The organism is Nodosilinea sp. E11, from assembly GCF_032813545.1.
Taxonomy (GTDB): Bacteria; Cyanobacteriota; Cyanobacteriia; order Phormidesmidales; family Phormidesmidaceae; genus Nodosilinea.
The window spans coordinates 871639-929309 of sequence record NZ_CP136520.1 but is presented as its reverse complement, the minus strand read 5'-3'; the positions used below and the strand labels follow the sequence as shown (position 1 = coordinate 929309).

At 51.4% G+C, this 57671-nt stretch carries 52 protein-coding genes and 1 pseudogene (2 of these 53 only partly in view); 20 read left to right on the top strand and 33 right to left on the bottom strand.

All coding sequences use genetic code 11. From position 1 onward, the window contains the following. The 4 genes from surE to RRF56_RS06500 form a co-directional block, all read left to right on the top strand. On the top strand, positions 1-100 hold the 3' end of the coding sequence (gene surE, locus RRF56_RS06515; protein ID WP_410510576.1) for a 5'/3'-nucleotidase SurE. The gene continues 584 nt to the left of window position 1, outside the view; the window shows 100 of its 684 coding nt (coding positions 585-684); its start codon lies beyond the left edge, outside the window; it ends in the stop codon at positions 98-100. Positions 101-160: 60 nt separating this feature from the next. Further along, positions 161-337 carry a hypothetical protein gene (locus RRF56_RS06510; RefSeq protein WP_317036825.1) on the top strand — a complete coding sequence of 59 codons (177 nt, stop codon included), beginning with the start codon at positions 161-163 and terminating at the stop codon, positions 335-337. Further along, on the top strand, positions 315-743 hold the full coding sequence (locus RRF56_RS06505; protein ID WP_317036824.1) for a universal stress protein: 429 nt from the start codon (positions 315-317) through the stop codon (positions 741-743). Before RRF56_RS06510 ends, RRF56_RS06505 begins: the two co-directional genes overlap by 23 nt. 183 nt (positions 744-926) lie before the next feature. Further along, positions 927-1139: a hypothetical protein gene (locus RRF56_RS06500; protein ID WP_317036823.1), complete on the top strand. Its 213-nt coding sequence runs from the start codon at positions 927-929 to the stop codon at positions 1137-1139. Positions 1140-1430: 291 nt separating this feature from the next. Here RRF56_RS06500 and RRF56_RS06495 read toward each other — a convergent pair whose 3' ends face one another. Then, the gene (locus RRF56_RS06495; RefSeq protein ID WP_410510575.1) at positions 1431-2939 is read right to left on the bottom strand and encodes an alanine/glycine:cation symporter family protein; all 1509 of its coding nucleotides are present in this window, start codon (positions 2937-2939) and stop codon (positions 1431-1433) included. Between the two features lie 371 nt (positions 2940-3310). Here RRF56_RS06495 and htpG point away from each other — a divergent pair, with 371 nt between their 5' ends. Next, positions 3311-5290: a molecular chaperone HtpG gene (htpG, locus tag RRF56_RS06490; protein WP_317036821.1), complete on the top strand. Its 1980-nt coding sequence runs from the start codon at positions 3311-3313 to the stop codon at positions 5288-5290. Between the two features lie 193 nt (positions 5291-5483). Here htpG and RRF56_RS06485 read toward each other — a convergent pair whose 3' ends face one another. The 7 genes from RRF56_RS06485 to RRF56_RS06455 all read right to left on the bottom strand — a co-directional run bounded on the left by RRF56_RS06485 (position 5484) and on the right by RRF56_RS06455 (position 9817). Next, complete coding sequence (locus RRF56_RS06485) at positions 5484-5774, bottom strand: hypothetical protein (RefSeq protein ID WP_317036820.1); 291 nt, start codon at positions 5772-5774, stop codon at positions 5484-5486. A gap of 521 nt (positions 5775-6295) precedes the next feature. Beyond that, positions 6296-6619, bottom strand: a complete 324-nt coding sequence (locus RRF56_RS06480; protein WP_317036819.1) for a hypothetical protein — start codon at positions 6617-6619, stop codon at positions 6296-6298. Next, positions 6591-7549 (bottom strand): IS630 family transposase gene (locus tag RRF56_RS06475; RefSeq protein WP_317033418.1). Its coding sequence is split into 2 segments (ribosomal slippage): positions 6591-7198 and positions 7198-7549, totalling 960 coding nucleotides; the frame shifts between segments, so codons are not numbered across the junction. The genes RRF56_RS06480 and RRF56_RS06475 overlap by 29 nt, the downstream gene beginning before the upstream one ends. Before the next feature lie 285 nt (positions 7550-7834). Next, positions 7835-8122 (bottom strand): DUF4236 domain-containing protein, encoded by a 288-nt coding sequence (locus RRF56_RS06470; protein WP_317036818.1) that lies wholly within the window; start codon positions 8120-8122, stop codon positions 7835-7837. 383 nt (positions 8123-8505) lie between these two features. Then, positions 8506-8850: a type II toxin-antitoxin system RelE/ParE family toxin gene (locus tag RRF56_RS06465; protein ID WP_317036817.1), complete on the bottom strand. Its 345-nt coding sequence runs from the start codon at positions 8848-8850 to the stop codon at positions 8506-8508. Continuing rightward, positions 8843-9091, bottom strand: coding sequence for a hypothetical protein (locus RRF56_RS06460; protein ID WP_317036816.1), 249 nt, complete (start codon positions 9089-9091; stop codon positions 8843-8845). The genes RRF56_RS06465 and RRF56_RS06460 overlap by 8 nt, the downstream gene beginning before the upstream one ends. 105 nt (positions 9092-9196) lie before the next feature. Further along, positions 9197-9817: a TraX family protein gene (locus tag RRF56_RS06455; RefSeq protein WP_317038341.1), complete on the bottom strand. Its 621-nt coding sequence runs from the start codon at positions 9815-9817 to the stop codon at positions 9197-9199. A gap of 255 nt (positions 9818-10072) precedes the next feature. On the opposite strand from RRF56_RS06455, the gene RRF56_RS06450 reads away from it, so the two are divergent. Beyond that, on the top strand, positions 10073-10744 hold the full coding sequence (locus RRF56_RS06450) for a MarC family protein (RefSeq protein WP_317036815.1): 672 nt from the start codon (positions 10073-10075) through the stop codon (positions 10742-10744). 96 nt (positions 10745-10840) lie between these two features. Here the strand turns inward: RRF56_RS06450 and RRF56_RS06445 are convergent, their stop codons facing one another. The 4 genes from RRF56_RS06445 to RRF56_RS06430 all read right to left on the bottom strand — a co-directional run bounded on the left by RRF56_RS06445 (position 10841) and on the right by RRF56_RS06430 (position 15601). Further along, positions 10841-11944 carry an S-layer homology domain-containing protein gene (locus RRF56_RS06445; RefSeq protein WP_317036814.1) on the bottom strand — a complete coding sequence of 368 codons (1104 nt, stop codon included), beginning with the start codon at positions 11942-11944 and terminating at the stop codon, positions 10841-10843. Between the two features lie 349 nt (positions 11945-12293). Then, entirely contained in the window at positions 12294-13364 is a 1071-nt protein-coding gene (locus tag RRF56_RS06440) for an anthranilate phosphoribosyltransferase family protein (protein WP_317036813.1), read from the bottom strand. A gap of 45 nt (positions 13365-13409) precedes the next feature. Continuing rightward, entirely contained in the window at positions 13410-14336 is a 927-nt protein-coding gene (locus RRF56_RS06435; RefSeq protein ID WP_317036812.1) for a LysR family transcriptional regulator, read from the bottom strand. A 131-nt stretch (positions 14337-14467) separates the two neighbouring features. Further along, positions 14468-15601, bottom strand: coding sequence for a HEAT repeat domain-containing protein (locus tag RRF56_RS06430; protein ID WP_317036811.1), 1134 nt, complete (start codon positions 15599-15601; stop codon positions 14468-14470). A 304-nt stretch (positions 15602-15905) separates the two neighbouring features. Between RRF56_RS06430 and RRF56_RS06425 the strand changes: the two genes are divergently transcribed. The 5 genes from RRF56_RS06425 (at position 15906) to RRF56_RS06405 (ending at position 26439) form a co-directional block, all read left to right on the top strand. Beyond that, positions 15906-17498 (top strand): ferredoxin--nitrite reductase, encoded by a 1593-nt coding sequence (locus tag RRF56_RS06425; protein ID WP_317036810.1) that lies wholly within the window; start codon positions 15906-15908, stop codon positions 17496-17498. Positions 17499-17883: 385 nt separating this feature from the next. Continuing rightward, the gene (locus RRF56_RS06420) at positions 17884-20121 is read left to right on the top strand and encodes a nitrate reductase (protein WP_317036809.1); all 2238 of its coding nucleotides are present in this window, start codon (positions 17884-17886) and stop codon (positions 20119-20121) included. 13 nt (positions 20122-20134) lie between these two features. Beyond that, on the top strand, positions 20135-20584 hold the full coding sequence (locus tag RRF56_RS06415; RefSeq protein WP_317036808.1) for a phosphate-starvation-inducible PsiE family protein: 450 nt from the start codon (positions 20135-20137) through the stop codon (positions 20582-20584). A 670-nt stretch (positions 20585-21254) separates the two neighbouring features. Next, on the top strand, positions 21255-24425 hold the full coding sequence (locus RRF56_RS06410) for a hypothetical protein (protein ID WP_317036807.1): 3171 nt from the start codon (positions 21255-21257) through the stop codon (positions 24423-24425). 304 nt (positions 24426-24729) lie between these two features. Next, positions 24730-26439: a hypothetical protein gene (locus tag RRF56_RS06405; protein WP_317036806.1), complete on the top strand. Its 1710-nt coding sequence runs from the start codon at positions 24730-24732 to the stop codon at positions 26437-26439. 115 nt (positions 26440-26554) lie between these two features. Here RRF56_RS06405 and RRF56_RS06400 read toward each other — a convergent pair whose 3' ends face one another. The 7 genes from RRF56_RS06400 to rfbB form a co-directional block, all read right to left on the bottom strand. Next, positions 26555-27358 carry a glycosyltransferase family 2 protein gene (locus tag RRF56_RS06400; protein WP_317036805.1) on the bottom strand — a complete coding sequence of 268 codons (804 nt, stop codon included), beginning with the start codon at positions 27356-27358 and terminating at the stop codon, positions 26555-26557. Between the two features lie 26 nt (positions 27359-27384). Continuing rightward, a complete protein-coding gene (locus RRF56_RS26375) occupies positions 27385-27741 on the bottom strand; it encodes a DMT family transporter (protein ID WP_410510541.1) in 357 nt (118 codons plus the stop codon). Beyond that, positions 27738-28580 carry a sugar phosphate isomerase/epimerase family protein gene (locus RRF56_RS06395; RefSeq protein WP_317036804.1) on the bottom strand — a complete coding sequence of 281 codons (843 nt, stop codon included), beginning with the start codon at positions 28578-28580 and terminating at the stop codon, positions 27738-27740. Before RRF56_RS06395 ends, RRF56_RS26375 begins: the two co-directional genes overlap by 4 nt. Beyond that, positions 28577-29368: a hypothetical protein gene (locus tag RRF56_RS06390; protein WP_317036803.1), complete on the bottom strand. Its 792-nt coding sequence runs from the start codon at positions 29366-29368 to the stop codon at positions 28577-28579. Before RRF56_RS06390 ends, RRF56_RS06395 begins: the two co-directional genes overlap by 4 nt. 210 nt (positions 29369-29578) lie before the next feature. Next, on the bottom strand, positions 29579-30697 hold the full coding sequence (locus tag RRF56_RS06385; RefSeq protein WP_317036802.1) for an FAD-dependent oxidoreductase: 1119 nt from the start codon (positions 30695-30697) through the stop codon (positions 29579-29581). Positions 30698-30734: 37 nt separating this feature from the next. Continuing rightward, on the bottom strand, positions 30735-31739 hold the full coding sequence (locus RRF56_RS06380; RefSeq protein WP_317036801.1) for a glycosyltransferase: 1005 nt from the start codon (positions 31737-31739) through the stop codon (positions 30735-30737). A 203-nt stretch (positions 31740-31942) separates the two neighbouring features. Then, positions 31943-33013 (bottom strand): dTDP-glucose 4,6-dehydratase, encoded by a 1071-nt coding sequence (rfbB, locus tag RRF56_RS06375; protein WP_317036800.1) that lies wholly within the window; start codon positions 33011-33013, stop codon positions 31943-31945. Positions 33014-33035: 22 nt separating this feature from the next. On the opposite strand from rfbB, the gene RRF56_RS06370 reads away from it, so the two are divergent. Further along, on the top strand, positions 33036-33983 hold the full coding sequence (locus RRF56_RS06370) for a glycosyltransferase family 2 protein (protein ID WP_317036799.1): 948 nt from the start codon (positions 33036-33038) through the stop codon (positions 33981-33983). Here RRF56_RS06370 and RRF56_RS06365 read toward each other — a convergent pair. From RRF56_RS06365 to RRF56_RS06340, 6 genes are all read right to left on the bottom strand, one after another. Continuing rightward, positions 33943-34818 carry a glycosyltransferase family 2 protein gene (locus RRF56_RS06365; protein ID WP_317036798.1) on the bottom strand — a complete coding sequence of 292 codons (876 nt, stop codon included), beginning with the start codon at positions 34816-34818 and terminating at the stop codon, positions 33943-33945. The genes RRF56_RS06370 and RRF56_RS06365 overlap by 41 nt on opposite strands. Continuing rightward, positions 34818-35894, bottom strand: a complete 1077-nt coding sequence (locus RRF56_RS06360) for a glucose-1-phosphate thymidylyltransferase (protein WP_317036797.1) — start codon at positions 35892-35894, stop codon at positions 34818-34820. Before RRF56_RS06360 ends, RRF56_RS06365 begins: the two co-directional genes overlap by 1 nt. Positions 35895-35900: 6 nt before the next feature. Continuing rightward, a complete protein-coding gene (rfbD, locus tag RRF56_RS06355) occupies positions 35901-36791 on the bottom strand; it encodes a dTDP-4-dehydrorhamnose reductase (protein ID WP_317036796.1) in 891 nt (296 codons plus the stop codon). Between the two features lie 2 nt (positions 36792-36793). Beyond that, entirely contained in the window at positions 36794-37342 is a 549-nt protein-coding gene (gene rfbC / locus RRF56_RS06350) for a dTDP-4-dehydrorhamnose 3,5-epimerase (RefSeq protein ID WP_317036795.1), read from the bottom strand. A gap of 175 nt (positions 37343-37517) precedes the next feature. Continuing rightward, the gene (locus tag RRF56_RS06345; protein WP_317036794.1) at positions 37518-38777 is read right to left on the bottom strand and encodes a putative sugar O-methyltransferase; all 1260 of its coding nucleotides are present in this window, start codon (positions 38775-38777) and stop codon (positions 37518-37520) included. A gap of 232 nt (positions 38778-39009) precedes the next feature. After that, a complete protein-coding gene (locus RRF56_RS06340) occupies positions 39010-39951 on the bottom strand; it encodes a glycosyltransferase (RefSeq protein ID WP_317036793.1) in 942 nt (313 codons plus the stop codon). Between the two features lie 404 nt (positions 39952-40355). Here RRF56_RS06340 and RRF56_RS06335 point away from each other — a divergent pair, with 404 nt between their 5' ends. From RRF56_RS06335 to RRF56_RS06315, 5 genes and pseudogenes are all read left to right on the top strand, one after another. Next, positions 40356-41174, top strand: coding sequence for an ABC transporter permease (locus RRF56_RS06335; RefSeq protein ID WP_317036792.1), 819 nt, complete (start codon positions 40356-40358; stop codon positions 41172-41174). Beyond that, positions 41164-42534, top strand: coding sequence for an ABC transporter ATP-binding protein (locus RRF56_RS06330; RefSeq protein WP_317036791.1), 1371 nt, complete (start codon positions 41164-41166; stop codon positions 42532-42534). The genes RRF56_RS06335 and RRF56_RS06330 overlap by 11 nt, the downstream gene beginning before the upstream one ends. Continuing rightward, a complete protein-coding gene (locus tag RRF56_RS06325) occupies positions 42531-45380 on the top strand; it encodes a glycosyltransferase (protein WP_317036790.1) in 2850 nt (949 codons plus the stop codon). Before RRF56_RS06330 ends, RRF56_RS06325 begins: the two co-directional genes overlap by 4 nt. A gap of 175 nt (positions 45381-45555) precedes the next feature. Beyond that, entirely contained in the window at positions 45556-46476 is a 921-nt protein-coding gene (locus tag RRF56_RS06320) for a hypothetical protein (RefSeq protein ID WP_317036789.1), read from the top strand. A gap of 198 nt (positions 46477-46674) precedes the next feature. After that, positions 46675-47376: pseudogene (locus RRF56_RS06315) on the top strand (IS1 family transposase); the annotation flags it as partial. Between the two features lie 190 nt (positions 47377-47566). On the opposite strand, the gene RRF56_RS06310 reads toward RRF56_RS06315, so the two are convergent. From RRF56_RS06310 to RRF56_RS06300, 3 genes are all read right to left on the bottom strand, one after another. After that, complete coding sequence (locus tag RRF56_RS06310; RefSeq protein WP_317036788.1) at positions 47567-48394, bottom strand: metal ABC transporter permease; 828 nt, start codon at positions 48392-48394, stop codon at positions 47567-47569. Continuing rightward, the gene (locus RRF56_RS06305) at positions 48394-48678 is read right to left on the bottom strand and encodes a YkvA family protein (RefSeq protein ID WP_317036787.1); all 285 of its coding nucleotides are present in this window, start codon (positions 48676-48678) and stop codon (positions 48394-48396) included. Before RRF56_RS06305 ends, RRF56_RS06310 begins: the two co-directional genes overlap by 1 nt. Positions 48679-48846: 168 nt before the next feature. Next, positions 48847-49809: an aldo/keto reductase gene (locus tag RRF56_RS06300; protein WP_317036786.1), complete on the bottom strand. Its 963-nt coding sequence runs from the start codon at positions 49807-49809 to the stop codon at positions 48847-48849. A gap of 205 nt (positions 49810-50014) precedes the next feature. Here RRF56_RS06300 and RRF56_RS06295 point away from each other — a divergent pair, with 205 nt between their 5' ends. Next, positions 50015-51589 carry a DEAD/DEAH box helicase gene (locus tag RRF56_RS06295; protein ID WP_317036785.1) on the top strand — a complete coding sequence of 525 codons (1575 nt, stop codon included), beginning with the start codon at positions 50015-50017 and terminating at the stop codon, positions 51587-51589. 124 nt (positions 51590-51713) lie between these two features. Here RRF56_RS06295 and RRF56_RS06290 read toward each other — a convergent pair whose 3' ends face one another. Together RRF56_RS06290 and RRF56_RS06285 are read right to left on the bottom strand one after the other, a co-directional pair. Then, positions 51714-52919 (bottom strand): glycosyltransferase family 2 protein, encoded by a 1206-nt coding sequence (locus RRF56_RS06290; protein WP_317036784.1) that lies wholly within the window; start codon positions 52917-52919, stop codon positions 51714-51716. Between the two features lie 208 nt (positions 52920-53127). Continuing rightward, complete coding sequence (locus RRF56_RS06285; RefSeq protein WP_410510540.1) at positions 53128-53970, bottom strand: HAD-IIB family hydrolase; 843 nt, start codon at positions 53968-53970, stop codon at positions 53128-53130. Between the two features lie 295 nt (positions 53971-54265). Here RRF56_RS06285 and RRF56_RS06280 point away from each other — a divergent pair, with 295 nt between their 5' ends. After that, entirely contained in the window at positions 54266-54712 is a 447-nt protein-coding gene (locus tag RRF56_RS06280; protein ID WP_317036782.1) for a T3SS (YopN, CesT) and YbjN peptide-binding chaperone 1, read from the top strand. Positions 54713-54839: 127 nt separating this feature from the next. Further along, on the top strand, positions 54840-55652 hold the full coding sequence (locus RRF56_RS06275) for a peptidoglycan recognition family protein (protein WP_317036781.1): 813 nt from the start codon (positions 54840-54842) through the stop codon (positions 55650-55652). Here the strand turns inward: RRF56_RS06275 and RRF56_RS06270 are convergent. The 3 genes from RRF56_RS06270 to RRF56_RS06260 form a co-directional block, all read right to left on the bottom strand. Then, entirely contained in the window at positions 55649-56347 is a 699-nt protein-coding gene (locus RRF56_RS06270; protein WP_317036780.1) for a hypothetical protein, read from the bottom strand. The two genes, RRF56_RS06275 and RRF56_RS06270, sit on opposite strands and share 4 nt — an antisense overlap. Positions 56348-56438: 91 nt before the next feature. After that, complete coding sequence (locus RRF56_RS06265) at positions 56439-57125, bottom strand: response regulator transcription factor (protein ID WP_317036779.1); 687 nt, start codon at positions 57123-57125, stop codon at positions 56439-56441. 217 nt (positions 57126-57342) lie between these two features. Beyond that, on the bottom strand, positions 57343-57671 hold the 3' end of the coding sequence (locus RRF56_RS06260; RefSeq protein ID WP_317036778.1) for a response regulator transcription factor. It continues 433 nt past the right edge of the window; only the last 329 of its 762 coding nucleotides appear in the window; the start codon falls outside the window, past its right edge; the stop codon is at positions 57343-57345.

Sequence of the window (57671 nt, the reverse complement as noted above, 5' to 3'; positions counted from 1 at the left end):
CTACACAGGCGACTACAGCCGCCGCCGCCACGACCCCGATTCTGATGTAGCGGTCTGCTTTGGGGGCAACATTGCCGTCACTAAAATTTGTCTGTGGTAGCCAAATCGGTCTGATCGCCCCGCCACAAATCTAGAGCAATTGGTAGGCAAATCGAAACAGATGACACAGGCTCAGGCTGCGGTTCGCTTTAGACTAGGGCCATGGGTGATTGTCTATCGCCTTGGAACGGGGTTGGGCCGCGATCGCCGAGTCGAGCCCAAGGAGGTTAAAACCCTAGATGGCCTGTTTTCTGTGGCTTTAAGAGGCTTATCCGATGACTTTATTTGCCAGCGATAACGTTCTAGTACCGATTGATTTCTCTGAGGAGGCTAACCGAGCGTTAGACCAAGCCCTGACATTTTTTGGCGACACCACTAAAATACACGTCATTCATGTTTTGTCGCCCTTAGAGCCCACCCAACCGGGTATGGTCTGGCAAACGATCGATGAGCGATCGCGCATCGACCATATTCAAACCCTGTTTCACGAAAAATTTGCCGGTGACGCTTATCAGCACATCAAATTTTCGGTGCTGATGGGCAATCCTAGCTCTGAAATTATTGACTATGCCGGTAGCCATGCCATCAATTTGATTGTGATTTCGTCCCACGGGCGCACGGGCCTGTCGAGATTTTTGCTGGGTTCTGTGGCAGAACGGGTAGTTCGATTTGCGCCCTGCCCGGTTTTAGTGCTGCGTCGCTAGGCTGTGAACCTGAAGCCAATACCCAAAAAAGCGATGGCTTTACCCATCCAAACCGACTGCCTAGACGCTAGAGCTATCGCTTTTTTGCATAGATGGTATCGAGCCTGCCTTTTGTAGCTTGAGGTTGGGTTTTCTAAGATAAGCACAACTTAGAAAACAACAATTGCCGGTTAGGAGGCAGCTATGCTTTGGCTCTCTATCGCTCAGACCTCAGGGGCGCTAGACCCCCTGATCGCCCCCCATCGTCCTTGGTCTAGGGTGATGGCATTGTGGCAGTTTTGCCGACTATATGGCGACTACCAAGCCACCCCGCCGAGCTTGCGGCGTCAATTCCTCATCGACCGGGAGCAGGCAGGCAGCTCAGGCAAGGCTGGCTCATTCATTGATGAGCGGTGAATTGGTGAGGCTGTGCGCGACCTCCCAGGGGATGGTGGCCAGCGTGGCTTAGATCAGGTTCGCTTAAGTAGTTCTAATACCGAATTCGCATCGCATAACCCTGATTCCAGACAGGCGGGTTGTGTAGGGGCAAACGGTGTTTGCCCAGCCCAACTGGGCTAGCCAGGTCGGATTCAGTACAATCTGTCATTCCCACGGCAGTGGGAAGCAATTGTGGATACGTTACTCCAGGGTGGATTTCCGCGAAGGCGGGAATGACTGGCATTGCCTGAGCGTTATGAATCATGCAGGTTAGGGTTCGTCAGAAACACTCACCGGCACCTGGGCATAGGCCTGCATTTCGCCACTGCTCAGCCGCTGCCAGTAGTCTTTGAGGTCTTTGGCCACTTCGTTGGAGAGAATGTAGCAGCCGATCAGGTTGGGGAAGGCCATGCCCAGCAGCATCAGGTCGCTGAAGTCGATGATTAGCCCCAGGCTGGTGAGGGTGCCCAAAAAGGTGCAGACCACGTAGATGATTTTGAACACGATGGTGGTGCGCTCGCCAAACAGATAGGCCCAGGCCTGAATGCCGTAGTAGCTCCAGGAGATGATCGTAGAGAAGGCGAACAGGCACACCGCAACGCTGAGCACGATGGGGAACCAGCCAATCACCGACTCGAAGGCGCTGGCGGTCATGGCGACGCCGCTGAGTTCGGTCCCGGTATCTTGGTAGACGCCAGTGAGCACGATCGCGATCGCTGTCATATTGCAGATCACAATGGTGTCGATGAAGGGCTCTAGCAGCGCGACAATGCCCTCGCGGATGTGCTCATCGGTGCGGGCGGCGGCGTGGGCGATCGGGGCCGACCCCACCCCCGCTTCATTAGAGAACGAGCTGCGGCGAATGCCCTGCACCATCACCCCGACAATGCCCCCCACTGCGGCGGTGGGGGCAAAGGCCTGGCTAAAGATGGTGCCAATGGCGGCGGGCACCTGGCCAATATTCACCCCGATCACAAACAGACAGGCCAGGGCGTAGATGATTGCCATAGCGGGCACCAGTTTCTCGGCCACCGCCCCAATGCGGCGAATGCCGCCGATGATTACAAACCCCGCCAGCGACGCGAGAATCAGGCCAAACAGCCAGGCGGGCAGCCCCGGCACCAGGCTAGAGATGGCCGCGTAGGCCTGATTTGACTGGAACATATTCGCCCCGCCGAGGCTGCCGCCCAGACAGAGAATGCAGAACAGCACCGCCAAACCCTGGCCCAGAGGCTGCATGCCCTTGGGGGTCAGCCCCCGCGTCAAGTAGTACATGGGGCCGCCCAGCACCGTGCCGTCGGGGTCGATGCGGCGATACTTCACCGCCAAAGAGCACTCGACAAACTTGGTCACCATGCCGAGGAAGCCCGCCAGGGTAAGCCACACCATCGCCCCAGGGCCGCCCAGCTGAATGGCGATCGCCACCCCGGCAATATTGCCCAGCCCCACGGTACCCGACACCGCCGTAGCCAGCGCCTGAAAGTGCGACACCTCCCCAGCGTCGTGGGGGTCGTCGTACTTGCCTTGCACGACATCGATGGCGTGCTTAAAGCCCCGCAGGTTGATGAACCCCATGCGAAAGGTAAAAAACACCGCTGCCACAAACAGCCACAGCACAATAAACGGGAAGCCGTTCTCGCCCCCAATGGGAAAAAACAGCAGCAGCGCCATCACGTTGACGATGGGCTCAAAAATGGCGTCTACCCCGGTGCCCCCTTCCTGAGCCCAGGCCGGGGGAGCCAGGGCAAAGAGGGCCAGCAACCCCAGCTCCAAGATCATCCCTAGGCGACGCTGATTGAGCGATCGCCATAGGGTCATGCCTCTGGCTGCCAGCAGCGGGATAGCAGGCGGCATTCGCTTGGTAGGGTTCATAGACTGTTTTCGGTAGAGAACGGGGGGATTGGGCCATCAATGCTGGTGACCGGTGGGCGATCGCAGCAGGCAGCGCATAAATATCTAATCTTTCCCAGGTACAGATAACAAGTTTTTTATTACCGTACTGTTACTTCAGACACCCTCTGCCAGTCGGCCCTGGGGCCAACGGTAGGGTCAACCGAACCTCCCTTGGGAGAAATCGCCGCTTGTGAATTTCGCTATCTGGGTCAAAAATTGCCTTAACGAACCACTATCTGAATCACTACCGAACCGCCATGACGACGATTCTGGAACAGGGCAATATCTCGATCCATACCGAGAATATTTTTCCGATTATCAAAAAAGCGCTCTACTCTGAGCATGAAATTTTCTTGCGGGAGCTGGTCTCCAACGCCGTTGACGCTATTAAAAAGCTCTCCATGGTGGCCCGCTCCGGCGAATACTCCGGCGATATCGGCAGCCCCGAAATCGAAATCAAATTTGACAAAGACAAGAAAACCCTCAGCATTTCCGACACCGGCATCGGCATGACCGCCGACGAGGTGAAGCAGTACATCAACCAGGTGGCCTTCTCCAGCGCCGAAGAGTTTATCACCAAGTACAAAGACAGCGCCGCCGCCGACCCAATTATCGGCCACTTTGGCCTGGGCTTTTACTCCTCGTTTATGGTGGCTTCCACCGTCGAGATCGACACCCTCTCCTACAAAGAGGGGGCCGAAGCGGTGCACTGGAGCTGCGACGGCTCGACCCAGTTTGAACTCAGCGCCTCGGAGCGTAGCACCGTGGGCACCACCATCACCCTGACCCTGATGGAGGGCGAAGAAGAATACCTGGAACCGGCTCGGATTCGGCAGTTGATTAAAACCTACTGCGACTTTATGCCGGTGCCGATCAAAATCGACGGCGAAGTGGCCAACAAGCACGAAGCCCCCTGGAAGCAGTCGCCCAGCAGCCTCACCGACGAAGACTACCTGGAGTTCTACCGCTACCTGTACCCCTTCCAGGAAGACCCACTGCTGTGGATTCACCTCAACACCGACTACCCCTTTGTGGTCAACGGCATTCTCTACTTTCCTAAGCTCAAGCCCGATATCGACATCACTAAGAGCAGCATTAAGCTCTACTGCAACCAGGTGTTCGTCACCGACAACTGCGAAGAAGTCGTGCCCCGCTTTCTGCTGCCCCTGCGCGGCGTGATTGACAGCACCGACATTCCGCTCAACGTCAGCCGGAGCTTCTTGCAGGGCGATCGCACCGTGCGCCGCATCGCCGACTACATCGCCAAAAAAGTCGGCGATAGCCTCAAAGCCCTCTACCGCGACGACCCCGCCAAGTACATCGCCAGTTGGCAAGATCTGGGCAACTTCGTCAAGTTTGGTTCCCTCAATGATGACAAGTTCAAGGAGCAGGTCAAAGACATCTTGATCTTCCGCACCACCGCTAAGCTGGGCGAGGCGGAGGAAGCCCCCAAAGTAGAAGTGCAAACCGACGAGGGTGACGCCTGGGCCGAAGTTTCTGAGGCCGCCAAGCCCGCTACCGACGCCAAGGGCAACTTCTACACCACCTTGAGCGAATACCTGGAGCGCAACAAAGACAAGCACGAAAACCGCGTCTTCTACGCCACCGACGAAGTCTCCCAGGCTACCTATATCGAGCTGTTTAAGAGCCAGGGTCTCGAAGTGCTGTCGATGGATTCGTTCATTGACACTCATTTCATTCCGACCCTGGAGCGGGAATATTCCGACGTTAAGTTTGTTCGGGTGGATTCTGACCTCGATGACACGCTGCTCGACAAAGACCAGCAGAGCGAAATCGTTGACCCCGCCACCAACAAAACCCGCGACGACCAGATCAAGGAGATGTTTGAGCAGGCGATCAACCGCCCCCGCGTCAATGTCAAACCCCAGGCGCTGAAGGGCGAAGGTGCGCCCCCGGCCATGGTGCTGCTGCCCGAAGAAGCTCGCCGTATGCAGGAAACCATGGCGATGATTCAGCAGCAGGAGATGCAGTTCCCCGATGACCACGTGCTGATGGTGAACACGGCTCACCCGCTGATTCAAAACCTACTGGGCCTGAGCCAGAGCACGATCATTGGGGCCGACGGCGGCAGCTCTCCGGCGGGCGATATGGCGACGATGATCTGCAACCAGGTCTATGACACGGCGCTGATGGCTCAAAAGGGCTTTGATGCCAATGGCATGAAGGCCTACGTGGAGCGATCGAACACGCTGCTGACTAAGCTCACCGAGCGGTAGGAAAGGTTACTCTGTGAAACCAGATCCCTGGGTTCTTGAAGAACCCAGGGATCTTTTTGCGTTTACAGGCTAAACCTCATACTGAATCCTGAACGAATACCCCCGATTTGTAGGGGCGTAGCATGCTACGCCCCTACGGGGTTCCTGGATTATGAACCGGGTTTTACCAAATCAGATTTGGTATCAGTTATCCTCACTCTTGCTCAGATAGGATCATGCGTTTGGTTAGTATTCGCATGACTTCGTTGGGGTTGACGGTGGGCAATGGCCGTGACCATTCTTCGGGGCGGGCGTAGCCGAGGCGATATAGGGTGATGACGCAGCCATTGACGATTGGGGGAGAGCCGATCGCAAGTAGCCGCAAAATATCGGGCGAGGGGCGATCGCGCAGGTCGATCAGGGGTTGCTGCGGGGCAGGGTCGGGCAGAAATGCAGCCAGATCTGGGGTGATCAGGCGATCGCGGTGTCTTGTCTCTGTCATCATGGGTTTTAGCTCCATAGTGAGTCGCCCAGTCCTGAAGTTTTCGAGGCCGAAGGACTGGGCTTTTAGTTTTTATGGGTGGTTGCAAGGCTGTCCCCATTCCAGGGCTATTATTTTGAAGTGGGCTCACCCATGGAATAAATATACTCCTATTACAAAAGGGGTACTTCCACGGGATGAGTATAGTCACACCATGGCTATATTTGCCACCGTTCAAGGCTTTAAGAAGGCTTATGAGTTTTGGAAGATTACTAGCTGTTTCAAGCGATCGCCTATAGGCTCTACGACAACCCAGATATATTTCCGTCTAAAGAAACTCAGGACGCTATCTGTAAGGTATGTAACGCACAGTCAAAACACGCTATAGCAGCGTTAAATTTAATATTTCTACTTAATATTTGAATTATTTTCAAGACACATTTCGTTCTAGCTAATTTATGTTAGGTATGACGAAGTGAAACCTAACATAAAAGCAAACTTTGTCAATTCTGCGCCTGCGCCTGCGCTACTCAATCTACACCTTGTCAGACAAGGCCCATGTCTTGTTTTAGTTGATAAAGTTCATGCTCAATTTCTAAGCATCTAAACTGGCACTCATATTGGGCAAGTGAAGCCGCTTGATATTTAATTCTAGCTTTATAGAGTGGGTCGACTTTTACAGTTTTCTTTAATTCTTCCAGTTCCCACTTAACCTCGTAATCTCTCCAGGCCTCTTCATAGGGATCAAGGATAGGCGAACCATGATCAGGGCCAGCGAGACCATTGAGAAATAAAGCAACGCCAATGAGAGGCAAAGCCCCCATCATAATATAGCGGTTCTCATTCGGATGAGGTACAGTAGCAGTCATTTGTGAACCAGTTACGAATGTCTTCCAAGGTAACTTGAGCGTAGGCAAACTCAATCGCTTCGTTTAAGGCTTGATAAGTCCGTGCAGCAATTGAACTCAAGCTATTCTTGACCTTCGACCAGAACGGTTCAATAGGTGAAAAGTCTGGTGAATAGGGTGGCAAAAACATCAGTCGTGCACCCACCGCTTCAAGCGCAGCATTGACCTCTTCCGTGGCTTTATGCGCACGACTATTATCAACGACAAGCACTGCCCCAGGCCACAGATTGGGCGCAACTCGACGGATGATGTAGGCTTCAAAGGTCAAACCATCCATCGCACCGAGAATTGTCAACGGAGCAATCGGACCGCGCAAACTCAGCGCATTGACCAGCGACACGTTCTGCCCTCGTGTGGCCGGACGGTCCCCGATTGCACGTTGGCCTTTTGGAGCACGGGCGTACAATCGAACCATGGCTAAGTTAACCCCCGCCTCATCCATAAACACCAAGTCTTCCGGGGCTACCTCTCGAATGGACTGCCAATAGTCAACCCGGGCTTGTCGCACCCGTGGACTCTCCGCCTCGGTGGCGTGCAGCGCTTTTTTTTACGGGTGAGCTCAAGCTTTTGCACCATCCGACCCATGGTCGAGCGACTAATCGTTATCGACGTTTCGGCAGCGAGTTGGTCGCAGAGTTCTTCCAAGGTCGCATCATTATCCGCCTCAACTAAGGCTCTCACCAGCTGGAGTTGTTCCCCGTTGAGTTTAGGTTGAGGGCCACCCCCATGGGGCTTAGGTAGGATATCGCCCGTTTCCCGAAGACGCTTCAAAAGCGTTTCGACAAAACTCGTCGCCACCCCAAACCGCTTAGCCACCTTACGAACCGAGACCCCCTCCATAAAGTGAGCATCAATTATCTTTTCTCGAAAATCAAGTGAGTAGGCTTTCATCACGCCCTCCTGCCAGAAATGCGATAGTGTAGCGCCGTTCTGCATTTCCTCTACTTTGATCGTACCTCGCCCGTCTAGGAGCCGCTATAGAACCTACCTGCATGCTGCCAAAACCAACCCATGCAGTAGTAGCATTGTATTGGCAAATGCCGTGTAGGCTACCAATAGCTGTTCCAGTTTTAGCAATGCCTACTGTGTTAGCTGCTGTACTAAGAATTGGATTGCTAAAAATTAAAGGTATACTGGCCGAAGTTTTGATATCCATAGATATTTCTGTTGATAAAGTTACATGGATATTCCGTTTTGACGTAAAAGTTCTATGAGTTCTTGCTTATTCAGTTTTGAGTAGCCTTTAAGATTGTGATGCTTTGCTAGTTCTACCAAGTCTGACTTTTTAAGTAATCCAGGATTGGTGTGATAAGAAAATGGCCCTGGCAAATTCACTGATGTTTTTTGAGTTCTCGAGTTCCAGCTTACTGCTCCTGCTTTAAGGCTGGTTGAAATTCCCGATTTTGACAGATTTAGAGATAATCCTGGCAGTAGCTTAATTTTCTTTCTAAATCTAAACCCCATCAGGTTGCCTCGTCAGATCTCTTTCCTCAAGGCTAGCTGATATCAGTAATTAAGGATGCCACTTGGCCTCTAAGTGGTCAGCTATTTTTCTGAATAACAAGATTTAATAAAGATGATTTACATAGTCCTGGCGAGCCTCAACGATGTAGCCGCATCTTGCTCAATTGAAACTCTCCCGTCTACAACCTTAGGTAAGGCAGTATCGGCACTGTTACTAGCTACGATCGCATGGTACAAGACTACATCCATTGACGTTGTTGCTATACCCAAAACTGCCGCCTCTACTCTGCGATCAAACGAGATCTTTGAGTGGAACCTTTTCCTTTAGGGATGTAACTATTATCACTTCTAGAATCGCTGCGACATGTATAAGACTTGAAGACTTACAAGTCTTCCTGGATAATCTGCCTAATGTCTTCAGTTGTAATGTCGTCTTGCTCAGATTTGCTGTAAATAGTCAGCAAAAGAATGCTGTTGGCTGTTTTTAAGTAGTAGATCAATCGATAGCCACCGCTCTTGCCCTTTTGTATGTCACGATTACGCACTCTCAGCTTGAAAACCTCATACCCTAAGCCTGGAATGCGATCGCCTGGACACCCTCCCTGCTCAAGTTTCTCGATAACAGGCTGCACATCAGCCTGAATTGATCGATATTTTTTATTCAGCTTGCGAAGATTGCGTCGAAAAGTCGGTGCCGCTTCAACACGCATAGAAAAAGCGTCACTCATTGTCAAAATCTTCCCACAATTGAGCCACGGGGATAGCTTGCCCAGTCATTGCCTCCCGCCAAGCTTGGCGCAAATCTGCCAAAACTTCTTCTTTAGGTGTATCTTCCTCAGAAGAGATAAGTAAACTATCCTGCACCAGGATGATGACCTCAACCCGACTATTTTCAACCAGTTCTAAAGGCTGATCGAGCGTGAGTTGACCCCGCTCATCAATGGTGCCCATAACCTTGACGGCTTCCATGATCGTGACCCGCTATACCTGTGAACATTATGGCACTGTTGCCTTAGAGGGGTATTGTTTAGTCTCAGTCGTGGGGCAATGGGATTGCAGCAAAATGATCAATTGTTAACCTGCTAGCCCTTGCCGAATGAGCCATAGCAGAGCCAAATGACCGGGGTAAAATGCATAAAACCATCGTGCCTTGGGGCCGCGATCGCCGTTGGCCAGCAAAAAGATCAAAGGGACTGCGATCGCCAGCAGTTGAAATGGCCCCGCTAGCCAGGCCCAGAGTAGATGAAACCCAACCCAAGCCAGCCACCAGAGCGCCTGGGGACGAAAGTAAGCAGTCAGCGCCACTAATGCAATGCCATAACTACCGTAGCCCATGGGCAATAGCTCACTCAGCCCTGCCCCACCCAACCAAATAGCAAGCTGGAGCTGAGGAAAATGGCGGACTAACCGCAGACACACCAGCCCCACCAGCAGCTCAAACAAAATGTTTAACTCAGTCGCCCTAAAGGTCAGTTGATAAATAGGCTGAGACACCAGCCCCAGCACCGCCAGCCTGAGGCCATAGCGCCCAATATCTCGGGTATGGGCTTCTCCCTGCACCAATAGCCAAACAAACAGCGGAAAGCTAATCCGACCAACCATCCGTAGCCAGTCTACATCGGGGAAAAACACCACACCGATATGATCGATCAGCATGGTGATCGCCGCTAAAAGCTTGATGTGGTAGCTGCTCAACCCCCTAGAGAAGGCCTTGGGTTTTGACTGCAACGGCTGAAAATCCTGCTTGGTGGGTGATTTACACCTTCGGTGTAACACAGGGCAGGCCGCACCTGGGCGATAAATAGTTAGGTGGGCGAAGCCGAGAATTTAGATGCGATCGGGGAGATTCGGTGTAGGGGTTGCGCTCTTAAGCCTATAACCATAACCCCCGAAACCTGAACCGTAAATCCTAAAGGGCGCTAGATTTGAGGCAGTCTCTCGGGCGACCCTATGCCGATTGTTTTGCCGCTATTTGCCAAAGCCTTTCTCACCCTGTTTGTCGTAATTGACCCAGTGGGGTTAGCGCCTTTGTATCTGGCCTTAGTGAGCGATCGCACCGAGGCCGAGCAAAGCCAAATTGCCACACGGGCCGTAGTGGTGTCGGCGGTTATTTTGCTGGTGTTTGGGCTGACGGGGGCCTACGTGCTGCACAACCTGGGCATTAGCCTGCAAGCCTTTCAGATTGCGGCAGGGTTCTTGCTGTTCAAAATTGCCCTAGACATGATTTTTGTACAGCAGGAGCGCGAAACCGAGGCCGAAGTCGAGGAAGCCGAGACCAAACAGGATGTGAGCGTGTTTCCGCTGGCGATACCGCTAATTGCCGGGCCGGGTAGCCTGGCCAGCATTTTGGTGCTGTCGCGGGAGTCAAGCAACTATTACCTGGGGCTGAGCGTGGTGCTGGCGGCGGCGGCGGCGGTTTTGGTGCTGTGCTACCTATTTTTGCTGCTGTCGCGGCCCCTGGCTAAGGTGCTGGGCCAAATTGGCATCAACGTGGTGACGCGGGTGCTGGGGGTACTGCTGGCGGCCCTGGCGGTGCAGTACATGCTCGATGGCTTGCTCAGTCTGCTGCAATTGCCGCCCGCCCAGGCCTTCGGCCTCGACACGCCAGCTTCTGGTTCCTGATTGGGTTGCCCGTCAGATGTCGGCAGTACGGGCTTGATATGGCAAAAAAACGCCCCTCAGGGGCGTTTTTTTGCTTAAACCGATAGAGTCTGTGGCTTAGCGGTTGCCGGGGGTTCGACCACCCTCATCATTGCTGCCACCGTGGGGGCGCGAGTTGCCGGGGTCGCAGCCTTCGGGGCCGTTGCCGATACCCTGGTTACAGTTGCGTCGGTTGCGTCTGTCGTCATCATCGTCATCGTCATCGTCATCAACCACATTGACCACGCCGGTTTCGGTGGTGGTGGACTCAGTAGTGGTTTGAGTGGTGGTGATGGTTTCGCTCAGGCTAGAAAAGTTGGTGCTGTTGACGATGTAAGCCGACTGAATTGCTTCAACTTTGCCCATATAGGCCATTGCCTGGTAGACAAAACCACAGGCTTCAGAACGCGAAACCACCCTAAAGAGATTTAGCTCGGTGAGGTTGGGATAGTTGACTAAAATACCTCGCTCTACCAAGGCTGCGATGATGACGCGATACTGGCTGGGGATTTGATTGGCGTCGCTAAAGATGCTCAATAGGCTGTCTACCGACTGCCCCGAGGTAACTTCGGTAATATTTAACCCTCTAGCGAGCATCACCAGCATATCTAGCCGGGTCATAGTGCCGTTGGTGTCAAAAGCCCCGTTGGATATATCTAGAAAGCCCATGCTGTAGGCTTTTTGAATCGCACTGTAGGCCCAGTAACTGCGGGAGACATTGCGCAGGGTAACGACTTGACGAGTGGCAGGCCGATCAAACGCCTGGGCAATCATGGCGGCGTATTGGGCTTTGGTGAGGTTGTTGTTCGGTAAGAAGTTGCCGCCGGGAAAACCACTGACTACTCTAATCGCAGACAGGCGATAGACAAAGTCGCTGGCCCAATAATTGGTGGAAATATCGCTAAAGCTGACCTGGTTGACGGTCGTGGTGGTGGTCGTAGTGCGGCGTTGGTAGATAACTTCGCCCGATTCTATGTCGTCGTCATCATCGTCATCATCGTCGTCTTTGGTGTGAGCTGCATCGAGGGCCTGGTCTAGCAGGGCTTCATCTTTGAGCCAGTCAAAATTTTGGATGGGGCCGGCGGTCTGGGCGATCGCGGCTGCACTGCCCAAAGTAAAGGTGGCTAAAACAGCCGCAAGTGATCCTAGACGCGCTAGTTTAACCCAATTAGGGTGAGTCATTCTCGTTCATTCCTCGTAGGTTTGATGGGCGTGTAAAGGTGATGAGGTAGAGGCAAGCTCGTAGTGTTGCTAACACTAGGTGCCCCTACAATTTGCCCGTGTCATCGATCGCAATCACAATAGTCTTTATTGCTAAACATCCATGACGCGCTAAAAGCCCTGAAGTTACGTCGCTTTTGGCACTTTATACAATTTCTGCCTGAGTTTTAAGATTCTGGTATAAACGAAGAAATTTCGAGCAAAACAAAGGTTTTTGCCCTATATAACCGGTTTGTTCCTGCTCTCTAAACTTTTGCTTACTTACCGGGGCTCACTCAGGAATTGAGCTGGGGATACTCTGACTAGCGGGCTAGCTGTGGCTGTAGGTCAGGGTTTGACTAAGCTCAGCGGCCCGTTGGCGCAGGTCTGTCAGCTTGGCCAAGGCTTGGCCGCTTGAGATCGAGGTTTGCGCTGCGGCCAAACCAGCGTCGAGGGAACTAGCAACCCCTGCCTGCCACAGGTAAAATCCAGCATTCCACAGGGCGGTTTTGGCCAGTTCTGAGGTGTGGCCCGAGAGGGCATCCAGCAGGCGATCGCCCAGGGTTGTCTCATCGCCCAGTTCCACATCGTCGCCCTCAAAGCCGTAGTCGCGGGGGTGCAGCAGCAGCCGTTCAGACTGCCCCAAGTGGTTGACGCCGACGATCGCCGTGCGGCCCCGCGCCAGATCGCAGCTGCCCTCTAGCCCCTTGACGGTGATCCAATCGGTTTGGCTCCGCAGGGCAAAGCTGCCCTGGGCAAACTCTTCGGTGGGGGGGTGCACAAACCCCATCACCAACGTGTGTGGGCCAGCGTAGGGCGACCACAGCAGTTCTACCGTGGCGAGGGGAGGTCGTTTGCCGATTTGCTCACGGTAGGGCACTAACCCGTGGGCTGTAGGAAAGTGCTGGGGCAGGTAGACAAAGCCAATACCGGTGCGGTTGAGCAGGGTATGGGCTTGCTCTAGGCTATGGGGGCGCAGGTTAACCCCCAACTGGCTCCACAGCTCAATCAGCGGAATACCTTCTTTAGTCGGCATGCGATCGCCGCCGTGCAGCACTACCGGCACCCCCGCCGCCGCCAGCACTAAAGCCGTGATGGGGGTAACCGGGGCAGTGCGCGATCGCCCATCGTAGGGGCAGCTGAGCACCAGGGCGCGGCGACCATCGGCGATCGCAGGCAGGGTTGGCCCCAGATCTGCGTAGGCATCGAGAATCCCCGCTAGCTCCTCAGCGGTAGGGCGTTTGATGCGATGGGCAATCATAAACGCGCCGATCTGAGCCGGGGTTGCGGTCTGGGTCAGCATCATGGCGGTAGCGGCGGCGGCCTCGGCGCGGGTTAGCGCCCTGGAGGTATGGCTACCGCTGCCAACTAGTTTGAGCAAATCCCGAAATTCGTTACTCATAGAGGCGATTGCCCCTGGGGGCGGGGAGGGATGACGGATGATTACCTAACTGTAAGATACCGCCGCCGGTCTAGAACGGACCGGCGTTGCCAGGCTCTGCACCAGATCGTGAAATCGCTGAATGGGTGGGATGACGAGGCGATCGCGGGTGGTCACCAGCACCACCGACCGAGTCAGCACTGGCGCTTCGGTGGGGCGCACCGCCAGGCTGGGGTCAGTGTAGGAGTCTGCTAGGGCCGAGCGGGGCAGCAGGGCCAAAAAGTTACCCTGGCGCACGACGCCTCGAAAGGCATCTAGAGTATTTAACTCCATTGCCGGGGTGAAGGTTGCCCCCCGGTCCTGAAACTGCTGCTGCACCAGCCGCTGCATGCCGTAGCCGTCTTTGAAGATGATCTGCGGAAATCGAGACAGCGATTCCCAGGCGATCGCAGGCTGGCAGGCCAGGTCGTGATCGGCGGCCATCAACACTTCCACAGGTTCTTCGAACAGCGGGGTGACCACCATTTCGGGTTGGGTGGTGAGGCGTGGGTTATCCATCACAATCGCCAGGTCGACCAGGCCGTCGCGCAGCACTTTGAGGGAGCGATCGCTGCCCAGGGCCGTCACCCGCAGCTGCACCTGGGGATACTCGGCACAAAACCGCTGGAGCACCGGTGGCAGCACCGTAGCGCAGACCGACTGAATCGCCGCCACGCATAGCTCAGGCTGTTTGCCCGCCATTAGGTCGGCAATTTCTCTAGATACCTGCATCCAGTCTTGGCAAATTCGCCGGGCTTTAGGCAGCAGCCGCTCTCCGGCGACGGTGAGCTTGGCCTGGGCTCCGCGATGAAACAAAGGGGCATCTAGTTCGGCCTCTAGGGCTTGAACCTGTCGGCTAACGGTAGATTGAGTTACCTGGCATTGCTGAGCCGCCGCCTGAAAACTGCCGGTTTCTGCCACCGATAAAAATGCCTGGAGCTGCTCTACGCGCATGCTGGACCCGTATCTACGCCACTGCTAAGCTAAGGCCTTTCAGCTCAGGATCGCCGAGCAGACCTCTACTTGATTAACAGATTGTGCCCTAGCGCTTGGTATCAAAAGTAGCGGAAACAGAACCGTTCATCCTAGGCTGGAGCCGTGGCCAACTGGCGCAGAGCGGCTTCAGCGTGGAGCCGCACCCCCGAATCGGGGTCTTGCAGCAGCGCTTGCAGGGTTGACTCTAGGTTGACAGTGCCCAGTTGGCCTAGGGTTAGCACCAGATGTCGCCGCAGGGGGCTGTGGGCTGGGGTAGTTGGCACAGCGCGCAACCAATCTACCAGGGCCGAAGTCGCCTGGGCTCTGAGGTCGGGAGACAGGGTCGTGAGTCGCGGCACCAGGGCCAGACGCACCGGCTCACCCAGGGTTGCCCAGGCGGCAATCAGGCCATCGAGGGCCGGAGCCGTGCTCTGCCAGATCAGGGCCTGCACCGCCCAGATTTGACGGTCCGTGGGCAGGGTAGAGGTCTGTAGAATCGCCAACAAGGCCTGGGTCGCAGCCAGCGAGGGCAGTCGCCCCAGGCCATAGATCGCCTGCTGGGCAACGCTGTGATCTGCATCGTGCAGCCGGGGCGTTAAGTGCTGAACCATAGGGTCATGGTCGAGGTGTTGCCGCAGACTCAAGAGGCCTCGAATGGCGGCTAGACGCACCGGCACGGCTGGATCGACTAATCCCTGCTCCATGGCAGGCAGGGTGAGCGGGTCAGCATAGCTGCCCAGGGCATCGAGGGCTGTGGCCCGCACGGGCGATCGCTCGTCCTCCATCGCCATCAGCAGGAGGGGAATAGTGTCGGGATGATGAATGCGGGCTAACGCCTGCACCGCGATGGGCCGCAGGGCGGGTTGAGCGAGCTGCTGGCCGAGGGCGGCGATCGCGGGCGGGCCAATTTGGGTCAGTGCTGCTGCCACGGCCTGGCGCAGGTCATCGTCCTCGGTGGTGGCAAAAGTTTCGATCAGCCCGGCAATCACCTCTGGCTGTCTCAGGTCGCCCAGGGTGCGGGCTGCAAACCAGCGAGCCTCCCAGTCTTGGTCGTCGTCTTGCAGAATGGTGAGCAGGTCGGCTAGGGCGGCAGCCCCCAGGCTAGCTACCTGGCGAGCCTGATCCCAGCGATCGTGAAAGTCTCCGGTACAGAGACCGGTTACCGCCGAGCTGGCGGTGGTGGCAGGGCCAGCCTCGCGATCGGCGATCGACTGAGGCAACAAAGGCTGATCAAAGGGGGACAAGGGCAAGCTCCTGATGATTCAATCTGGGTCGAGCGCTAGGCCGGTGAACCCCCTTTACCATAGGCCGTGAATCTAATTTTCCCAACGGTACCCTATGCGATTCGCGCAGAACCATCTTGCAGAGGCTGCATGGTATTGACAAAAACGTATGAGTCTATACAAAAGCCCCTTGGCAGCGGGTCTAGGCTAACCTCACTTGCGCTTATGGGTAACTGCCGCTCGGCGGGGACCTACTCAGAACGCCCAAAACCCTGTCCTCTCCGAGGGGACAGGTCGGTAAACGTCTTGTTACAACGGTGTGCCTGTGACCACTTCTATAGACACGGCCAACACAACGGCCAACACTAAACTCAACAAATTTGAACAGTTTAAGGCCGACAAAGACGGTTTGCTGGTCAAGCACGATCTCGATCGCTTTGCCCAGCTAGGGTGGGAAGCTGTAGACGATACAGACCTCACCCACCGGCTGAAGTGGTTGGGCATTTTCTTTCGCCCGGTGACGCCCGGCAAGTTTATGCTGCGGCTGCGGTTGCCCAATGGGCTGCTGACCGGCTACAAGGCGCGCACTCTGGCCGATATTATCCAGCGCTACGGCGAAGATGGCAGCGCCGACATTACCACCCGGCAAAACCTCCAGCTGCGGGGCATTTTGCTCGAAGACATTCCCGACATCTTTCGCCGCATGCAGGCCGCTGGCCTCACCTCCGTTCAGTCGGGCATGGACAACGTGCGCAATATTACCGGGTCGCCCGTGGCGGGGCTCGATGCCGACGAGCTGATCGACACCCAGGGCTTGGTGCGCAAGGTGCAAGACATGATCACCGCTAACGGCGAGGGCAACCCGGCCTTTACCAACCTGCCCCGCAAGTTCAATATCGCCATTGAAGGGGGCCGCGATAACTCCATTCACGCCGAAATTAACGATATTGCCTTTGTGCCCGCCTACCGAGAAGGTGTACTGGGCTTCAACGTTGTGGTGGGGGGCTTTTTCTCGGCCCGGCGCTGTGAAGCCGCCATACCGCTCAACGCCTGGGTACCGCCTGACGATAGCGTGGTCGAGCTGTGCCGCGCCATTCTTGAGGTCTACCGCGACCATGGCCCTCGGGTGAACCGGCAAAAGGCGCGGTTGATGTGGCTGATCGATGAGTGGGGGATGGACCAATTTCGCGCCGCCGTCGAAACCGCCTACGGCCAGCCCCTGCTATCTGCGGCACCCACGGACGAAATGGATTGGGATAAGCGCGACCACATCGGTGTCTATCGCCAAAAGCAGGTGGGCCTTAACTACGTGGGGCTGCATGTGCCGGTCGGGCGCTTGCAGGCCAGCGACCTGTTCGACCTGGCCCGCCTAGCGGAGGTCTACGGCAGCGGCGAACTGCGTCTGACGGTGGAGCAGAACGTGATTATTCCCAACGTGCCCGACTCGCGGCTGCCGGTGCTGCTGCAAGAGCCGCTGCTGGAGAAATTTTCGATCGCCCCCTCGGCCCTGACGCGATCGCTGGTCTCCTGCACCGGGTCACAGTTCTGCAACTTTGCCCTAGTCGAAACCAAGCAGCGGGCTCTGGCCCTGGCCCTAGCCCTCGACGCCGAGCTTGCGCTCAGTCAGTCGGTGCGCATTCACTGGACGGGTTGCCCCAACTCCTGTGGTCAGCCTCAGGTGGCCGATATTGGCTTGATGGGCACCAAGGTGCGCAAGGATGGCAAGACCGTCGAAGGGGTCGATATCTTTATGGGCGGTAAGGTCGGTAAAGAAGCTCATCTGGGCGAAAAGGTGCAGCAGGGTATTCCCTGTGATGAGCTGCACGGTGTGCTGCGATCGCTGCTCATCGACAATTTCGGTGCCCGACCCAGAGACGCTGCCGAGACCCACAATGGCATCAGGGTAACGGCGGACTAAAAAAAATGTCCTGTGGGCTCTAGGCCCCAGGACACACAGTTTGCATTTGAGGCAAACCTAGCACAGTCGATGGGCCAGTGGCGAGATCGCACATCAGCGTTTCACTATAGTTTCCCAAATAGGGCTGATGATTTCAGCCCTGCCGCCAACAGACTCCTCTCCCCCCGGCTTAAGGGGGGCAGGAGGGATCTCCCAGGGCATCTGAACGTTTTAGCATTCTCACTTCGGTAAGATTCTTCAGGTCCAAGATTTGATCCCCCCGACTGATCTTTTCCAACTTTCTCGCTAAAGCTCCCCTTGAAAAAGGGGGCAGTGCTTAGCAATACCCATCCACCCCCCACCCATCCACTCCCTACCCATCCACCCATCTACCCCCCGCTTCCCCATGACCGATCCGGCTAAAACCTTGTGTCCTTACTGCGGCGTGGGTTGCGGCTTGGAAGTCTTACCTCCGGCCCAGCCTAACCGCCCTACCAACCGCGATGCGGCGGGTAACCCTCTGTGGCAGACGCGGGGCGATCGCGCCCATCCCTCCAGCCAGGGCATGGTATGTGTGAAGGGGGCCACCGTGGCCGAGTCCCTCGATCGCGATCGGCTCAAGTACCCAATGCTGCGGGCATCGCTAGACGACCCCTTCGAGCGGGTGAGTTGGGATGTGGCCTTAGAGGCGATCGTCAGCCGCATTCAGACCGTGCGCCAGACTTTGGGGGCCGACAGTCTTTGCGTCTACGGCTCGGGCCAGTTTCAAACCGAAGACTACTATGTGGCCCAAAAGTTGGTGAAGGGCTGCCTGGGCACCAATAACTTCGATGCCAACTCGCGGTTGTGTATGTCGTCGGCGGTAGCAGGGTACATTCAGAGCTTCGGTAGCGATGGGCCACCCTGCTGCTATGCCGACCTAGAAGCCACTGACTGCGCCTTTTTAATTGGCACCAATGCCGCCGAATGCCACCCGATTGTGTTTAACCGGCTGCGCAAGTACCACAAGCGCCATAGCCACGTAAAGCTGATTGTGGTTGATCCTCGCCACACCGATACCGCCAAGGCTGCCGACCTGCACTTAGCTATTCGCCCTGGCACCGACATTACCCTGCTCAACGGCATCGGCCACCTGCTGCTGCGCTGGGGTGCCCTCGACCCTGAGTTTATCGACGGCTGCACCGAAGGTTTTGCCGCCTACACCGAGGTGCTGCGCCACTACGAGCCGGAGATGGTGGCCGAGCGCTGTGGCATTACCGTAGCCGATCTCGAAACGGCTGCCCGCACTTGGTCTAAGGCCAAGGCCGTGCTGTCGCTGTGGTCGATGGGGTTGAACCAATCCTCCGAGGGTACCGCCAAAGTTCGCGCCCTGATCAACCTGCATCTCATGACCGGTAACGTGGGTCGACCGGGGGCGGGGCCGTTTTCCCTCACCGGACAGCCCAATGCTATGGGGGGGCGCGAGGCTGGGGGGCTTTCCCATATTCTGCCCGGCTATCGTCTGGTCAAAAATGCCGACCATCGCCGCCAGGTCGAAGACTTCTGGCACCTGCCCGCCGGTCAGATCTCCGCCACCCCCGGTCTAACCGTGGGCGAGATGATGCTGGCCCTAGAGCACCAGCAGGTGGGCCTGCTGTGGATTGCGGCCACCAACCCAGCGGTCAGTCTGCCCGACCTCAACCGCACCAAAGCTGCCCTGCGGCGATCGCCCTTTACCGTCTACCAAGACGCCTACTACCCTACCGAAACCGCCGAATTTGCCCACCTGTTGTTGCCCGCCGCCCAGTGGGGCGAGAAGACCGGCACTATGACCAACTCTGAGCGGGTGGTCACCCTCTGCTCTGCCTTTCGGTCGCCCCCAGGTGAGGCCCGCCCTGACTGGGAAATTTTTGCTGAGGTGGGTCGCCGCCTGGGCTTTGCCGACCAGTTTGCCTTTGCCGACAGCGCTGCGGTCCATCGCGAGTTTGCTCAGCTCACCCGCAGTCGGCCCTGCGACATCACAGGCGTCAGCCACGATCGTCTAGCGGCCCTTGGCCCGATCCAGTGGCCTTGCCCCGATCCCGAAACGCCCTCCACGGCGGCTGATCGATACGACAAACGCCTCTACACACGAGGTATCTTCAACACCCCCAATGGCCGCGCCCGTTTCGCGGCCCTGCACTCTAACGGTCTGGCCGAACCGCCCGATGACCAATATCCCTTTGTGCTCACCACCGGGCGACTCTACGGCCACTGGCATACCCAAACCCGCACCGGTCGCATCGAAAAAATTCAAAAAATGCACCCCGCTGCGTTTCTAGAGATCAACCCCCGCGATGCCCAGCAGCTCAAAGTGCAGGGGGGTGAATGGGTGGAGGTGCGATCGCAGCGAGGTAGCGCCCGCCTACCGCTGCTGGTCACCCAAAACATTCGCCGGGGCACGCTGTTTGTGCCGATGCACTGGGGCAGTCTGTGGGCCGAGGGGGCCGAGTGCAACGCCCTCACCCACCCCATCGCCTGTCCAGTCTCAGGCCAGCCCGAGCTGAAAGCCTGTGCTGTGCAGGTGGTGCCCCTGGGTCGCCTCACTCCAGAGCAGGCTGCGGCTCCTACAGCTTTACCCCAAGCCCTAGAATCGTCTATTCTCTCAGCAGCACCCACCCCCTGAGTAGTAAACCGCCATGGCGAACCGGGCTCGACAGCTGATCGATCAGTTCAAGAACGAAACGTTTCTTCTCCGATTACACCAGTTTGAAGGCAATATTTCCAAGCTACTTTCCCTGGGGATGGTGGTCGTCATTTTGGCGATCGTGTTCGATCTGGCCGTAGTGCTGGTGCAGGCGATCTTTACCAGCAGTCCCGGCATGTTTCTCGGCCAAACCGTGATCGATATTTTTGGCCTGTTCCTGACGGTGCTGATCGCCCTAGAGATTTTAGAGAACATCACCGCCTACCTCCAAAAGCACGTGGTGCAGGTAGAGCTGGTGATCGCCACCGCCCTGACGGCGGTGGGCCGAAAGTTCATTATTCTAGACTTGACCAAGGTGACGGGGACAACGCTGATCGGGCTGGCTTTGGCCATCTTTGCCCTGGCTGTCAGCTACTGGATTGTGCGATCGAGCCACCGGTAAAGCCTACGCTAGCCGTCTAGTGTAAACGGGAGTACCCACTTTTGGCAAAATACTCAACGAGTGCATTCCAGTTGCGTAGTCCACCCTGCAGGAATCAAGTTACACCCTAAATCCCTTGCAAATGGACGAGCCTATGCCGAGGCATAGGCTCTAACGCGTTGTCCAGTATGGTAATATGGCACACTCAAAGAAAAGAATATGACGACTTATTGTTTCTCCAGAAGTTCGTACTATTTGGCAAATCCCTGCTTTTGAGATGCCCCTTTAGATAGGCAAGCAGTATTCTTGGTGTTTTGTGATTAATGTCATTCATGAAGGCGATCGCATTAAGAACTCGTTCACTAGAATGTGTCCTTTAAAAATCAATGCCACTGCCACCATCATCATTGGTGATGGTGGCAGTAAATACGGCTCACTTGAATTGAGTTTTTTGCAACAGATGGGAATGCCGAGGTTATTATTTATGAATTGCTAGCCGATCTCTCGCATCAAGTACGTAGGTCTGTTATCGCCATATTGAACTTCCAGCCATTCGTCAATATCCGAAGGGAAAGGTGCTAACCAAGATTAATAGTTAAAGGCAATCCATCGACTCTAAAGAGCCTACTCAGTGCATTTTTCAGAAGATATAAACCAACCATCAAGCAGACGACAAAAAATACATGCAACAATGACTAAACAACTCTCTATTATCGAATTTTTTGCTACTGCTATTGCTTCAATCACAATAGCTTCAATCTCACTAATACTTAGCTTAAAAGTCGCAAGCCCACCGGTCTATTCTGACTTTATTGTCGGCAATATCACTTGGTCTGACAGTGATAAACTGCAAGATCTTCTTGCAATGCCTGTTTTTATTTTAACATCATTTATTTCGTTTAATATTTTTGTTTCGTTAATACGAAGACTGAAAAATAATGATAGTGAGAAATACTCCAGATCTTTTTCAGTCCAGCTAATTTGGTGGTCATTGCCAACCATTGCAGCGATGTTTAGCCAAATACTAGGAGGTTGGAGTAATGAAAATTTATTCCCAGTGTCTGCTGTTGGAATTATCTTCATCTCAGTAGCTTCTAGATACCAATCCCCAAAAATTCTGGGTGCCGAAGCGCTTGGATTAAATGTACTTGCTATCCTTTTTCTCTCTCTAATACCATTGGAGGCTGCACTTATACTAGGACGTGCATCAGTTTTAGTTATAGATAACAATAATGTTTCTAAATTTGCAAGCCTGACATATTTGACTGCTGCCTTAGGTTTGATAGCTACCCTTATTTTGGCACTTCGTAGTCCCCATAAGTTTTCCCGTTTTCTTCCTAAACTTTTGTTTTTGAGCCAAATTGGACTTCCTTTTATTTTTCTAACGCTTTATCCTGCGAAGCTTTTACAACAGGATGGCTCCCTGACTCAATATGAAACAACGATCTGGCTAAAAATTCTAGTCTCTGGGCTAATTTTGTTAGGTTTGAGCGATTTAGTTTTGCGATACCGTAGGAATTTTGAAACGAAAAATTTGACTGCGCTATTATCGCCAGTAGCCTTATTTTCGCTTCTAGTAGGCTTGAAGCTTGGAAATACTTTTTCTCCTAATATTAGCCCAGATGACTATCATTTTGGTGAACAATTGATTGGCTGGTGGTCTTATATATATGGAAAAATTCCCTATATAGATTACATTCCGCCTCATGGATTAATTGACAATGACTTAAGTCTTTTTCTTTCGTCAATATTTTATGATTCTTCTGCTGCAAGCATTGCAGAGGCAAGTCGTCTTAGTTTTGCACTTTTAGCTTTTGTAGCATTTGTATCAATATATTATTTCTCCAATAGTGTTGGTCTAGCATTTGTCTCTATCTTTTTTTTAGTAGGTGGGCGGTTGTCGTTTCTTTTCCTGACACCTTTTCTATGTCTGTGGTTTAGTTTCTACTTAAGAGAAAATCCATCAAAATGGCTCAGTGTTTGGATATTAACTGCACCTTTTGTCATTTTAGGGGTTCCTCCACAAGGCCTTCTACTTGTTGCATCCTCTGCAGTGATGGCTATTTACTTCGCAAGGCGTTTTTTACATTGCGACAATCGCAACTGGAGCAATATTGGTGGCTCTCTCTTTATCCTAAGCATTTCTCTACTTGTAACACCCTTAGGGGTAATGCTCTTTGGTGCTACTAGATATGTATTGGAAAATAGCTCAATTAACCAAATTGCTTACGGCATACCTTGGCATTTAAGTTGGCAAGAACCTACTAAATCTGGTTTTCTATTTGAAATAGTGCGTATGTCTTGGGCTGCAATCCCGTTAGCTTGTCTTTTAGTAATTTATATCTTGATCAAAGATAAAAAAAATCGAAATAAAGAAGGGACCCTTCCTATTATTGTTGTCTTAATTTTTATTTTGTTATTAATACCCTACTCTATGGGTCGCATTGATCCGGGGGGTGTATCTCGTCCAGGGCTTGTTTCAATCTTTGGATGGGCAATTTTATTTCCAATTTCTTTGTGGCATCTGATAAAACCCATTCATAGAACGCCGCTAGTATTGTTGGTTGCGAGCATGTGTGCGGCTCTAAACTTTTCCCCTTTATCCTTTTCCAATTTGGGATCCGTTAGTTCTTCGCAAATAAATACACCAATGTTAAGGGACGGACAAAGTTTTGGACTTCCTAACCTTGGTAAGGTTTACGTACAAGAGGATCATTGGGATCGTCTCTATCGACTTAACAAGTTACTAGATGAAAAAATACTACCCGGTGAGACCTACCTAGATCTGACATCCCGGAATGCACAATATTTTTATTTTAACCGCAGGCCGCTTGTCTCTATAACAGCACCATACAACATGGCATCGCTCGTTCAACAAAAACGTGTAGTTCAAAAACTGTCCTCTAACTTGCCAAGAATTGCTCTTCTAGAAGGATCTAATATTAACCATGACGGTGGTGGGCTTGCACTTCGGAATCCTTACCTTTACAGATTTGTGGTTGAAAATTATATTCCTCGGTACGAAGAAGGATTTACTATTGGTTATAGTAAGAAACATTGGCAAGATAAAAGTAAATCAGAAATTCAGTCTACTCCCAAAAACTTAACAGATTTAAGTTGGGAGCGTGGTATCCATAGAAGCGAAGCTGCAATTATCTCTGATGATCCTGAACTGATTGGTATTATTAACCCTGGTGATCAGATTGTCCTAAGTGGAGGTGATGTAAGAAAGGTTAAAAGAGTAGAGAGCGAAAGCAATGTGATATGGCTTGATGGTAATTCTCTGGAATCCAAAACAGTTGGTCATCCTGATTTGTTTAGAGTTCCTGTTACCCCTGAATCTCTAAATGATTACAGAGATGCACTCTTCCAACGTGCATTTTCTCAGTCTTTCTTGCATAAGATACCCATTTCATGGGGGCGCTCACTAGCTAAGCTAGAGCGTAAAATGGATTTTGTTAAAAGTTTAGATATCAAAAGATCCTCTTTAAAAGATTTTACTAAAGAGAATGGTTTCTACAAGGTGGCTGGCGACGACCCAAGCATTAGCTTTGATGCCAATAATTTAGGTTTGTCTGGGCAAAATGCTGGCTTGCTTAGGTTCAACTTTTCCTGTATTGGTAAAATTTCTGATCCTACAATACAAGTTTTTTGGTGGGGAGATCATCATCTTGGTGCTTATGAGAAATCAAGCCTCAAATTTACAGCGGGTGAAGGAGTAATGATTGTTCCCCTTGACTCATCGTCTTACTGGGTTAACCAAAAAATAATTCACGGTATTCGCATTGACTTGGACAATGCTAACGCTTGCCAGAAAATTAGCATAACTAATCTTGAACTACTAAATCGGAACTTTAAGTAAGAAATTTTGCTCTTCTTGCTGACTATGAAAGAGCTTAGCGGGTGACAAGGGAACTCAAATTCATACAGCACAGGACTTTGAGATCTGATTGACTGACAAAAGTTCTAATGTAGGTTGGCGTTGAGCGAAGCGAAACCCAACACCAGCAACGGTTTTGTTGGGTTATGCTGACGCTAACCCAGCCTACGGCAGGACTAAATAGTTCAGACAAGCTATTCACAAGTGGTCGTAGGTGCCCGAAACGATGATAGAGGCCGTTCTACCTAATGTTGTAGACTTGTTGATAGACAGCTAAGTATAGATAATGTCTTGGAAAAAGTGGACTGCTAAAATATTTGCCGCCAGTCAAAAACTCAAGGCCTTGCCTCAACCCATTCAGCTAATTTTAATGCTGATTCTTGGGATGTTTATATTAGCCCTAAGAAATCTTGATCCACTGCTAAACCCAGTCATATATGCAGAGGACGGGGCTTGGACTGCAATAGCAATGACAAATGGGTGGGATTATGTTTTTCTCCATGCTCGATCAGATTACTTTGTTTGGGGAAACATACTATTTCTTTGGCTTGCTTCTACGTCCTCAAGTTTATTTTGCGGTAATGAATTAAGCTGCCTACCAGTCACTGTCACCCTGTGGAGCTACTTCTTTTTTTCTATAGTTGCCCTGCTGGCCTGGTGGGCAACTGCAGGAGTTTTGCCCCTTCGCTTCAGGTGGGCTTTATTTTTTCTAGCTATTTTCCTTCCCCTTGGCAACACAGCTAACGAAGTGATTGGGAGAATTGTTAATATAGGCTATTTGTTTGTTTTTTTAGCTCTGCTGCTCATGGTTTTGAGGATTAGAAAAAAAGGCAATAGGGTAGCAATTGATTTATCTTTGCTGGTCTGTGCTGCCACTAACCCAGTTTGTTTTTTACTAGTGCCGATACTGTCGCTTTTTTCGCTTCGAGGTTTTGATGCTCGTCAACTTTTTGTGGCTCTACGTAACTGGGGCAAGCAGTACGCACTCCTCTTCCTCGGCCTGGGCTTTCTAATTATTCTTAGAATAGTTACTGCTGCCGACACAGCGAGTGTCGAAGTGGCTGGATCAATGCGCTTTACCAGTTTAATTGAAACTGCGCTAGCAAGGCCATTGCTGTATCCGATTATCTTTCCTTTCTACGGCAGCCTAAACGATGTTTTGACAGTTGTATTGACAGGTATTTTAGGAGGTTTGTTCTTCTATCTACTTCGGACTACGGATAAAAGAGATCCAGCGCTTTTGCTGGTCAGCATGGGCACCGTGACGCTGTCAATCTTCTTAGTGGCCACTGTGTATATGAGGCCAATTCTGACGGAGATACTTGGCGGCTATCTCACAACTTTTCCCGACCGATACTTTATGGGAATCAACATTCTCGTAATTTTTATCTTGATAGCCTTGATCAGTTCAAGGTCTAAAACCCCTTTGTCGAGAAAGGTAAAAAAGGTATTTTTCTCATTACTAATTGCCATTCACGTGCTCTCGCTCCCTTGGACTATAGAACTTGGCTGGCCACGTATGAGAATTGCCGTAGGTCCGGATTTTAGCGGCTCGCTCTGTTTAAGTACTGTAGCGTTGCAAGACCAACCTGTTAACGAAATCAACACTGTATCCGTGCCGATTTATCCAGAAAGCTGGACAATGGTTGTGCCTAGAGACCGTGTTTTAGACGCTACCCAGGCCTGGAATTGCCTAAAAAAAAGTGAAGAACTGGCAAAGAAGTCAGAGGAAGCGTTCTACATATCTGACGAGAATTGGAGTCGGGGAATTGCCTTGCACTGGACGGGATTCTTTGTTCCAAGTACTGAAGAAAACTTGCGTGAGTACAGTCCTGGAAGGTTTGTGATATTTGAAAACGGCGATAGACGAAAAGTTGTTCGAGTGGAAGCTAATGATCCATACCTAAATATTTTTTTGGAAGGAGAACGGCTTAACCCTGAAGCCGTTGGACTGCCAACCATCTACTCAGTTACAGACTCTGATGTAGTTGAATAAATGTGAAAAACTTGATGCCTGCCGCGAACAAAAAATAATTATATCTAATAGTTCAACCGCAGCCCGACCTGAAACATTTTATGATCTAGGAATCGTGTCCGCTGTGCTGGATCACCTAGCGCCTGGGATTATAAGCGCCAAGGCATGCTCGAATAAGTATCGAGAATACGGACAGATTACCACTAACGCTGCTGATTTTAGTCGGCACTTTGCCTGTAGCCGGATACCGACGAGCAGTTGGCAGCTCAATGCAGCGATAGCCTAGCTTTGGTGCTCTATAGGAGAGATAGGCTAGAAGTTCATAGGTCAAAAACACATCGCGGAAGGGGGCAACGGCAGGATCTAAAAGCAGTTGACGGCTATAGGCTCTAAAACCCTGGGTGGTATCGGTCCAGTTAAATCCAGAAGAGATGCTGAGTAGGGGAGCATGAATCCATCGAATCGCAAATTCACGGATTTTGGGAGTGTTTTTACCGATTCCTCCCGGCACATAGCGCGAAGCTTGAACGAAATCTATGCCGCTTTTTAAGGCCGCAATAAAACGTTGTATGGCCTCTGGGTCGTCTTTGTTGTTTCCATCAATCGTGACTATACCTTCATAGCCCTGGTTGAGGGCGAAAGCATAGGCACAACGGAGTTGAGCACTAAGTTTACCTGGTCCTCTTTTCACCAGCAGACCCCGCACACCTTGATGCTGAAGCACAGCCTGATCTAACGATCCGTCAGTACTACCCCCATCTACAATCACCACGTCTGCCAGTTCCATGATTTTGAGGTCTGACATTTGGTAAATTAGCTGACCAATGCGAGACCCTTCATTAATGACCGGAATGACAACGCACCAGGGTTTAGTTTTGCCTAACCAAAGGGGAGTATCAAACTCAGGTACTTGCCAGTTTAGCTGATCGTTTAAGGACATGGTAAAACCCGTAAATACAACCCCATTTAGTTAACGCGAGCAGTAATGAGAATAACTCCTGCTACTACTAATCCAATGCCTATACCAGTACTCCAATAGAACGGCTCTCGAAAAATGACTAGGGATAGGATTGCTACTGTTGCTACAGCACCTGAGGTCATGATGGGGTGCGCTATATTTAAAGGTAGGATCGATAACGCAGCTGTGTACAGTAAAAAGGTAGCTCCATACAGTGTTAACCCTAACCAAAATGGCCAGTTGCTCAGCCCTGCCGCAGGATCGCTTAGAGAAGGAAATTGACGAGGCGGTAACATAGCAAACTTAATTAGAGCGCTAGCTGACGCGTTAGCGGCAATACCAGACAGCAGAATGAACCACTTCATGCGTATACTTTTTCTGTAGTTGAATCGTTTCGATAATAGCGAATGGCTACTTTAAGAGCCCGCTCAATAGCGGCCAAATTTGTTTTTCCGTTGGTAGCTAGCATCTCAATGCTAACGATCTGGTCGGGTAGCTTAGTGCTTATCACTTGGCCTATGGCAGAGTGATCGCAACCGCCCTCTCCTAGAGGCACCAGACCTGGTTCACTGGCATGGATATGTCCGATGATGGGAGCGTAGGTGAAAACAACATCTTCAGGCGATTCTTGATTGATTGTCATTGCCCCCGTATCTAACTGCATGCGAATAGATGGATGGGCAATCTGGTTGACGACTGCCGCTGTTTCAGCACTATTTATCATGAAATTAGCGCCGTAGCAGGGTGGATTGGGTTCGAGGCAAATGGTTACCCCATGGCTGCCTGCAATATCTCCAAGACGCTGGAAAAACTCTAAGGCTAGCGTATCGGTCTGAGCGCTAGTCAACCCACTACGGTCACGGTTCTTAGGCGAGCCGAATGCCAACCGTGGGGCACCTAAACCTGAGCCAATGCGACATACGGCATCTAGGTGACTCAACATCTGATCTCTAGAGGTCGGGTCGCCAAAAAGATTTAGACCGGTAGTACCAAAGAGCAAGGCCTGCATTCCAGTAATGCTAATTCCATGGTCGGCCCACCAGGTGCTAACGCGCTCAATGTCCCTATCTGTGGTTTGGGGTAAATTGTCAAAGTACTTGCCTGGAGCCGTATCAATCGCGTCTATACCATAGCGGCTAAGTAGCTCAGCGACGGCTTCGTCGTCGCCCACATCCCAGGCAATGTTAGATATGGCAATTCTCATGCATCTGCTCCGGTTTTGATCTGGGCTGTGGGCTCTGATTGTGCATAGGCACGAATAGCCTGCAGCGTTTCACGCCGGCTGTATTGATAGGCGCTGTGACCATTGAACAGCTTACCGTAAATCGATTTGAAATCGTAGCATACCTGCGATCGCGGCAAAGTATGAGTAAATGCTTTGCCAAAACCATCGCGAGCAACGTCGGACACACTGATGGGTTCAGCAGTTAGGTGAACAAGGTTGAGCTGTAGCTCTAAAGCCGTTTGAATGTCATACCAGAGATTGACCATGGGATAAAATTGAAATATATTTCGGCTGTCAATAGCATCTAGATTATTGTCATTTAAAAAATCAAAGATTATGTTTTTGCGCAGGCCAGGGCCAACTAAGCCCGGTAGCCTCACTATTAAGTGCTTCGAAAAACGCGACTCCACAAAGGTTTCTAGGTAGCGACGGTTTAAGCCATAGGGGTGTAAGTCTTGCTCGTCGACGGGCGTTTCTTCGTCTACATTTATTGGATCTTTAAAGACATCTACAGTACTAATCAAAATAAAGTTTTGACATTTTATACTATCTAAGTGACTAATTAACGAGTCAATATTCTGTCGATCGGATATAGGGTCACGGTTGGCTAGCCATTTTTGGGCAGGAGCGGCGGCGCAAACACACAGATCAAACTCTTTATTTTTAATCGTTTCTATGTTGTTTGACCGAAAGAATTCGTCAAGCGAAAATTGCTTACGGATGGTTTGCCCGACAAAACCAGAATAGCCTACGAGTGCCGTGGTCATGAAAATTTCTCCTGAAAAATTTAGCTCGTTTGCAAATAAAACTACATTAAAGATATTAGTATGGTGATTGCATGCTTGCTCCAAAAATTGCTTGATAGAATACTTGAACAGCTAAAAAAATCTATAGTAACTAGTTATTAATTTTCTGGCTGCTTGTCTGCAAGGCTAACAATTCAAAAGTATAACTGCTGACTAAGTTAATGGTTTTGTTTACTTGTCAGCATCCTTAGAAATTTCTGTTTCCAGCCTGATCAAGCAGTCATATATATTATCTAATTTTCCACCTAGGATGGAATAGCAACCTGGTAAATCTTTGTGTTGCTCAAACAAGATGGGGCGTCCGTCGTCGCCCTCATTTTTGATCAGTACAGTTTTAATTTCAAACAAAGAGTCTACATAATCTACATCGCGAATTGCTGGTAAATATCGTGATACATCCCGAATGATTCGGTCTACCCGAGTAGTTTGTTTGTACTCATTGAGCTGCTGATAGGGATCAATTCCAGGTTTGTCAAGCCAGTGCAGGTGAGGGGTGTACCGAACATGAGTGAGGGAATGAAGCTTGCGGTGAGGGAAAGGCATTAAAGAGAAAAAAGAGCCATCCATTACGGTAATCCCTAAGTTGGCCAGTCCACTAGGGGGTTTGACCAAAGCTATTTCGGCAATCTCATGCTTTAGCCGCGTTTGTGTTCCTACAAAATCGCCACCGATCTGATTTAAGCCACTATAAGTGCAATTGAATACATACCGGGCAGAGAGGATTTCAGGGGATTGACCTGACTGGGCACACTCAACCGTTAAACCCGGGTTACCAATACGAATTTGGCTTACCCGAGTTTCTAATTTTAATTCTACTCCTAGATTTTTTAGCGTTTTTTCAAGATGCTCTTTTAATACGCTGGCATCAAAGGCGTATTCTTCGACTAAAAAAACCTGCTCAATAAGGCGAGGTTCAAATAATAGTCGGAGGTTTTGAGGTGCTGGCTCAACATAGGCACCAATATCGCGACAAAAGCGAACAAACTGCTTTGCTGTGACATTTGAGTTGCGGCGAGCGATTGCATAGAGCTTGGTGAAATTGCGAATGGCGGCTTTTGGATAATCGTGCAAGAACTGGGGCAGATTAATTTGACTACGACAAGCTGTGGTGAAGCTGCGGGGATAATGGTAGCCATTGTGAATACGTGCCTGATTGTTGTAGGAAGCCCGCGAGAGGATAGTTGACTGCTGCTCGATTAGTAAGACCTTTGAAAAGTCAGACTTTGTCATCAGGTAGTTGGCGATAACGGTTCCATAAAAACCCCCACCGATTACAATGGCGTCGTACATATATTGATATATAGATCAACTAATCAGCGATAGTAAATTAATCAGCTAAGTGACGCTTACTGGTTTCGGCTTCTTCAAGGTTTAATTTTTGGTGTCGAGTTATCACGGCGCTAGTAAACTCTTGAGCAACATGATATGGAGGACCTTCATTGCTAAGTCGAGACATATGGAGAATGTATTCACTGAGCATGGCTAAGACCAGTGAAATCAAGAAAAACATGCCTGACTGCTGCAATGACAAGGTGGTCCAGCCGGGTGCTACATCTGGCTTGCTGAGCGCGATCGCAATAACATAAATCGAATACACTACATTTGAAAATGCGCCAAACAGTGATAGCGATGTCACCAGCCTCATGGGCCAGTAGGTTGTAGCTACCATCAATCGCATGCCAAGATCGATATTTTCTCTAAGTTTTTTCTTTTGGGTAGATTGAGGTCTACTGCTGTAGGCTAAATTGACCTTAGAGAACCCGGCTGTTGCAGGAAGATAGCGATAAGATAGCGCCGGGGCCGGGTGTTGTAGCACAAAATTTATGACCCGTTTGCTCAGTAAACGAAAGCGCGGCGCTTCTGACATCATGTCGATGCCGTTGAATAGTTTGTATGTTTTTCTGAAAAACCAAAAACAGCTCCGATACGCCATGCTTTGTTTTGGGCGCTGCTTATTCATGGCAAATACTACGTCCGCTCCGCTCATTGCCCGTTCTAACATGGTGGGAAGAAAGTAGATGTCGTCTACTAGGGGTTCGATGACTGCGACAAAATCTCCTAGCGCATTTTCAAGCCCTACCCAGGAAGCTGTATCGGCGTCAACTCCTTTTGTTAAGGCATAAACTTGAAGATTAGGAAAGCCGTGCTCTTTAGTAACTTGCTTGAGAATCTCAATGGAATCATCCTCTGATGCATTATCGATGATGATAAGTTCATAATCACTTACGATCGGCGCTATGGCAGCGGTCAGTTGCTCTGTTAGGTCTACGATTTCTAGTGCTTGATTCCGCACGACAAAGACTATAGACAGAAAAACTGGAAAATATTTCATAACCCTACCGACTTCACGTTTCCAATTTCGTTTGATTTCGCCTGATTCGCCTCTTAGCCTAAATGAGAATCCTATGGCATCGGTCTTAAAAAGACTAGGCGCTTAAAGCCGATGAAATGTATTTGGGTGGGTCTTTTGTGTCATTCATTCTGTCTACCTGTTTTAGAACTAACCAAGCTTGGGTCGAAATGTTTTAGCAGAGTTTATGGATATTCATAAATTTGTTTGTAATAGTGCTGATACTCTTCTGAGAGTAGGGGCATCCACCAATCGCGATGCTCTAAGTACCAGGTAACGGTTTTTTTGAGCCCATCTTCTAGGGTAACGCTGGGTTGCCAGCCCAAATCGGCTTGGATTTTGCTGATATCCATAGCGTAGCGACGGTCGTGGCCGGGGCGGTCAGTAACATAGGTAATCAACTCCTGGGTCGGGCGAATGGGGAGGTCTGGAGCTAGGTCGTTCATTAGGTCGCAGAGCAGGTTGACTAGGTCAATATTTTTGACCTCGGCCTCACCGCCGATGTTGTAGGTTTCCCCTGGAGCCGCACCCCGCAGCACTGCGTCTAGGGCGCTACAGTGGTCTTCGACAAACAGCCAGTCGCGAATGTTTTGCCCGTCGCCGTAGATCGGCAGGGGTTTGCCCAGCAGCATATTCACACACATCAGCGGGATCAGCTTTTCGGGAAAGTGGTAAGGGCCATAGTTGTTGGAGCAGTTGGTGATCAGGGTGGGTAGACCGTAGGTGTGGTAGTAGGCCCGCGCTAGGTGATCGCTGCCGGCTTTAGACGCCGAGTAGGGGCTATTGGGGGCGTAGGGGGTGGTTTCGCTAAAGGCCGGGTCGTTGGGGCCGAGGCTGCCGTAGACTTCATCGGTAGAGACGTGCAAAAATCTCAGCTGCTCAGGCTTGCCCTGGTCTTGCCAGTGGGTGCGAAATGCCTCCAGCAGAGTGAAGGTGCCGACCACGTTGGTCTGCACAAAGGCCTCTGGCCCTAAAATCGAGCGATCGACGTGGGACTCGGCGGCGAAGTGAACTAAGGTGTCGATGGCGTATTCTTTTAGCAGGCGGGCGACGAGGGTGCGATCGCAGATATTGCCCTCCACTAAATCGACCTGGGGGTGCGCTAGCAGGTCGGTCAGATTAGCCCGGTTACCTGCGTAGGTGAGGGCATCTAAGATGATCAACCGACTCTGGGGATAGTGACGGTGCCAATAGTGGGCGAAGTTTGACCCGATAAACCCTGCGGCCCCGGTGACGAGCAGTCGATTTAGCGCCATTGTGATCCCTCCGGTAAAGACTATGACTGCGGCGATTTACTTTATCACCATCAATTACCATTGCAGCGATTTTATTCGAGACCTGATTGCCGCCACTGCGAGCCTCGGGGCTACAGACTATCGGTTCATTGTGGTCAACAATTCACCAACCGATACTGCGACGGCGGCCCTGGCTAGTCTAGAGGGGGTGACGGTGTTAGAGGCTGAGCATAATTTGGGGTTTGGCGGGGGCTGCAATCTCGGCCTAGACTATGTCTACAGCCAAGACTCCAACGCCCTAGCCTGGCTGCTCAACCCCGATGCCCGCCTCACCCCCAACGCCATCGACTATGTCCGCGAGTGCTTTAGGCAAGCGAGTGCGATCGCGCTATTGGGCACCCGCATTCGCGATTTAGAGGGCCAGCTGTGGTTTAGCCAGGGCACCTTTAACCCGTGGCTGGGCACCCTCAAACACCGCTTTGCCCATGTCGACTGTACCCCCAGCCCGGTGGCGACCCATCCTACCCGCTGGATCTCGGGGTGCAGCATGATTTTTAACCTGGCGGTGTTTGACCACTGCCCTCAGTTTGATCTCCAGTATTTTTTAGATTACGAAGATGCCGATATTTCTGAGCGGTACTACCGCCAGGGCTATTGCCTACGGGTGACCCAGGCGGTGCTGGTCGATCACCAGGTGTCAGCGATTACCCACCGCAACCCCAGGGCTAAGTTTCAGCACGCCACCTTTAGCAAGCTCTACTTTTTAGAGCGTCACGCCACCCCTCTGGCCCTGGGGCTCAACCTGATCTACACTGCCCTGCGGCCTCTGACCTTTTGTGTCACCCGTCCGGCTATGGCCCAGGGGCGCTGGCTGGGCCTGCTCGATTACCTGCGGTGGCGCTGGCGGCGGCTGCGCCAGATCTCTGCGCCCTACCACCCGCAGACTAGCTTTACCGCCGCATCTGCCCAAACCGCTGCCCCAAAGCCTTGAGGGTGCGCCCCTTTTGCCGTAGCGGGCAGTAGCGGCAAAAAATGTACAGCAGGGCAGGCAGGTAGAGGTGCGATTTTTTATGGCCCAGGGCATAGGCTAGCCCCCTCACGCTGCCTAGAGACAGTTGTTTCTGCGCGGCTGAAAAGTCGTTGTAGAGCACCACCTGAGGGGTGACGTAGGCGCTTATACCCTGGCCTACGGCCCGCATTACCAGTTCTGAGTCGGCGTGGTAGTGGGGTAAGAAAATCGCGTTGTAGAGACCGATTTGGCGATAAACACTGTGGTGAATCAGCACCCCGTTGCCGGGTAAGGCATCGACGGTAATCACTGTGGCCTCAGCCACCTCGGGCGCTAGGTCACGCTGGGATGCATCGCTGTGGGCCAACCGCAGAAAATCTTGGGTGCCCCAGGCGGTGTAGGTGCCTAGCGACCAGATGCGATCGCGATCGGCCAGGTAGTTGATCTGATTGCCCAAAATGCGGATCCGGAGGTGCTCGGCCAAGTTGACCAAACGCTCCACATGGTCAGGCTGCACCACCGCATCGTCATTGATGGTGAGCACATAGTCACACCCAGCCTTAAGGGCGTAGCTCACCCCGGCATTGGTCGCCCCCGCCCAGAAATTTTGCGCGTTAACCGGCAACACTACTGTTAGAGGAAACTGCTGGTTCACAGCCTCAGGAGTGCCATCCCTAGAGCCAGCATCGACAACGATCACCTGCAAGGCCCCATAGGTTTGATCGGCTATCTGGGTCAGAAACCGCAGGGTTTTAGCTTTGCGGTTGTGGGTTGGCACCACTAGGGCCACCTTGGGGCTAGGCTGTTCTGCCCCCATCACGGCGTCAGCTCAACCTGGCTGTCGTCACCGAGCATAAACCGTAAGGCCTTGGGGCGACGGGGTGCCTCTCTAATGTGGACTCGTTGCCCAATCAGGCTATCGACAATACGCTGGTGTACTCCTACCACCTGGGCATCGGCTAGCACTACGCTGTGCTCAAGGTCAGCTTCCACCAGTTTGACTCGGTCGGCAATGCTGCTGTAGGGGCCGATGAAGCAATTCTCTAGGTGGCAATCTTGGCCAATCACCACTGGCCCCCGAATGGTGCAGTTGAGAATACGCGACCCAGTGCCAATGCTGACTCGCCCTAAAATCTGGCTCTGGTCATCGATATCGCCTTTAATAGCAGTGGCTGAGCAATCGTCAAGAATAATACGGTTAGCTTCGAGCAGGTCGTCTTTTTTGCCGGTATCGAGCCACCAGCCGCTGAGCTGCCGGGCATCGACCCGCTTACCAGCCTCGATCAGCGTTTGAATGGCATCGGTAATTTCTAGCTCCCCCCGTGCCGAGGGCAAGATTTGGGCTATGGCCTCGTGAATCGTGGCGGCAAACACATAAACCCCCACCAACGCCAAGTTTGAAGGAGGAATCTGGGGCTTTTCGATCAGCTCCATCACCTGGCCCTCGGCTGAGACCTTAGCGACCCCAAAAGCCGTGGGGTTAGCGACAGATTTCAGCATGATCAAGGCGTCGGAGCCGTTGTCGTGGAATTGCTGCAAGAAGCTCTCTAACCCATCTTGAATTAGGTTATCGCCTAGGTACATGACAAAGGGAGAGTCTTGCAAAAAGGGCTGGGCCACCTTAACCGCATGGGCCAGACCCGCCGGCTCTGCCTGGAGAATGTAGGTTAGGTTGGCCCCAAAGCGCTCTCCGTTTCCAGTTTTTGCCTGAATTTCAGCCCCCGTCTCTGGGTTGATGATGATGCCAATATCCGTGATGCCAGCCGCCACAATGCTTTCAATGCCGTACCAGAGAATTGGCTTGTTGGCCACTGGCACCAACTGCTTAGCGCCAGTGTGGGTCAAGGGGCGCAGCCGCGTGCCTTTGCCTCCCGATAAAACAAGTGCTTTCATAACGGTTTAGGATGGCATCGAGCCGTAGAGTTCTGACAGCATTTGACGTAGAGACTGACGCCAGTGGGGCGGCGTTGTGCCCAGCATACCGGCAATTTTCTCGCCGCTCAGCACCGAGTAGGCTGGGCGACGGGCCGGGGTCGGGTAGTCAGCGGTGGTAATTGGCTCAACCTCCTCTAAGGTGAGGGGCAGACCTAAGACTTGGGCCTCTTCCACAATGGCAACTGCAAAATCGTACCAGCTGGCCACACCGCTGTTGGTGAAGTGGTAGGTACCGTAGGTCTCTGGCCCGAGCTGGGGCAGTAGCGCCACAATGGCGCGAGCAATGTCGTAGGCCCAGGTGGGTGTTCCAATCTGGTCATAGACTACCCGCAGGCGGTCTCGCTCTTGGGCCAGCCGCAGAATGGTTTTGGCAAAGTTTCCCTTGCCCTTGGCTCCATAGACCCAGGCGGTGCGGAGAATGATGTGGCGATCGCACGCTGCCATCACCGCTACCTCCCCTGCTCGCTTGGTATCGCCATAGACTCCTAAGGGGTTACAGGGGCTATCTTCCTGGTAAGGCACCGACTGGATACCGTCAAACACATAGTCTGTAGAGATATGCACGAGGCTAGCACCCACTTGGGTCGCCGCCTGGGCCAAAGCACCCGGAGCCAGAGCGTTGATAGCCTGGGCTAAGTCGGGCTCAGCTTCGGCTTTATCTACCGCCGTGTAGGCGGCCGCATTGACAATCACCTGAGGCCGAAAGGCTGCCACTTGGTCCGCTATGGCTTGGGGTTGGGTGAGGTCGAGGGAGGTGCGATCGCAAGCCAGCAACTCAATCACTCGATCATGAGCCAAAAGTTGCTCTAGCTCTTGTCCAACCTGTCCTCCGGCCCCTATAAGCAAAATTTTCATGGCTAAGCATAAACCTCAGCGTCTTTGAGCCGATGACCAGCTTGATCCTTCTCAGATAAAATAGGCACTTTCCCATCCAGCGGCCAATCAATACCTAAATCAGAGTCATTCCAAAGAATGCAGCGCTCATAGTCAGGAGCATAATAGTCCGTAGCCTTGTAGAGTACTTCCGCCACCTCCGATAACACCAAAAAACCATGGGCAAAACCAGCCGGTACCCAAAGTTGATGAAAGTTTTGAGCGCTCAGAGTGTAGCCTACCCATTGACCAAAGGTAGGAGATTGACGGCGAATATCAACAGCGACATCAAAAATTGCTCCCGCTAACACCCGTACTAACTTACCTTGGGGCTGTTGAATCTGATAATGCAACCCCCTAAGCACTGACTGTCCTGAGCAAGAGTGATTGTCTTGCACAAAAGTAACATCTAACTTTAGTTCATGACAAAAATTAGCTTGATTGAAGCTCTCCATGAAAAAGCCACGTTGGTCTTGAAAAACTCGTGGTTCTAAAAGGTGCACATCAGACAGGGGCGTTGGTTTTACTTTCATAAATAGGAAATTGACTCCAAAACTCTAACTGTCAACAACTAGCCATTTTACAAAGCAATAGGAAGCCAACATAAAGTTTATGTCTGCGAATTACGTATATACATAAATCTTTTGTGTTAACCTAGCGAACTACGTTGCCAATTAAATGTCAGAAGATTTTTTGATTGCCGATCACCTACTTTGAAATTCGAAAAACCTCTTCTAGATATCCTTCACGTACCCAGCATTTAGAACGATAGACTGGCTCGTAGCCACCAGAATCCTTAGTAAATTTTCTTACCGTACGTGGATAAAAACATTCATGGTTAATACTGAGGAAGTAATTTTTTGTCGACCTTTTTATATGCAAAAGATATTGACTGATAAGATTATCTGATATCTCTGGAAAACTATCTTGATTAACAGTCAAGCCAAAACTGTTGTCAGGCATGACGGCACATTCCCAATAAGGGAGAACTTTTATAGAGCCCTCTGTAGCTGTCTCACCATAGAGACATACAGAGGCTTCGCCAACTGCGTGCATAAGGTAATGACCAGCTAGCAGGCAAGTTATCGGCAAATCAAAAATTGTGTAATCTACAAACCCTAGTCTTCTCGCATAGACAGCAGTCATACCAAGTCCACCACCAAACTCGCAGACGGCATCGCCATGGCAGTTCAACCTGGCAATCCTTATTGCACTATACAGAGAATTGATATGCCTGTAGTGAAAAAGTCTATCGCCAATTTTCAATCCATCAGTGTATATAATCCCTAAAGGTAAAGATATATCTATGCCAATTTCTTGTTCAATTCCGTATAGCAGCTCATCCATGTTGAAATGCAAAATATCACCCCAAGGGCCATTCTCAGGGTTCTCAAACTGTACAACACCTAAACATTCAGCTAAGCAGACAAGCTTGTCCCAATAGGTTAACGCGACCTGTCGCGGATCAAGGTTTCTATTGTAGCCATCAACACACGTAGTAATGCCTCCAAACCAGACAAACGATTGACCAAATTCCATTAAATAGTGGCCCAGCTTTTCTGGATCTTTTTGATCGATCGTTTCCATTAGTTCAGGCAATTCATTACGAACTAGGTCTGTCCACAGATCCTCTCCTTCTTGCCTAAACAAAGAATATTTTTCATCTTCCAGAGCTTTGTGATAAGACTTTATCAAGCGATCTGCAATAACTGCACGATTCAGTCCATCTACAGCTTTTTGGCTACTTAAATTGACAGAAGGAAGTGGATTTTTCGCTGGATGAGCTAACAGCCTTTCAGTTAAAAAATCATCTGGTGAATCAAAAAGCCCAGGACTCCTAGAATTTTTAATCAATTCTTGTAATCTTTTGTTTTCTGCAAGTATATTTTTGTTTTGGCGAGTATAGGCAGTATACTTTTTGACTAAAGGAATAAAGAGAAGGATTTTCTTGAAAAACTTTTTTATCATATCACACCTAGCTTTGATCTGAATATAACAACTTTGACTCAAGCGATCGATCCGTGAATTTCTGGGACTTACTAAATAGGTCTAAAGAATTGCTATATCTAGGTATGATTGAATTTGCTTTGGAAAGATCACAAAGTTCAAAGTGCACAGCTATTTAGGCAGGTGTCCAACAAATGCATAAATAAAATCCTTTGTGATTGAGTTAAAGCAGATTATGCATAACCATATTATACTACGACGATCGCTCTAGCTTCCTAATGCGACCCAAGAAGCCATGCCATGTTCCTATTAGGCAGGCAGATATTCTGCTCGACTTTTGATCCCTATATAGCAGTGTTAAAAGCAAATCTTTTGCAACGATGTAGCAACGCCAAAGAAAGGTCCAAGGCTTATATTTAGATTCAGAAAAAAGCATTTCTAAATGAGTATGATTTCGGTGGTAGTAGTAACTTCTTGGGATAGAATAATTTTGAATAAAATAGGGTTTACCCAGAAAGAGTACTTTGAGAGGATTGCCAAGACAGTGATGGAGAATAGCCCTGGAAGCAATAATATTTCTGAAGTTATGCTGCTTTAGTCTGAATCCATACTCTAGATCTATCCCATCCATAAACAACTCTTGCTGGGGTAGCCCCGCAACCTTGACAGCAGCAATCGCAATTAGTATTCCAGAAATTATGGGTGCATCACACTCCACCCATAAAGCAGTATCCCAATTTGGCAAGTATTCTTTGAACCGATATCGATCAAACACCGCCCCACCAATGATTCGATCCATCACCCCATCAATCACCAAAGGTGCAACCATCGCGATAGGAGCCTCTATGCAGTGCTGCTCCTGATAAACTTGAGCCAAGTGCTGCAAACACATGACATCTGGCTGACTGTCCTGGTCTAGTAACCACACAAAATCATAGCCTTGATTGATTGCCTGCTGAAGTGCAAGAGTAACGCCACCACCGACACCGATATTTTCTGGACAGTGTATGACTACCAGTTCGTTGTACTGCATCGGCAACAGTAGTGGTAGAGGAGAGTTATCTACAACCAAGATGTGAGTAACCGGGAGCACCTGCTTCGCGATCGAATCTAGGCAGACTCTGAGGGATTGTTCATCTTGATAAGCGGTAACATAGGCCAATACCTTGGGGAAACGGCCAGCCTCAAAGACCATAAAGTCATTGTCTCAAATAATTTAACTGAAACACTTATAACCAAGAAAAATGAATAGGTAGAATAACTTAGTGGAGATCAGCGTGAGTCTTTTTATCCGCGTTATACGCAAATTTTCAAATCTCACCTAGAAACCAAAGGATGATGGCCTGGGTGTATCATACGCAGACCAAATTTAAGTACATTTGCTCTAATGCGAACGCCGAGCTCCATAGATGAGGATATGGGGGCCAAAGGGGTCTACCCCGAAGGGCTTCAGTCCAATATAAGCTGAGAAGCCCGGACTGATCTACTAGGCTTTGGACTGTTATCCTCGATGACACAGACCACTGCCCTGCTACAAATGAGCTAATTGAGCGCCATAATAGCACTGAAAAGCGAAGTATCTAGGTCTAAAGACGCACCATGCAGAATTTCAGCACATCTCCAAGGGAAGGGATCAGGAGTTTATGGCACAATCGTGAATTGGCTACGGCTCTTATCAAGCGAGATGTCTTGGGTCGCTACCAAGGCTCAATCCTTGGGATTTTTTGGTCGTTCTTCCATCCGCTGTTCATGCTAGCCGTGTATACCTTTGTATTCAGCATAGTCTTTCAAGCACGTTGGGGTAGCAGTGATGGCTCGCGCGCAGAGTTTGCACTTGTTCTCTTTTCAGGGTTGATCGTCTTTAACTTCTTTGCAGAATGCATTAATCGATCTCCAACCCTGATACTGTCAAATAGCAACTATGTCAAGAAAGTGATCTTTCCTCTGGAAATATTGCCCTGTGTAGCTATTGGCTCCGCTATGTTTCACAGTTTAGTAAGTTTAACTGTATGGCTGTTCGGCTATGTCATTCTATTTGGTTTTCCTTCTGTGACAGCTTTACTACTACCCATAGTTGTATTACCTTTGATTTTTTTAACTACTGGGTTGTCATGGTTTCTTTCCTCACTAGGGGTTTATCTCCGTGACGTAGCACAGGTAGTAACAATACTAACGACAGTGCTGATGTTCTTATCTCCAATTTTTTATCCAGCGTCGGCAATTCCTGATAGTGCTAAGCCTCTTCTGTTGATTAACCCGATAGCCCCTGCATTGGAACAAGTGAGAGGCATTCTGATGTGGGGAGAATTACCCAGCATTCAGAGTTGGCTGTACTATTTAGCAGGCAGTACAATTGTTGCTTGGCTTGGTTTTGCATGGTTCCAAAAGACCAGGAAGGGGTTCGCTGATGTCCTCTGAAATTGCTATTAAAGTTGAAGGGTTAAGTAAGTGCTATCAAATCTATGAAAAACCCATAGATCGCCTTAAGCAACTTGTTTTGCCTAGGGCACTTAGCTTCATAGGTGTCGAAGGTAATCAGTATTTTCGTGAGTTCTGGGCCTTAAAAGATATTTCTTTTGAGATAAAAAAAGGCGAAACCGTTGGAATAGTCGGACGAAATGGCAGTGGCAAGTCAACACTTCTTCAGATTATTTGTGGCACTCTAAATCCTAGCCAAGGCAGAATTTATGCTAATGGTAGAGTCGCAGCATTATTAGAATTGGGATCAGGTTTTAATCCAGAATTTACTGGCCGCGAAAATATTTATATGAGTGGCGCAATATTAGGGCTGACTAAAGAAGAGATTGATTCACGCTTAGATGATATTGCAGCGTTTGCGGATATTGGGGAATTTATTGAGCAACCAGTAAAAACCTACTCAAGTGGTATGTACGTTCGCCTAGCATTTGCAGTGATCGCGCACGTAGATGCAGAAATCCTTGTGATTGACGAGGCTCTTGCTGTTGGGGATGCGATTTTTACCCAAAAATGTATGCGTTTTCTCCGGAAATTTAAGGAGAGCGGCACTTTGATTTTCGTCAGTCATGACATGGGGTCTGTATTAAATCTCTGTGAACGCGCAATCTGGTTAAATGGCGGCAAGCTTTGGCAGCTCGGGAAAGCCAAGGAAATTACTGAGGCATACCTTCAATACACTCTACAGGAAGCTTACGGCCAAGACATTCAGCTCCAGAAACTTGAATCCGCTAAGATTGTCCCAAGCGATATAACAGCCGATGATTACTCATCGTCATATGATACTGATTCGGTACCTTGTCTGGACTACGGCAGCCAAATGCGCGTAAATGACAACCTCAGCGAAGCTAATGGTTGGAAGACTGGTGCAGGTGAAATTCTCTCCGTAAGCCTTGGCCCTTTGATTCCAAAAGGTAATGAGATCTTTGCGGGGGGCGAGATGGTTCGGATGGTAATCAGGGCGATTGTGTACCAGGACATAGATCGTCCTATAATAGGTTTTCTTGTGAGGGATCGGCTCGGCCAAGTCTTATTTGGGGAAAATACCTCATCCTTCACTGATCTCAATCCGCTGTCGGTTGTTGCTGGCTCTACCATTGAAAGTGAATACATTTTTCGGTTGCCTATGCTCCCGAATGGACATTACTCTGTTATGGCTTCGCTGGCGGATGGTGATCTTTACAATAACGTTCAGCATCATTGGCTACACAATGCATTGATCCTCAATGTCTCATCAAGCAAAGTCCGATGGGGATTAGTTGGCGTACATTTTGAAAACATTCAATTAAAAGAAGTGGTATGAAGTCTTTACTTGAACTTTATCGTGAACACCAGGGTAAAGTCTCTGATAAATGGTCACTTTATCTTGACGAATACGACAGGCTCTTTTCAGGTTTTCGAAACCAACCCATACGCCTACTTGAGATTGGTATACAAAATGGTGGTTCGTTAGAGATATGGGGCAAATATTTCTCAAATGCCGAATCACTCATTGGCTGTGACATTAATCCCGATTGTTCAAAATTATCGTATGACGATCATCGCATTAGTGTTGTCGTTGGTGATGCTAATACGGATACAACTGAGGATGAAATTATTGCTTGTTCTTCCAGTTTTAATTTAATTATTGATGATGGATCTCATGTCTCCGATGATATTGTCAAGTCTTTTGCCCGTTATTTTCGCCACTTGAATGAAGGTGGTCTTTTTGTTATTGAAGACCTGCACTGCAGCTATTGGAGCAATTTCCAGGGTGGATTGTATTATCCATATTCGTCGCTTTCTTTTTGTAAGCGCTTAGCCGATATTGTCAATCATGAACATTGGGGTGTCGAGAGAGAACGGAAGCAACTGCTGCAAGGCTTCACCAAGCAATTTTCTGCTGATTTTGATGAATTGAGTCTTTCAAAGATTCACTCCATCGAGTTTGTTAATTCAATTTGCATAATAAGGAAACAGAGCACGCAACTCAATTTGTTGGGTAGTCGTTTTATCGCAGGTAAAGAAATTGAGAGTGTCGTTTCTGGTCATTATGAACTGTCTGGCACAACTTCTCCTGTAAAAGGCCAAGGTGATCAAGTTAACAATCCTTGGTCCCGGATGCTGGTATCACCTGAAGAAGACTGGGAGAGTCTGTCAAAAGTCGTGGTTGAAAAAGACCAACAGATCGCTGTGCTTAGCCAAGCAGTTACGCAACGGGACCAACAAATTTCTGCATATCTCAACTCTCGGAGTTACCGCATTACAAGCCCTCTGCGCTATGGAGCACATCAGGTTACTAGGCTACGGAATCTATTACATCGTGAAACTTTGAGCACGGAGGGGAGTGGTGGCTTTAGATCTTCAGTTCGCAGTTTAGCTATTGCATTGCGGCGTAAAGGATTAAAGCGTCTTTTTCTGGATCGATTTGAAAAAAAATACGATCCGGATCTTGATAATCTATATAAGAAATGGGTCAATCTCTATGACACGCTTGACGATTCTAAGCGAGAAAAAATTCGAGGTCAGATACAAAAGTTTCCGTATCATCCTCTAATCTCGATTGTTATGCCAGTTTATAATCCACCCGCCAAATTTCTCAATGCTGCCATTGAGTCAGTCATGGGGCAATTATATCCTCACTGGGAGCTTTGTATTGCTGATGATGCATCGACGAACCCAGAAATACGCCAAGTTCTTGAACATCATGCTGCTCAAGATGATCGCATTAAGGTTTTTTATCGTTCAGAGAATGGTCATATCTCTGAAGCTAGCAATTCAGCTTTGAGTTTAGCAACAGGAGACTTTGTTGCCCTTCTAGATCATGATGATGAACTATCAGAGCATGCCTTATTTTGCGTGGCAAAAACAATTGTTCAGAATCCTGAAGCAGAAATCATCTATTCGGACGAAGATAAGATTGACGAATCAGGTCAGCGCTTTCAACCTTACTTTAAGTGTGATTTCAATTATGAACTGTTTTTAGCCCAGAATATGGTTGGCCATTTGACAGTTTATCGACACACTTTAGTAGAGCAGGTAGAAGGTTTCAGAGGAGAATTTAATGGCTCTCAAGATTATGATCTATTGTTCCGTGCCATAGAACAAGTTTCTACTAGACAAATTGTTCATATTCCTCACGTGCTATACCATTGGCGTGCTATTTCTGGTAGCACTGCCTTAAGTTCTCGAGCAAAGAGTTATGCAGTTGAGGCAGGCCGTAAAGCAGTTGCCGAACATCTTCGCCGTTCTGGTGTACAGGCAGAAGTGCTTCCAGCTCCAAGCGCATCAGTATACAACAGGGTTCGTTTTCAGCTGCCGTCTTCTCCACCGCTGGTAAGCATTGTAATTCCAACACGTGATCGATCTGATTTGCTGTCAGTATGTATTAGCTCCATTTTAATGAGGACTAGCTATCCAAACTATGAAATCATTGTGATTGATAACGGTAGTGTAGAGCAAGCTACCATAGATTTGTTTGAACGCCTACCTAGCCAAATTGTACGTGTTATCCAAGATGATTCTCCATTCAATTTTTCTGCATTGAATAATCGAGGTGTTCAGCTAGCGCAAGGAGATGTCATTTGTTTAATGAATAATGATATCGAAGTCCTGACGCCCGATTGGCTAGAGGAAATGGTGTCTTTTGCTGTTCGTCCCAACATTGGCTGCGTGGGAGCACGCCTTTGGTATCCTGATGGATCTATACAGCATGGCGGCGTTATTCTTGGCCTAGGTGGAGTCGCTGGACATGCTCATTTAATGCTTCGGGAAGGAGATCTAGGATACTTTGCAAGAGCTGTGCTGCATCAAAGCTTGAGTGTTGTAACAGCGGCTTGCCTAGTTGTACGCAAGAACGTCTTTGAATCTGTTAATGGTTTAGATGAATCTTTAGCGGTAGCTTTTAATGATGTAGACTTTTGTATTAGGGTAAGGGATGCTGGTTATCGAAACATTTGGACTCCCTACGCTGAAATGATTCACCATGAGTCGGCAACTAGGGGTTATGAGACTACCCCAGAAAAACAAGCTAGATTTTCGTTGGAAGTTAAATTTATGCAAGATCGATGGGGTGAAAAACTTAATCAAGATCCTGCTTATAATCCAAATTTAGCGATTGATAAAAATGTTTTTTCCTATGCTTTTCCGCCAAGAGTCAACTGCCTCTGATATGGGGTAACTGTTCACATTATCCCTAGCTTAAAACGAAGGCACAAGAGTTACAGCAGTTTAACAGGGGTGGTCAATGACTATGGATGATGAGCACGATCACTCCTGTCCCTGTCCTTGACCCCCTGTTTTTATTGTTCTGAATATCAACTTGTCCACTAATAAATAAAAAACGGTGAATCGTAAAGACAAAATCCTTAAGCACATTGACAAAGATGGGCACGGTATTGAAATTGGTCCTAGTCATAATCCTGTTGCGCCTAAACGTGGTGGTTATAATGTTCACGTTATCGACCATATGAGCCGTGAGGAGTTAGTTGAAAAATATACGGGGCACGGTGTTGACTTAGAGCAAATTGAGCCAGTGGACTTTGTCTGGGAAAATCAATCCTACGCCGACTTACTGGCCAAAACCAATCATTATGATTGGGTAATTGCGTCCCATATGATCGAACACACCCCAGATCTTATTGGCTTTCTCAACGACTGCACCAAAGTATTGAATGAGCGGGGGGTGATTTCCTTGGCCATTCCCGATAAGCGCTACTGTTTTGATCACTACCGACCTATTACTGGCTTGGCGCAGCTCATTGACCATCACCATCAGCAATCTACGATTCACACTCCCGGCACTGTGGCCGAGTATATGCTCAATGTTGTTTCCCTGTCGGGAAATATTGCCTGGTCCCCACAGGCAATGGGCAATTTTGCCTTTGTGCATTCGTGTGACGATGCTCAACAATCGATGCAAAGGGTGATTGACCAGCAGGCTTATTTGGACGTCCATGCCTGGTGTTTTGTGCCCCATTCTTTTCGGTTGCTCATGCATGACTTATTTGAGTTGGGCATGATTTCTGTGCGGGAAATTGATTTTTACCCTACAGAAGGCTGTGAGTTTTTTGTCACTTTAGGCAAGCAGGGAACAGGCGTTACTGCTTCGCGTATTGAGTTGTTGCAAGCTGTTGATGCTGAAATCAAAGCTGGCATTGAGAGTCCCAGTTTACCTCCGAAAGGTACATTGGCCGTGCCGCAGTCAACGCCAGCGACTAGCCTTAAGCGACTCTTGCGACGGGTAAAACATTTGGTCACTTCATAAGCTAGTGCTGCCTGAAAGGTGCGATGCTTCTCAATATGGAGGCAAACGTTTTAGCCTTGCTGAATAGCGGTATAGTTTTGCGGAAATTCGAACTAGGTTTAGTACTTGGGTCGTGAATTACCGTAAAGGATAGAGCAAAATAAGGTAACGCTGTCGCATTCCTAGATTTTGCGAGGACTAGGCGACATGAGCACTGAGATGACTTGTCCAGCCTGTGGGTCTCACGACATCTCCAAGAACGACCCGACCCGGCGCGGTAAGCAAAACTACAAGTGCCGAGACTGCAACCGTCAATTTGTCAAGGATCCCCAGTGGAAGCCGAAAGACAACGACACTCGGTCTTTGGTCGATCTGCTCCTGTTGGAGAAGATTTCGTTAGCCGGCATCGCCAGGGTCACCGATGTCTCTGATAGTTGGCTACAAGGCTATGCCAATGCTGGCTATGAAGCCGTGCCCAAAGCGGCAGAGGTCATCCCCAAGGCCAAAGGCAAGCTGACCGTGCAGATGGATGAACTCTGGTCATTTGTCGACAACAAAGGCAACAAACAATGGGTCTGGTTGGCGATAGATGCCGACACCCGAGAAATCATCGGTTGCTACATCGGTGACCGCTCTAGAGAATCGGTGATTGCCCTATGGCAGTCCATCCCTGGGGTGTACAGACAGTGTGCCAAGGTCTACACCGATTACTGGGAGGCTTACGTCAACGTCATTCCAAGCAAACGACATGTTGCGGTTGGCAAAGACAGCGGCTTGACGAGCTACATCGAGAGACTGAACAACACCCTGAGGCAGCGAATATCTCGGTTGGTGAGGAAGACGCTGTCCTTTTCCAAGAAGCTAGAGAATCACATCGGTGCAATTTGGATGTTCATTCATGACTACAATCGCCAAGTTAGAAAGAAGCTGGCAGAACGGGAAGAACTCCTCTTTTCCTCTGTCCTTTACCAAAATGCACTACCAATTCGTACTGTATGTTGCCCAGTCCAAGCGTTGCAAGCCTTACAGAAAGGGAATTCCAGTAGGAATCGAGCCAACAACCAAACGAACTGCTCAGAGATTCGCAAAATTCAAACCGCAAGCCTCGAAGTCAGAAGTAGCGCGTTAGAATCCCCTGACGAGGGCTGAAGAGTAGGGCTAGCAAAAAGCCCGTAAACACGGTCAGACCGATCGCAGGCCCCGACGGAATATCCAGATAGTAGCTGCCATACATGCCCATTACCCCGAACAGCACCCCCAGAACTGCTCCCAACCCCATCATCCAATGGAGTTCTGTCACGAGTAGGTAAGCTGTGGCGGCGGGGCCTACCATCAGGGCAACAACGAGAATGACGCCTACGGTTTTGATGCCGGCGATGATGGCTAGGGTGATAGCAGCCATCAGGCCAAAGTTAATGCGGTTGACCGGTAAGCCCAGGGCTTCAGCCCCTAGGGGGTCAAAGGTGAAGAACAGCAGTTCTTTATAAAACAGGCTGACGCCGACCAGCACTACGCTATCGATCGCCGCAATTTGCCAGACATCCCCAGCATTGATGCTGAGAATATCGCCAAACAGCAGCTGCTCGAGGGAGACGCGGCTGCGAAACACCGTCAGCAGGGTGATGCCTAAGGAAAAAAAGGTGGAAAAGGTGATCGCCATCGCAGTATCGACCTTGATCCGCGACTGGGCGCGAATCCAGGCAATCACAGCGGTGCTGAATAGGCCCATGGTAAAGGCACCCAGCAGAATGGGCAGGTTGAAGAAGCTAGCGATCGCCAGTCCTGGCAGCACCCCGTGGGCCACTACATCCCCCAGCATGGCCATGCGCTGCACGATCAGATAAGTGCCTACAATCGGGCAGAGAATGCCGACTAGGAGGCTAGCCAGCAGCGCCTGGCGCATGAACTCATAGCTCAGCGGGTCAATCAGCCAGTCCATTACGGTGTTTCGGAATCAATGGGTAGGGCCGTGGCATCGTTCTGGTTGGCCAAGGTTTTTTGATCTTTCATGGCCTGACGGCGATCGAGCAGCACCTGGGTAATGCCCGTAGTCAGCAGCGTTGCCACCACGCCGTCATCAATCCAGCCGACGACGGGAATGAGGTCGGGGGAAATGTCGATGGGGCTAACCAAGTAGATGAGCGACGCTCCGATCACCACCCAGCGATAGCGGGGGTGCTTGAGCAGCGTGCTGTAAATACGGCCAAAGACGGGAACTTTCATGGTTCGGCGGGGCAAGCGGCCAAGTGTGGTTGGCAAAAGCGGATGTTGTTAGTCTAGCCGCTGCGGTTCACCTAACCACCGGCAGGCTAAGAAATCGTTTGGCGCTTTTTAGGTTTTTAGGCCTGAGTTAGGAGCTAGCTGGCTCAACCGCGAAGCCCAGACATTGCCTTACCCAAAGGTCCACATCACCGGGTCGGCGGGCAGATGATCGGTCACGGTGCGACTAATGGCGTCAATGTCAGCCAAATCGTCGGCAGAAAGGGCTACGGCGGCAGCGCTGGCATTCTCCTTGGCCTGGGCGCTGTTGCGAGCCCCGACGATCGCCGTGGTCTGTGGCTGTGCGATCAGCCAGGCCAGTGCCAAATTGCCCAGGGTTGTGTGGTGGCGATCGGCGATCGAACGCAATTGTTCTAACGCTGCCTGGGCCTTTTCGTAGAGCGGCGGCTGAAACAACTTGTTTTTACTGCGAATGTCTTCTTTGGGAAACTGCTGGCCGGGGCCAAACTTGCCAGTTAATAACCCCTGGGCCAGCGATGAGTAGGCCAGAATGCTGAGGTTGTGCTCGACGCAGTAGGGCCTCAGCTCGGTTTCGACCCCGCGCCAGAAGAGAGAATAGGGCGGCTGTAGGCTGTCGATGCGGCCATAGGTCATCGCCTCTTCGAGCTGTGCCCGAGAAAAATTTGACACCCCGATCGCCCGAATTTTACCCTGTTCTTTGAGCTGGTTCAGCGCCCCCATGGTTTCGCCAATGGGCACAATCTCGCTGTTAAAGGCTCCCGAGGGCCAGTGGATTTGGTAGAGGTCAATCACCTCAGTCTGCAGCCGCTGGAGCGAATTTTCGCAGGCTTCGATCACCTGGTCGGCTTTGAGGTGGTTGGCAAACACCTTGGTGGCCAAAACCACTCGATCACGCCTATCTCCCAGCGCCTTGCCCACCAGTTCTTCGGAGTAACCATTGCCGTAGACTTCAGCGGTGTCAAAGGTGGTAATGCCCGCATCCAGGGCCGCCTGCATCGCGTCAATTACGTCCTGGTCTTCGATGCCGACCCAACCGCTTTTGCCCGCCTGCCAGGTGCCAAAAATCAGCGGTGTAATCTCAATATCGGTATTGCCCAACCTGCGACTGTCCATGCTCAAGCGCCCATCCCTGGATTTAGCTACCTGCATGATAACGCTGCCGCGATCGCCGCTCTGGAGTGAGAGAACAGACGATAGTACCCGTTTATGATTGGATGAGGCCGCCCGGTACGCCGTTAACGGCTTAACCTAGCACCGTAGACCCTGTACCTAGTACCGTTTCCCTTCTCATCCTCTCACCCATCCACTCACGTCCCCCATGCCACCCCAACTGCGCCCCTACCAGGTTGACCTGATCAACGACCTCTACCGCAAGCTCAATGAAGGGCACAAGCGGGTGGCGATCGTAGCTGGTACCGGGGCGGGCAAAACCGTGATCAGCGGCCAGATCTGCGCCCATGCCGAAGGGGCGGGCAAGCGGCTGATGTTTTTGGTGCACCTCGATGTGCTGGTGGGCCAAACCTTTGAAAAAATGGAATCCTTTGGCTTGCACTGCGGGTTCATCAAGGCGGGCTGGGAAGAAAACCGCGACGCGCCGATCCAGATCGCCAGCATTCAAACTATGGCCAAACGACGCTGGTGGCAGGAGTGGGTGCCCGATGTGGTGTTCTACGACGAGGGCCACATTACCCTGTTTAGCCAGGTGGGCAAAAAGGTGCTCAAGACCTTCCCCCATGCGGTGCATCTGGTGATGACCGCGACCCCCAAGCGCCTGGGCAAAGAACAGTTGGGCGACTACATGGATGCCCTGGTGGCCTCTCCTGTGCCCAGTGACCTGCAACAGCGGGGGTTTTTAGCCCCGATGAAATACTACAGCATGCCCCCCGATGGGGTCGTCAACCTGCAAGAAGTCAAGACCGTGCGGGGCGACTACGACGAGGCCGCGCTGAAGAATGCCTGCGATCGCCCCGAGCTGATCGAAAAAATCGTGCGTGAGTGGCAGCGCCTTTGCCCCGGCAAACGCACGATCGCTTTCTGCGTCGATATCGAGCACGCCCGCCACGTTGCCGATGCCTTTAACGCCGCCGGTATCCCCGCCGATACGGTGGAGGGCGGCACCCCAATCAAAGACCGCAAGCGGATGTACAGCGACCTGCGCGACGAAAAGCTCATGGTGCTCACCTCCTGCAATGTGATCAGCATCGGCTTTGATGAACCCAGTGTGGAAGTAGGACTCATGCTGCGGCCCACCCAGTCGAGCGCCCTGCACCTGCAACAGATTGGCCGCGTCATGCGCATCTCGCCTCAGTCGGGTAAGCAGTACGGCCTCATTCTCGATCAGGCGGGCAACCTGGAGCGCCTGGGCTTTCCCGAAGATATTAAGGACTACCACCTGCCGGTGCAGGCGCAAAAGGACAGTGAGGGGGGCACACCGCCACCGACAAAGCCCTGCCCCCAGTGCGGTCGCATTGTGCTGTCGTTTTTTGTCAAATGCCCCGACTGTGGCCACCAGTGGATCACCGATCGCCCCATCAATCTGGAAGACATGGTGGAGATTTACTCCGCCGAACAGGCCCACCAAATCAACGACATCCCCACCCTGGTGGACCTATTCCACGGCCACCGCCGCCGCGCCTACCTGCGCCGCAACGCGCCGACCTGGGCCGAGCGTTCGTTTTGGGAGCAATGCGGTCGGTGGCCGAAGGATGCCTGGTGTTTTGGCTCAATTTTTGGCCCTCGGCCTACCCCCACCCAAATGTGGGAGTACTTCGAATACCTGCAAAAAAGCGCTAAGCGCATCGGCAAGCGCCAGGATTGGATTGTGCAGGAGTTTGAGAAGGAATGCGGTTCCGGCAGTTTTCAGCGTCTCGCCAACCTGCGCCAAGCCCTTTAGGAACGTGGATTGATTAAAGTGAAATGCTTCGGGGCTCAGGTGTTTAGAAACCCCGCAGGGGCGTAGCATGCTACGCCCCTACCAAACGGAGTATTCGTTCGGTTTAGCACGAAGGCTACGACCTTTACCTACTGTCGCGCTCGGTGCGGATCCAGGCTTGTTCGGGCTTGGTCAAAAACTTAGAGAAGATAGAAAACTTGCTCAGCATATAAGCGGGCAACCCCAGAATGTCTCGCAGCGACAGATCGCTACGACCGTAGCCTACCCAGGCTAGGCCAATGCCGGTGATTAAGCAGACCAAAGCCGCCAGGGCCAGGGTGGCGGGCAGCCAGCTAAAACCAGCCAGGGCTATGCCAAAGCTAAGGAATGCGATCGCGACCACTGTCATCACCTGGAGTGTAATCGGCAGCACCGATAGCTCTAGGGCCAAAAACACCAGAGCAATCCGTCCCTGCTTTAGGGCCTGGCCTAGCAGCAACGGGACATACTCGACAAACATCTGGAGATGCCCATGCTCCCAGCGGGTGCGCTGGGTGGTAGCCGCCTGATCGCCGCTGGGAAGACGGCTGGTGACCCAAGCGGCTTGGCACAGTCGCGGCGCGTAGCCGGCCACGGCGAGATCTAGTCCCAGCTTCATGTCTTCGACAATGTGGCCGCTGGCAATATCGACGGCGGTGGCGGCCTCCCAGGGCAGGGCGATGCCGGTGCCCGTGAGTAAGCAGGGCTGCCCCAGATGGTATAGCCCTAGCGGTCGAACCAGGTTTTTCACTTTAAAGGCAAAGGCGGAAATTTTGTCTTTCAGCCCAGGGTTGGCGGGTGTATCCATCAGATAAATCGCCTGAGCTGGGCGATTGGTGCGTTGAACCTGGGTCGCCAGGGCGGCCAAACTGCCGGGCCGCAGGTCGCAGTCGGCATCGACAAAAACCACTACGTCAGGGGCATTGGCGGCCAGGTGGCGCAAGCCAAAGTCGAGGGCATAGCCCTTACCACGCTGGGTTAGGTTTTGGCGCTCAATAACCGTGGCTCCAGCCTGGCGGGCTTCGGCGGCGGTGGTGTCGGTGCAGTTGTCGGCAACCACCACCAAGCGATCGCCCGAACGCAGCTGAGGCATAATGCTGGCCAGCGTTAACCCAATGCCCCCCGCTTCATTGTGGGCGGGTACCAGCACTGCCAGAGAGCAATTGGCAGGCAAGCTAGGCGAGGTTGACTCTGGATTGCGACTGAGAAGGGCAAACAAGCCCTCTAGGGCCAAAAAGGCTGAAGTCACCAGCAGCAGCAGCGGCACAATAGCCAGGGCTATCGTGAGGGACTCGCTCCAACTTACATCCATAGCTGCCAATCTTTTCCTATGAGGAGTTGCTTTCAGGTTGACTGAGTTGTTGCCAGAATTGTTGCGCCACAGTGAGGCGATCATCTATGGCCTGTAACCTGCTTGTAGTCACACTACTGAACCGGGGCGATCGCCGCCTCACCCCGGCACTAGATTTACAGGAGCTTCAAAATTCTGTATTGCTTGGAGGATTCAGCTTGGCAGACAGCTAGGCGGCAATCTGGGTTAGGGCATTCTCCACGGCCATCGCCCAGCCCTCGGGGGCGGGGGCGGGGGCGATGGGCCAGCCCCGGTCGGCTAGGCGGGGGTGGGCACCGTGGGCACCGGGCAGCACGATTGGGTAGTCAACGTTTTCGAGCATATCGAGGTCGTTGGGGCTGTTGCCCAGGCCGATCGTGGCAATGGTTTGGGCCTCGGGGTTGTTGGTTTGAAAGAACTTCACCAGCTGTTGGACGGCGTTGCCCTTGCCTGCTTCAGCTCCAATCAGATGGGAAAAGCGATCGCCAATCACCACCCGAAACCCCATGGCTTCTACCGCCTCGCGCAGCTGATCAGCGGGCACATTTTTAGGGGTCATAAAGGGTTCAGTAAAGTCTCTAGCCTTAGCCTGCTTGGCTTCGGCTGGCGACAGCCCAGTCAGCTGCACGACTTGGTCGATGCTCCAGTCGCCAAAGCCCTTTAGGGGGCGGCCCAGATCCTGGGCGATCGCCTTCAGCCCGGCCCGAGCGGTCACGTAGTTGCAGCCCAGTTGCACCACCCGATAGCCATCGACATCGTCCCCTGACGGCAGGGCAAACTGGTCTTGGTCAAGGGGAATGTAAATTGCGCTGCCGTTTTCGACCACAAAGGGGTCGTGCAGTCCCACATCCTGACGCAGCTGCGCCACTTCTTGGCGGGTTTTGCTGGTGACTGGCACCACCGGAATGCCTCGCTTGGTGAGCTGAGCCAGGGTGGGCAGAGCTGCCTGGTAGGCATAGGTTTCGCCATTGAGCAGCGTGCCGTCGAGATCGGTAAAGACAATGCAGGCCATAGGCATTGAAGACATCGGCATGACGAGAAAGGGTTGGGGTAACCCTCCAAAGCCTACTGCAAGGACCGCCATTTTCTCAGCAGCGAGCCTCCGGGGTCAGTACTTTGAAGGAATTTGGAGGAATTTTAGCGGAATCCCTAGAGATTCCCCAAGGGGATCGATTGCAGGTTGTGACCACCCATGGCGTTCTGTAGCTGGGATGAGACAATAGAATAGTAGCTTTGCCTAAGGCCCAGTTAGGGCTACTCTGTTAAGACTTTGGCTAAGGCGTTGGCCCAGGGCTGAGGTTGACCTGTTCGCACCTTTTATGAGCGCTATGGAGTTTAAGACCCCTAGTCAAGAGACGGTTTACCATCGCATTCTGCCCTGGATGCACGAATTGTTTGGCGAATCGCTGGTGGTATTTGAGGATGAACCTCTGTTCATCGTCAACCTGGGGTCGGCGGTAGCCTCGACACGGGTGGTGCCCTGGCACACCGACGAAACTCTGATCACCACTCGGGCCTACGTGGTCACCGACATTGATCTAACTCCCGAGCTGGGCTACTACCTGCTGCGAGAAAACAACGGCATTTATTTTGGTCGCTTTGCCTACGATGCCGAAGACGACATTGTGTTTGAGCACAGTCTGGTGGGTGAAAGCTGCGATCGCCTGGAACTCAACCACTCTGTCACCACCGTCATTCGCATTGCCGACAGCTACGACGATGAGATCGTCGCCCGCTGGGGAGGAAAGCGGGCCCTCGATCGCTGGGCCTCTTAGTTTCTTTACCGCATTTTTATTACAACGCTTGCCTGCGCTAGGGCGACGTAATTGATCGCTAGACGAACGTTCGTTTTGCCCATTTCGCGCTACAAAATAGAGCAAACAACGCACTGGGGAAATTGCCGTGACTCGTCGCTGGATATGGCTTGCTTTAGTTGGGGCATTGGTAACCCTACTGGGTTTGGGACTCAGCCCAGCGCGGGCAGCTGGGCCGCTGCAACCTCAGCTGACGGTCAGTGGTCTCCCCCCGATGCAAACCACCCCTGACGTAGCGCTGCAACCCCTCAAGGCCATGCAGCCCGGCCCCACCGATTTTGCCGCTCCCGCAGCCCTCCCGTTGGCCCAAGCTGCCTCTCCTCGGCAGGTCACGGCCTTGGCTGACCCCAGCAACTATGGCGATCGCTTTGCCACCGACATCAATGGCCAGGTGCTGCACAACGACTTTATTGCGGTGATCCACGAAACCGTTGGCTCTGCCCAGAGCGCCCTCAACCTGTTTCGTACCCACCATCCCCGAGACCAAGACCAGGTCAGCTATCACACCCTGATTGGCCGCGATGGCACGGTCTACTACATTGTGCCTCCCGAAAAACGGGCCTTTGGGGCGGGCAACTCTGTTTTCAATGGCCCCAATGGGCCAGAAACCGTGCGTACTAATCCGGCCTTTCCCCCCTCGGTCAACAATTTTGCCTACCACATCTCGTTAGAGACCCCTGGCGATGGCATGAACAACCGCCGCAGCCACAGCGGTTACACCCAGGCCCAGTACGCTTCGCTGGCCTGGCTGTTGGCCCAAACCACCATTCCCGACAATCGCATTACTACCCACCAGGCGGTCGATCGCTCCGGTAACCGCATGGATCCGCGTAGCTTCAACGGCCAGGGACTGTTTAGCCTGCTGCGCCAGTACCCCACCCGCAGTGGTCTCTCGGGCTAAGGGGCAGGGTCAAAGTAAACCACCATCTCGTGTACCGATAGGTCGAGCTGCCCTAGGGCCGGATGGTCACCATCAAAGAGAGCATCGCCCATGACGGTTTCGTAGGCTTGCTGGTGGGCATCGGCCGCACCCTCGGCGGGGGGCATGCGGAGCATCAGCTGGTTGTCGTAGTGCTCCAACTGGCTGCCTTTGAGGTCGATAGTGCCGCCGTAGTCCCAGGCAAACCCGTAGATTTGAAAGTCGCCTAGGGCCGCCTTGACCGTCGCATAAGTCACGCCTATCCCCAGCCCCTCCGGCGTGCGCCAGGCTGGGCCGAAGTCTCTGACTAAACTGGGCCGATCGCGGCGGGTCGCATCCTGCCAAACCACGGCAAACTGGTGGTCAGAGCCGGGGTTGACCACGGTGCCCGCCTCGGTGAATCCTTCCCCCATGTCAATGTCGCTATCCCTCAGGGCCGCTTCACCGTAGATGGCGGCCAGGTCGGCCCGGCTGGTTTGGGGGGTGACCGGCCCTACCCGCTCCCCTGGAATCACCCGTTGATCGGTAGTATCGCCGCCTGGTGCCGAGGTGGCAGGCGGCACCGATGTGACTGGACCCTCAGCGGCGGGCGGTTCTAGGCGGTGCGATCGCACCCCGTAGGCCAGTCCTCCCGCCAGGGCCAGCCCTAGCAGCACTATCGGTAAAACACGTTTCATGGCAGTTCATCCCGCTGATTAGAGCGGGCTCACAGTTACCCGCTGCAATGGTCTAACAGCGATCGCGGCGGCAGTTCCGGAAAGATTTGGCCTAGGGCACCAAGTGGTGGCTGATGGCAAAGCGCAGCAGCTCTGAGCGATTGCTGGTTTCCGTTTTGCGCAACAGGCTGCTGACGTACTTTTCAACGGTGCGAGGGCTTAAAAACAGGCGATCGCCGATCTGAGAATTCGACAGCCCGTCTGAGAGCAACGCCAGCACATCCTGTTCGCGGGCGGTAAAATCAGCCATGAGCTCTGAGGGAGTTGGGCTCCAGGGAGCCACCTCGGCGGAGCTATCCTCTGTCTGCATGGCCCGCTGCTGCGCAGTCGAGAGCGCCACCTGCTGAATCCACGCCGATTGAATCAGCTGCGATCGCTCCAGCAAATTCCGCACGATAGCCCCAATTTCTGTCAGCTCAAAGGGCTTGGGCAGGTACAGATCGCCCCCCATCTGGTAACCCCGAATGCGGTCTTGGGTTTGGTTGTGAGCCGTTAAGAAGATCACTGGCAAGAGCCGAAAGGCCGGTAACTGTCGCACCTTTTGCACCAGGGTATAACCGTCCAAGCCAGGCATACCCACATCGGTAATGATCAGCTGCGGTTGATGGGTAAACACTTGCTGCAAGGCCATTTCCCCATGGCTGGCCATCAACACCGAGTAGCCTTCTAGCTCCAAGTAGTCGCACAGCGATAGGCGAGTGCCCTCGTCATCTTCGGCAATGAGAATGGTTAACGGCATAACATTACCAACCGGTAAGGCGATAACAGGCAAATTCTCAAAATCACACACCCACAACCGGGTGCACAGTCCGAATGATTAAACCCTGCCCCCACAGCCTAGACGAGAAGTTAGGAGGCTGGGTTTATTTGTTGCTGAAGTAAACCCTGGCGGAGTAATCACCCCGAAAAAAATTACAAAACTTTAAACTATCTCTATCCAGAGAGGGATGCTGGGATTATCCGAGGCGATATCCAAAGCCGCGCACGGTTTTTAAATAGTGAGGATGGCTAGGGTCAACCTCTAGTTTTTCGCGAATCCAGCGAATGTGCACATCTACAGTTTTGTTGTCGCCCATAAAGTCGTGGCCCCACACCTGATCGATGATTTGGTCGCGAGACCAAACCCGACGGGGTTGTCCCATAAATAGCTCTAGGATGCGAAATTCTTTAGGCGAAAGGTTAATTTCTTCCCCTTTGAGAAAGACCCGGCACTCTTGGGGATGCAGGGTAATGTCTTCAAACTGAAGAACATTGTCTTTCTCGGTCTTGCCCTTACCCCGCTGGC

Bases quoted from the DNA above. Each gene is read 5' to 3' on its own strand.
- RRF56_RS06510 (WP_317036825.1), top strand. From the start codon at position 161: ATGACACAGGCTCAGGCTGCGGTTCGCTTTAGACTAGGGCCATGGGTG.
- RRF56_RS06505 (WP_317036824.1), top strand. From the start codon at position 315: ATGACTTTATTTGCCAGCGATAACGTTCTAGTACCGATTGATTTCTCT.
- RRF56_RS06500 (WP_317036823.1), top strand. From the start codon at position 927: ATGCTTTGGCTCTCTATCGCTCAGACCTCAGGGGCGCTAGACCCCCTG.
- RRF56_RS06495 (WP_410510575.1), bottom strand. From the start codon at position 2,939: ATGATCTTGGAGCTGGGGTTGCTGGCCCTCTTTGCCCTGGCTCCCCCG.
- htpG (WP_317036821.1), top strand. From the start codon at position 3,311: ATGACGACGATTCTGGAACAGGGCAATATCTCGATCCATACCGAGAAT.
- RRF56_RS06485 (WP_317036820.1), bottom strand. From the start codon at position 5,774: ATGATGACAGAGACAAGACACCGCGATCGCCTGATCACCCCAGATCTG.
- RRF56_RS06480 (WP_317036819.1), bottom strand. From the start codon at position 6,619: ATGACTGCTACTGTACCTCATCCGAATGAGAACCGCTATATTATGATG.
- RRF56_RS06470 (WP_317036818.1), bottom strand. From the start codon at position 8,122: ATGGGGTTTAGATTTAGAAAGAAAATTAAGCTACTGCCAGGATTATCT.
- RRF56_RS06465 (WP_317036817.1), bottom strand. From the start codon at position 8,850: ATGAGTGACGCTTTTTCTATGCGTGTTGAAGCGGCACCGACTTTTCGA.
- RRF56_RS06460 (WP_317036816.1), bottom strand. From the start codon at position 9,091: ATGGAAGCCGTCAAGGTTATGGGCACCATTGATGAGCGGGGTCAACTC.
- RRF56_RS06450 (WP_317036815.1), top strand. From the start codon at position 10,073: ATGCCGATTGTTTTGCCGCTATTTGCCAAAGCCTTTCTCACCCTGTTT.
- RRF56_RS06445 (WP_317036814.1), bottom strand. From the start codon at position 11,944: ATGACTCACCCTAATTGGGTTAAACTAGCGCGTCTAGGATCACTTGCG.
- RRF56_RS06440 (WP_317036813.1), bottom strand. From the start codon at position 13,364: ATGAGTAACGAATTTCGGGATTTGCTCAAACTAGTTGGCAGCGGTAGC.
- RRF56_RS06435 (WP_317036812.1), bottom strand. From the start codon at position 14,336: ATGCGCGTAGAGCAGCTCCAGGCATTTTTATCGGTGGCAGAAACCGGC.
- RRF56_RS06420 (WP_317036809.1), top strand. From the start codon at position 17,884: ATGACCGATCCGGCTAAAACCTTGTGTCCTTACTGCGGCGTGGGTTGC.
- RRF56_RS06415 (WP_317036808.1), top strand. From the start codon at position 20,135: ATGGCGAACCGGGCTCGACAGCTGATCGATCAGTTCAAGAACGAAACG.
- RRF56_RS06410 (WP_317036807.1), top strand. From the start codon at position 21,255: ATGACTAAACAACTCTCTATTATCGAATTTTTTGCTACTGCTATTGCT.
- RRF56_RS06405 (WP_317036806.1), top strand. From the start codon at position 24,730: ATGTCTTGGAAAAAGTGGACTGCTAAAATATTTGCCGCCAGTCAAAAA.
- RRF56_RS06400 (WP_317036805.1), bottom strand. From the start codon at position 27,358: ATGTCCTTAAACGATCAGCTAAACTGGCAAGTACCTGAGTTTGATACT.
- RRF56_RS26375 (WP_410510541.1), bottom strand. From the start codon at position 27,741: ATGAAGTGGTTCATTCTGCTGTCTGGTATTGCCGCTAACGCGTCAGCT.
- RRF56_RS06395 (WP_317036804.1), bottom strand. From the start codon at position 28,580: ATGAGAATTGCCATATCTAACATTGCCTGGGATGTGGGCGACGACGAA.
- RRF56_RS06390 (WP_317036803.1), bottom strand. From the start codon at position 29,368: ATGACCACGGCACTCGTAGGCTATTCTGGTTTTGTCGGGCAAACCATC.
- RRF56_RS06385 (WP_317036802.1), bottom strand. From the start codon at position 30,697: ATGTACGACGCCATTGTAATCGGTGGGGGTTTTTATGGAACCGTTATC.
- RRF56_RS06380 (WP_317036801.1), bottom strand. From the start codon at position 31,739: ATGAAATATTTTCCAGTTTTTCTGTCTATAGTCTTTGTCGTGCGGAAT.
- rfbB (WP_317036800.1), bottom strand. From the start codon at position 33,013: ATGGCGCTAAATCGACTGCTCGTCACCGGGGCCGCAGGGTTTATCGGG.
- RRF56_RS06370 (WP_317036799.1), top strand. From the start codon at position 33,036: ATGACTGCGGCGATTTACTTTATCACCATCAATTACCATTGCAGCGAT.
- RRF56_RS06365 (WP_317036798.1), bottom strand. From the start codon at position 34,818: ATGGGGGCAGAACAGCCTAGCCCCAAGGTGGCCCTAGTGGTGCCAACC.
- RRF56_RS06360 (WP_317036797.1), bottom strand. From the start codon at position 35,894: ATGAAAGCACTTGTTTTATCGGGAGGCAAAGGCACGCGGCTGCGCCCC.
- rfbD (WP_317036796.1), bottom strand. From the start codon at position 36,791: ATGAAAATTTTGCTTATAGGGGCCGGAGGACAGGTTGGACAAGAGCTA.
- rfbC (WP_317036795.1), bottom strand. From the start codon at position 37,342: ATGAAAGTAAAACCAACGCCCCTGTCTGATGTGCACCTTTTAGAACCA.
- RRF56_RS06345 (WP_317036794.1), bottom strand. From the start codon at position 38,777: ATGATAAAAAAGTTTTTCAAGAAAATCCTTCTCTTTATTCCTTTAGTC.
- RRF56_RS06340 (WP_317036793.1), bottom strand. From the start codon at position 39,951: ATGGTCTTTGAGGCTGGCCGTTTCCCCAAGGTATTGGCCTATGTTACC.
- RRF56_RS06335 (WP_317036792.1), top strand. From the start codon at position 40,356: ATGCAGAATTTCAGCACATCTCCAAGGGAAGGGATCAGGAGTTTATGG.
- RRF56_RS06330 (WP_317036791.1), top strand. From the start codon at position 41,164: ATGTCCTCTGAAATTGCTATTAAAGTTGAAGGGTTAAGTAAGTGCTAT.
- RRF56_RS06325 (WP_317036790.1), top strand. From the start codon at position 42,531: ATGAAGTCTTTACTTGAACTTTATCGTGAACACCAGGGTAAAGTCTCT.
- RRF56_RS06310 (WP_317036788.1), bottom strand. From the start codon at position 48,394: ATGGACTGGCTGATTGACCCGCTGAGCTATGAGTTCATGCGCCAGGCG.
- RRF56_RS06305 (WP_317036787.1), bottom strand. From the start codon at position 48,678: ATGAAAGTTCCCGTCTTTGGCCGTATTTACAGCACGCTGCTCAAGCAC.
- RRF56_RS06300 (WP_317036786.1), bottom strand. From the start codon at position 49,809: ATGGACAGTCGCAGGTTGGGCAATACCGATATTGAGATTACACCGCTG.
- RRF56_RS06295 (WP_317036785.1), top strand. From the start codon at position 50,015: ATGCCACCCCAACTGCGCCCCTACCAGGTTGACCTGATCAACGACCTC.
- RRF56_RS06290 (WP_317036784.1), bottom strand. From the start codon at position 52,919: ATGGATGTAAGTTGGAGCGAGTCCCTCACGATAGCCCTGGCTATTGTG.
- RRF56_RS06285 (WP_410510540.1), bottom strand. From the start codon at position 53,970: ATGCCGATGTCTTCAATGCCTATGGCCTGCATTGTCTTTACCGATCTC.
- RRF56_RS06280 (WP_317036782.1), top strand. From the start codon at position 54,266: ATGGAGTTTAAGACCCCTAGTCAAGAGACGGTTTACCATCGCATTCTG.
- RRF56_RS06270 (WP_317036780.1), bottom strand. From the start codon at position 56,347: ATGAAACGTGTTTTACCGATAGTGCTGCTAGGGCTGGCCCTGGCGGGA.
- RRF56_RS06265 (WP_317036779.1), bottom strand. From the start codon at position 57,125: ATGCCGTTAACCATTCTCATTGCCGAAGATGACGAGGGCACTCGCCTA.